The sequence below is a fragment of the Limnobaculum allomyrinae genome (genome assembly GCF_016649425.1).
In the GTDB taxonomy this organism is placed as follows: Bacteria; Pseudomonadota; Gammaproteobacteria; order Enterobacterales; family Enterobacteriaceae; genus Limnobaculum; species Limnobaculum allomyrinae.
The window spans coordinates 1-57,671 of record NZ_JADRCR010000014.1; the positions used below are offsets into that span (position 1 = coordinate 1).

Annotated in this window: 57 protein-coding genes, 1 tRNA gene and 1 pseudogene (1 of these 59 running past the window's edge); 26 read left to right on the plus strand and 33 right to left on the minus strand. The window is 42.1% G+C overall.

Annotation, left to right across the window (positions count from 1 at the left end; genetic code table 11):
• Positions 1–1,212: 1,212 nt before the first annotated feature.
• Positions 1,213–1,827 carry a trimeric intracellular cation channel family protein gene (locus I2494_RS18585; protein ID WP_218468546.1) on the plus strand — a complete coding sequence of 205 codons (615 nt, stop codon included), beginning with the start codon at positions 1,213–1,215 and terminating at the stop codon, positions 1,825–1,827.
• Between the two features lie 50 nt (positions 1,828–1,877).
• Here I2494_RS18585 and rbsR read toward each other — a convergent pair whose 3' ends face one another.
• From rbsR to I2494_RS18645, 12 genes are all read right to left on the minus strand, one after another.
• A complete protein-coding gene (gene rbsR, locus I2494_RS18590) occupies positions 1,878–2,879 on the minus strand; it encodes a ribose operon transcriptional repressor RbsR (protein WP_218468540.1) in 1,002 nt (333 codons plus the stop codon).
• A gap of 4 nt (positions 2,880–2,883) precedes the next feature.
• Entirely contained in the window at positions 2,884–3,813 is a 930-nt protein-coding gene (gene rbsK / locus I2494_RS18595; RefSeq protein WP_218468539.1) for a ribokinase, read from the minus strand.
• An 83-nt stretch (positions 3,814–3,896) separates the two neighbouring features.
• Positions 3,897–4,784 carry a ribose ABC transporter substrate-binding protein RbsB gene (rbsB, locus tag I2494_RS18600; protein ID WP_218468538.1) on the minus strand — a complete coding sequence of 296 codons (888 nt, stop codon included), beginning with the start codon at positions 4,782–4,784 and terminating at the stop codon, positions 3,897–3,899.
• Positions 4,785–4,808: 24 nt separating this feature from the next.
• Complete coding sequence (rbsC, locus tag I2494_RS18605; protein WP_218468537.1) at positions 4,809–5,777, minus strand: ribose ABC transporter permease; 969 nt, start codon at positions 5,775–5,777, stop codon at positions 4,809–4,811.
• A gap of 6 nt (positions 5,778–5,783) precedes the next feature.
• Positions 5,784–7,289, minus strand: a complete 1,506-nt coding sequence (gene rbsA, locus I2494_RS18610) for a ribose ABC transporter ATP-binding protein RbsA (protein ID WP_218468536.1) — start codon at positions 7,287–7,289, stop codon at positions 5,784–5,786.
• Between the two features lie 9 nt (positions 7,290–7,298).
• Entirely contained in the window at positions 7,299–7,718 is a 420-nt protein-coding gene (rbsD, locus tag I2494_RS18615) for a D-ribose pyranase (protein WP_218468535.1), read from the minus strand.
• A 379-nt stretch (positions 7,719–8,097) separates the two neighbouring features.
• Entirely contained in the window at positions 8,098–8,766 is a 669-nt protein-coding gene (locus I2494_RS18620) for a 3-oxoacid CoA-transferase subunit B (protein WP_218468534.1), read from the minus strand.
• A complete protein-coding gene (atoD, locus tag I2494_RS18625; protein WP_218468533.1) occupies positions 8,763–9,422 on the minus strand; it encodes an acetate CoA-transferase subunit alpha in 660 nt (219 codons plus the stop codon). Before atoD ends, I2494_RS18620 begins: the two co-directional genes overlap by 4 nt.
• Positions 9,423–9,436: 14 nt before the next feature.
• Entirely contained in the window at positions 9,437–10,615 is a 1,179-nt protein-coding gene (locus tag I2494_RS18630) for an acetyl-CoA C-acetyltransferase (protein WP_218468532.1), read from the minus strand.
• Complete coding sequence (locus tag I2494_RS18635; protein ID WP_218468531.1) at positions 10,612–11,445, minus strand: BKACE family enzyme; 834 nt, start codon at positions 11,443–11,445, stop codon at positions 10,612–10,614. Before I2494_RS18635 ends, I2494_RS18630 begins: the two co-directional genes overlap by 4 nt.
• A gap of 1 nt (position 11,446) precedes the next feature.
• A complete protein-coding gene (locus I2494_RS18640; RefSeq protein WP_218468530.1) occupies positions 11,447–12,706 on the minus strand; it encodes an MFS transporter in 1,260 nt (419 codons plus the stop codon).
• A 15-nt stretch (positions 12,707–12,721) separates the two neighbouring features.
• On the minus strand, positions 12,722–13,495 hold the full coding sequence (locus I2494_RS18645; RefSeq protein ID WP_218468529.1) for a cyclase family protein: 774 nt from the start codon (positions 13,493–13,495) through the stop codon (positions 12,722–12,724).
• A gap of 364 nt (positions 13,496–13,859) precedes the next feature.
• On the opposite strand from I2494_RS18645, the gene I2494_RS18650 reads away from it, so the two are divergent.
• Positions 13,860–14,555: a TetR/AcrR family transcriptional regulator gene (locus I2494_RS18650; protein ID WP_218468528.1), complete on the plus strand. Its 696-nt coding sequence runs from the start codon at positions 13,860–13,862 to the stop codon at positions 14,553–14,555.
• Between the two features lie 38 nt (positions 14,556–14,593).
• Here I2494_RS18650 and sugE read toward each other — a convergent pair whose 3' ends face one another.
• The 4 genes and pseudogenes from sugE to efp all read right to left on the minus strand — a co-directional run bounded on the left by sugE (position 14,594) and on the right by efp (position 16,218).
• Positions 14,594–14,908: a quaternary ammonium compound efflux SMR transporter SugE gene (sugE, locus tag I2494_RS18655; protein WP_218468527.1), complete on the minus strand. Its 315-nt coding sequence runs from the start codon at positions 14,906–14,908 to the stop codon at positions 14,594–14,596.
• 136 nt (positions 14,909–15,044) lie between these two features.
• Positions 15,045–15,398 (minus strand): annotated as a pseudogene (locus I2494_RS18660) (DMT family protein).
• Between the two features lie 42 nt (positions 15,399–15,440).
• On the minus strand, positions 15,441–15,572 hold the full coding sequence (locus I2494_RS18665; protein ID WP_218468526.1) for an entericidin A/B family lipoprotein: 132 nt from the start codon (positions 15,570–15,572) through the stop codon (positions 15,441–15,443).
• A 79-nt stretch (positions 15,573–15,651) separates the two neighbouring features.
• Positions 15,652–16,218 carry an elongation factor P gene (gene efp, locus I2494_RS18670; protein ID WP_130590181.1) on the minus strand — a complete coding sequence of 189 codons (567 nt, stop codon included), beginning with the start codon at positions 16,216–16,218 and terminating at the stop codon, positions 15,652–15,654.
• Between the two features lie 41 nt (positions 16,219–16,259).
• Between efp and epmB the strand changes: the two genes are divergently transcribed.
• Together epmB and fliB are read left to right on the plus strand one after the other, a co-directional pair.
• Positions 16,260–17,285 carry an EF-P beta-lysylation protein EpmB gene (gene epmB / locus I2494_RS18675; protein WP_218468525.1) on the plus strand — a complete coding sequence of 342 codons (1,026 nt, stop codon included), beginning with the start codon at positions 16,260–16,262 and terminating at the stop codon, positions 17,283–17,285.
• Positions 17,286–17,561: 276 nt separating this feature from the next.
• The gene (gene fliB, locus I2494_RS18680; protein WP_218468524.1) at positions 17,562–18,779 is read left to right on the plus strand and encodes a flagellin lysine-N-methylase; all 1,218 of its coding nucleotides are present in this window, start codon (positions 17,562–17,564) and stop codon (positions 18,777–18,779) included.
• A gap of 90 nt (positions 18,780–18,869) precedes the next feature.
• Here fliB and groL read toward each other — a convergent pair whose 3' ends face one another.
• The 3 genes from groL to I2494_RS18695 form a co-directional block, all read right to left on the minus strand.
• Positions 18,870–20,516, minus strand: a complete 1,647-nt coding sequence (groL, locus tag I2494_RS18685; protein WP_218468523.1) for a chaperonin GroEL — start codon at positions 20,514–20,516, stop codon at positions 18,870–18,872.
• A gap of 52 nt (positions 20,517–20,568) precedes the next feature.
• Positions 20,569–20,862 (minus strand): co-chaperone GroES, encoded by a 294-nt coding sequence (locus tag I2494_RS18690; RefSeq protein ID WP_108901213.1) that lies wholly within the window; start codon positions 20,860–20,862, stop codon positions 20,569–20,571.
• Between the two features lie 173 nt (positions 20,863–21,035).
• Positions 21,036–21,515, minus strand: coding sequence for an FxsA family protein (locus tag I2494_RS18695; protein ID WP_218468522.1), 480 nt, complete (start codon positions 21,513–21,515; stop codon positions 21,036–21,038).
• A gap of 407 nt (positions 21,516–21,922) precedes the next feature.
• On the opposite strand from I2494_RS18695, the gene aspA reads away from it, so the two are divergent.
• The 14 genes from aspA to I2494_RS18765 all read left to right on the plus strand — a co-directional run bounded on the left by aspA (position 21,923) and on the right by I2494_RS18765 (position 38,464).
• Positions 21,923–23,347 (plus strand): aspartate ammonia-lyase, encoded by a 1,425-nt coding sequence (gene aspA / locus I2494_RS18700; protein ID WP_218468521.1) that lies wholly within the window; start codon positions 21,923–21,925, stop codon positions 23,345–23,347.
• Between the two features lie 148 nt (positions 23,348–23,495).
• The gene (locus I2494_RS18705; RefSeq protein WP_218468520.1) at positions 23,496–24,797 is read left to right on the plus strand and encodes an anaerobic C4-dicarboxylate transporter; all 1,302 of its coding nucleotides are present in this window, start codon (positions 23,496–23,498) and stop codon (positions 24,795–24,797) included.
• 137 nt (positions 24,798–24,934) lie between these two features.
• Positions 24,935–25,273, plus strand: coding sequence for a divalent cation tolerance protein CutA (gene cutA / locus I2494_RS18710; RefSeq protein ID WP_218468519.1), 339 nt, complete (start codon positions 24,935–24,937; stop codon positions 25,271–25,273).
• Positions 25,249–26,997 carry a protein-disulfide reductase DsbD gene (locus I2494_RS18715; RefSeq protein ID WP_218468518.1) on the plus strand — a complete coding sequence of 583 codons (1,749 nt, stop codon included), beginning with the start codon at positions 25,249–25,251 and terminating at the stop codon, positions 26,995–26,997. Before cutA ends, I2494_RS18715 begins: the two co-directional genes overlap by 25 nt.
• 137 nt (positions 26,998–27,134) lie before the next feature.
• A tRNA-Phe gene (locus I2494_RS18720) sits at positions 27,135–27,210 on the plus strand.
• Between the two features lie 856 nt (positions 27,211–28,066).
• The gene (gene wecA, locus I2494_RS18725) at positions 28,067–29,137 is read left to right on the plus strand and encodes a UDP-N-acetylglucosamine--undecaprenyl-phosphate N-acetylglucosaminephosphotransferase (RefSeq protein WP_228351020.1); all 1,071 of its coding nucleotides are present in this window, start codon (positions 28,067–28,069) and stop codon (positions 29,135–29,137) included.
• 133 nt (positions 29,138–29,270) lie between these two features.
• On the plus strand, positions 29,271–30,527 hold the full coding sequence (locus tag I2494_RS18730; protein ID WP_218468517.1) for a polysaccharide export protein: 1,257 nt from the start codon (positions 29,271–29,273) through the stop codon (positions 30,525–30,527).
• Positions 30,515–30,961: an arsenate reductase/protein-tyrosine-phosphatase family protein gene (locus I2494_RS18735; protein WP_218468516.1), complete on the plus strand. Its 447-nt coding sequence runs from the start codon at positions 30,515–30,517 to the stop codon at positions 30,959–30,961. The genes I2494_RS18730 and I2494_RS18735 overlap by 13 nt, the downstream gene beginning before the upstream one ends.
• 23 nt (positions 30,962–30,984) lie before the next feature.
• Positions 30,985–33,135: a polysaccharide biosynthesis tyrosine autokinase gene (locus I2494_RS18740; protein ID WP_321206125.1), complete on the plus strand. Its 2,151-nt coding sequence runs from the start codon at positions 30,985–30,987 to the stop codon at positions 33,133–33,135.
• Positions 33,136–33,190: 55 nt separating this feature from the next.
• Entirely contained in the window at positions 33,191–34,312 is a 1,122-nt protein-coding gene (locus I2494_RS18745) for an EpsG family protein (RefSeq protein WP_218468515.1), read from the plus strand.
• Positions 34,313–34,364: 52 nt separating this feature from the next.
• Entirely contained in the window at positions 34,365–35,192 is an 828-nt protein-coding gene (locus tag I2494_RS18750; RefSeq protein WP_218468514.1) for a glycosyltransferase, read from the plus strand.
• A gap of 33 nt (positions 35,193–35,225) precedes the next feature.
• Positions 35,226–36,467 (plus strand): hypothetical protein, encoded by a 1,242-nt coding sequence (locus I2494_RS18755; RefSeq protein WP_228351021.1) that lies wholly within the window; start codon positions 35,226–35,228, stop codon positions 36,465–36,467.
• Positions 36,442–37,416, plus strand: a complete 975-nt coding sequence (locus I2494_RS18760) for a polysaccharide pyruvyl transferase family protein (RefSeq protein ID WP_228351022.1) — start codon at positions 36,442–36,444, stop codon at positions 37,414–37,416. The genes I2494_RS18755 and I2494_RS18760 overlap by 26 nt, the downstream gene beginning before the upstream one ends.
• Positions 37,391–38,464: a glycosyltransferase family 4 protein gene (locus I2494_RS18765; protein ID WP_218468512.1), complete on the plus strand. Its 1,074-nt coding sequence runs from the start codon at positions 37,391–37,393 to the stop codon at positions 38,462–38,464. The genes I2494_RS18760 and I2494_RS18765 overlap by 26 nt, the downstream gene beginning before the upstream one ends.
• Before the next feature lie 45 nt (positions 38,465–38,509).
• Here I2494_RS18765 and I2494_RS18770 read toward each other — a convergent pair whose 3' ends face one another.
• Both I2494_RS18770 and tehB read right to left on the minus strand, forming a co-directional pair.
• Entirely contained in the window at positions 38,510–38,857 is a 348-nt protein-coding gene (locus tag I2494_RS18770; protein WP_218468511.1) for a DUF4156 domain-containing protein, read from the minus strand.
• Positions 38,858–39,030: 173 nt separating this feature from the next.
• Positions 39,031–39,894 carry an SAM-dependent methyltransferase TehB gene (gene tehB, locus I2494_RS18775; RefSeq protein ID WP_218468510.1) on the minus strand — a complete coding sequence of 288 codons (864 nt, stop codon included), beginning with the start codon at positions 39,892–39,894 and terminating at the stop codon, positions 39,031–39,033.
• 366 nt (positions 39,895–40,260) lie between these two features.
• Between tehB and I2494_RS18780 the strand changes: the two genes are divergently transcribed.
• From I2494_RS18780 to I2494_RS18800, 5 genes are read left to right on the plus strand one after another with little or no spacing between them, the layout of a single operon-like run.
• A complete protein-coding gene (locus I2494_RS18780) occupies positions 40,261–40,686 on the plus strand; it encodes a PPC domain-containing DNA-binding protein (RefSeq protein WP_218468509.1) in 426 nt (141 codons plus the stop codon).
• Between the two features lie 42 nt (positions 40,687–40,728).
• Complete coding sequence (locus I2494_RS18785; protein WP_140921272.1) at positions 40,729–41,307, plus strand: ECF transporter S component; 579 nt, start codon at positions 40,729–40,731, stop codon at positions 41,305–41,307.
• 1 nt (position 41,308) lies between these two features.
• Complete coding sequence (locus I2494_RS18790; protein WP_218468508.1) at positions 41,309–42,019, plus strand: energy-coupling factor transporter transmembrane component T; 711 nt, start codon at positions 41,309–41,311, stop codon at positions 42,017–42,019.
• The gene (locus I2494_RS18795; protein ID WP_228351023.1) at positions 42,007–42,846 is read left to right on the plus strand and encodes an energy-coupling factor ABC transporter ATP-binding protein; all 840 of its coding nucleotides are present in this window, start codon (positions 42,007–42,009) and stop codon (positions 42,844–42,846) included. The genes I2494_RS18790 and I2494_RS18795 overlap by 13 nt, the downstream gene beginning before the upstream one ends.
• Positions 42,833–43,636, plus strand: coding sequence for an energy-coupling factor ABC transporter ATP-binding protein (locus I2494_RS18800; protein ID WP_218468507.1), 804 nt, complete (start codon positions 42,833–42,835; stop codon positions 43,634–43,636). Before I2494_RS18795 ends, I2494_RS18800 begins: the two co-directional genes overlap by 14 nt.
• An 8-nt stretch (positions 43,637–43,644) precedes the next feature.
• Here I2494_RS18800 and I2494_RS18805 read toward each other — a convergent pair whose 3' ends face one another.
• The 10 genes from I2494_RS18805 to I2494_RS18850 form a co-directional block, all read right to left on the minus strand.
• Positions 43,645–44,646: a ParB-like protein gene (locus tag I2494_RS18805; protein WP_218468506.1), complete on the minus strand. Its 1,002-nt coding sequence runs from the start codon at positions 44,644–44,646 to the stop codon at positions 43,645–43,647.
• Between the two features lie 289 nt (positions 44,647–44,935).
• Positions 44,936–45,253, minus strand: a complete 318-nt coding sequence (locus tag I2494_RS18810) for a FaeA/PapI family transcriptional regulator (protein WP_218468505.1) — start codon at positions 45,251–45,253, stop codon at positions 44,936–44,938.
• 263 nt (positions 45,254–45,516) lie between these two features.
• Positions 45,517–46,476, minus strand: a complete 960-nt coding sequence (locus I2494_RS18815; protein ID WP_218468504.1) for a D-2-hydroxyacid dehydrogenase family protein — start codon at positions 46,474–46,476, stop codon at positions 45,517–45,519.
• Positions 46,477–46,693: 217 nt separating this feature from the next.
• Positions 46,694–47,485, minus strand: a complete 792-nt coding sequence (gene kdgR, locus I2494_RS18820) for a DNA-binding transcriptional regulator KdgR (RefSeq protein ID WP_218468503.1) — start codon at positions 47,483–47,485, stop codon at positions 46,694–46,696.
• A gap of 320 nt (positions 47,486–47,805) precedes the next feature.
• Complete coding sequence (locus I2494_RS18825; protein WP_218468502.1) at positions 47,806–48,300, minus strand: GNAT family N-acetyltransferase; 495 nt, start codon at positions 48,298–48,300, stop codon at positions 47,806–47,808.
• A 337-nt stretch (positions 48,301–48,637) separates the two neighbouring features.
• Positions 48,638–49,552, minus strand: coding sequence for a ribonuclease Z (rnz, locus tag I2494_RS18830; protein ID WP_218468501.1), 915 nt, complete (start codon positions 49,550–49,552; stop codon positions 48,638–48,640).
• Positions 49,553–49,558: 6 nt separating this feature from the next.
• Entirely contained in the window at positions 49,559–50,545 is a 987-nt protein-coding gene (locus tag I2494_RS18835; RefSeq protein WP_218468500.1) for a zinc-binding dehydrogenase, read from the minus strand.
• 64 nt (positions 50,546–50,609) lie between these two features.
• Positions 50,610–51,254, minus strand: a complete 645-nt coding sequence (locus I2494_RS18840) for a LysE family translocator (protein WP_218468499.1) — start codon at positions 51,252–51,254, stop codon at positions 50,610–50,612.
• 52 nt (positions 51,255–51,306) lie between these two features.
• Entirely contained in the window at positions 51,307–52,146 is an 840-nt protein-coding gene (locus I2494_RS18845; RefSeq protein ID WP_228351024.1) for an AraC family transcriptional regulator, read from the minus strand.
• Between the two features lie 92 nt (positions 52,147–52,238).
• Positions 52,239–52,820 carry an NAD(P)H-dependent oxidoreductase gene (locus I2494_RS18850; RefSeq protein ID WP_218468498.1) on the minus strand — a complete coding sequence of 194 codons (582 nt, stop codon included), beginning with the start codon at positions 52,818–52,820 and terminating at the stop codon, positions 52,239–52,241.
• A 263-nt stretch (positions 52,821–53,083) separates the two neighbouring features.
• On the opposite strand from I2494_RS18850, the gene I2494_RS18855 reads away from it, so the two are divergent.
• The 3 genes from I2494_RS18855 to I2494_RS18865 all read left to right on the plus strand — a co-directional run bounded on the left by I2494_RS18855 (position 53,084) and on the right by I2494_RS18865 (position 56,102).
• Positions 53,084–53,800, plus strand: a complete 717-nt coding sequence (locus I2494_RS18855) for an AzlC family ABC transporter permease (protein WP_218468497.1) — start codon at positions 53,084–53,086, stop codon at positions 53,798–53,800.
• On the plus strand, positions 53,797–54,114 hold the full coding sequence (locus tag I2494_RS18860; RefSeq protein ID WP_218468496.1) for an AzlD domain-containing protein: 318 nt from the start codon (positions 53,797–53,799) through the stop codon (positions 54,112–54,114). The genes I2494_RS18855 and I2494_RS18860 overlap by 4 nt, the downstream gene beginning before the upstream one ends.
• Before the next feature lie 92 nt (positions 54,115–54,206).
• Complete coding sequence (locus I2494_RS18865; protein ID WP_218468495.1) at positions 54,207–56,102, plus strand: diguanylate cyclase domain-containing protein; 1,896 nt, start codon at positions 54,207–54,209, stop codon at positions 56,100–56,102.
• A gap of 33 nt (positions 56,103–56,135) precedes the next feature.
• On the opposite strand, the gene I2494_RS18870 is transcribed toward I2494_RS18865, so the two are convergent.
• Positions 56,136–57,464, minus strand: coding sequence for an MATE family efflux transporter (locus I2494_RS18870; RefSeq protein ID WP_218468494.1), 1,329 nt, complete (start codon positions 57,462–57,464; stop codon positions 56,136–56,138).
• A 94-nt stretch (positions 57,465–57,558) separates the two neighbouring features.
• Positions 57,559–57,671, minus strand: partial view of a TetR family transcriptional regulator gene (locus tag I2494_RS18875; protein ID WP_228351025.1) — the end only. 481 nt of this gene lie beyond the right edge of the window; only the last 113 of its 594 coding nucleotides appear in the window; its start codon lies off the right edge, out of view — the gene reads right to left on this strand; it ends in the stop codon at positions 57,559–57,561.

Here is a 57,671-nt window from a genome sequence, read left to right on the forward strand (position 1 = left end):
TACGGTCTGGCGACCGTGCTGAGTGTGATTGCAGTGATTGGGGTGTTTATGCTGTAAACAGCATACCCCGTTTGACTGTAGTGATACATGTTGTTAAGAAGCGCCCCTGCCGGGGCGCTTTTTGTATATGGAGAAGAGAGTTTTAGTCTTTAAATTGGCGACTGTGTAGATTCCGGCCGTAATAGCTAATTGCTTATATGACCTGATGTGTGCGGCCGGAAGGGCTATCAGTTCTGAGTGGTTATCAGGTATGGTGTGCGTCGGGCCTAGCCGGGCTACGGGCAGTTATGAAACACCTTTCGGTGTTTCACCCTTCGGGCCAGCGCAAGCGCTGTTCAAACAGGCTTTGCCTGTTTGTCGTTGACTCACGCCAAGTCGACCCCCACGCCCGTCTCTCCCGACGATTGGCTTTGTTTTAAAGACCAAGACCAAAATCAAAATCAAAATCAAAATCAAAATCAAAATCAAAATCAAAATCAAAAGCTAACAGCTAACAGCTAACAGCTAACAGCTAACAGCTAACAGCTAACGTCCAGAAAAGGGTACAGAAGCCAATTATCATTAACGATTTCAGTCAACTTCCTTCAGATCCAAACGATTAAAAAACCACTATGATATCCAAACCAGATCAGAACCCCCTATTCAGGCGCAAAGCGCCTGAATACTAACCCATCCCCTGACCTTAGGGAGCACTGGAATTCAGCTGACGACTGAGAGAGGGTAGCACGCCAAACAGGGATGTTTGGCGAGGCGCAGCGACGTCGGACAAAATTGCAGGAGCAATTTTGAACAGCACGCAGTGCTGGCCCAAAGGGCCGAGCCTCATGGATGAGGCGAGTACTCCGGCTCTGCGCCGGTGCGTAAGCCCGAAAGAAGGAGGAAGGTAGTCACCGCAGGCGACCTGAATTCGTGTGCGAAGGCGCGGAGGTGCAGGAGGTGTTCGCCTTAACGCCTCCTGCTCGGCCGCCGCACAACAATTGAGTCAGACTCAACACCATTAGCGGACGAAACCTGCTCAAAACTCAATAAGTACGGAGTACATAGAATTAAGTGAGGACACAGACGAAATACACTCTGTACCAAACACTCTACTTCCCAACACAACAAAAGCCAGCACTTTACCCCAAAATAAAATCAACAAAGCAGCTGAAAACCCCATTAAAATCTGAAATAATCAGCACACCAAGCCACCTAATAATCAAAATAAGAAGCATCATGCTTTTCTATCTATATATCATCGGTATCACCGCAGAATCAATGACAGGAGCGCTCGCTGCGGGTAGAAGCAAAATGGATATTTTTGGCGTTATCATTATCTCTGCCGTCACTGCCATCGGTGGTGGAACCGTGCGGGATATCATTTTAGGTCACTATCCTTTAGGTTGGGTGGCTCATCCGGAATATGTGTTGATTGTTGCCGCAGCATCGGTGATGACTGTAGCTACCTCGCGCATCATGATCTATTTGAGAAAGTTCTTTTTAGTATTGGATGCCGTAGGTCTGGTGGTGTTCTCTATCATCGGAGCGCAGGTTGCTATGAGTATGAATCTGCCGGTTCTGATCGCAGGAATCGCAGGATTAATTACCGGGGTATTTGGCGGAGTATTGCGGGATATCTTCTGTAATCGCATCCCGTTAGTATTTCAAAAAGAGCTGTATGCCAGCGTATCTTTTGCTTCAGCCATGTTATATATCGGTTTGATTCATCTGAATATTATGCCGGATATCGCTGTAATCGCCACGCTGATTTTTGGCTTTATCTTCAGAATGTTAGCCATCTTCTTTAAGATTGGTTTGCCGGTTTTCAGCTATCAGATTGATGACTAACGATAGTATTGACCAATACCGTTTTAATGTAAGAAACGGTATTGGTTGAGTTAACACACGCCAACGGAATCACGTTCTACTAATTCAGGAGTCAGCTCCAGCGTACGCGGTTCGGTGATTTGTTTTTCTAAACGTTGCAATAACGTATCAATGGCCAGTTTACCCAATGCATCAGTTGGCTGATGGATGGTCGTCAGCGGCGGTGACATAAACTTTGCCAGTTCAATGTCATCGTAGCCAATAACCGCAATATCCTGCCCTACTTTTAATCCAGCCTGATTTATTGCTAAATAAACGCCAACCGCCATCGCATCATTGCAGGTAAATATAGCTTTCGGTAGTTCCGGCAATTTTAGCAACTGCTGCATCGCCTCAAGACCGCCGGAGAACTCAAAATTACTAAATATTTGATAGGCTTCTGGCGCAACCAGCCCGGCATTTTCCATCGCCTGCTGGTAACCCTGTAAACGACGACGAGCCTGAGTGTTATCCTGAGGTCCGGTAATACAGGCAATGCGATGATAGCCTCGGGAGATAAGATACTCCGTCGCCAGTTTACCGCCGATCAACGAGTTATCCTGAATGGTATCGCAAACCCCATTAAACGGCGCCCAGTCCATCATGACTACCGGTAAATTAGGATAATGGCAAAAGAGCACTTCAGAGATGGGGTTACGGTCATTACACATCAAAATCAGCCCATCAACCCGGCGCTGTAACAACGTTTCCAGACTGCTTCCCATCCGTTCGGTATTGCCTTCGGTGTTACACAAAATCAGACTGTAGCCACGTTCATAGCAGCTCTCTTCCACACCCCTGACCACTTCAGCATAAAACGGGTTATTACTGGAGGTCAGGAGCATGCCGATAGTTCGGGTCTCTTTGGCTTTCAGGCTACGGGCCACCGCCGAAGGCGAGTAATTAAGTTCAGCAACGGCAGAAAGAATCTTATCCCTGACGGGTTGGCTCACAAACCGGTTATTGTTGATAACGTGAGACACCGTTGATGTGGAGACGCCCGCCAGACGGGCTACGTCTTTCATCGTTGCCAAAACACTACTCCTGTCTGGTTGCTAAGAAAGCATCGATCTCTTTACGCCATGGCACAGAAGGCTGAGCACCCCGGCGCGTTACCGCTATCGCCGCTGCCGCATGACCAAACTTAACCGCCTGATACAGTTCCTGACCTTCAAGCATTGCAGTAATCAAAGCGCCATTGAAAGTATCACCGGCAGCAATAGTATCAACAGGTTCAACTTTATAGCCTTCAATCAGGCTACCAATGCCATCAATGCTTACCCAGGCACCACGGCTACCCAAGGTGATAATCACCGTGCGAATACCTTTCGCATGTAATAATCCGGCAGCTTTGTTGGCATCGTCACTGTTAACAATGGTGATACCGGTTAACTGCTCCGCTTCGGTCTCATTAGGCGTAATAATGTCGATATTAGCCAGCAGTTCATCGGATAGTTCACGAGCCGGGGCCGGATTAAGGGCAACCAAGGTGTCGTTCTGCTTCGCCAGTTTGGCGGCTGCCAGAATGGTTTCCAGCGGAGTTTCCAACTGCATTAGCAGCACATCAGCATCAATAACCTGCTGACGATATTTATTCAGATAATCAGGGGTAACCGCTGCGTTAGCACCGGCATCAATAGCAATGACATTTTCGCCTTTGCCGTTAACAAAAATCATAGCAACACCGGTATTAGTACCGCTGATGCTCTCAATTGGTTGGATATCAATATTATCCAGCTTTAACTGTCGACACACTTGCTTGCCGATATCATCATCACCCACACAGGCAATAAAGGTAATATTGGCACCGCTACGGCCTGCGGCTACAGCCTGGTTAGCACCTTTACCGCCAAACGAAATTCGATAGTCTTTGCCGGTAATTGTTTCACCCGGGCGGGGAAATTCATTCACATTGAGAATGTGGTCTGCATTAATACTTCCCAGCACCACCAGTTTATTCGCTGACATCATCGCCCCCTTGGGAAAGATCACGCGGTAAATGCGATTTTACCGCGTGTACTACGTACTGATAACGTTCTGTCTGTACAGACTTATTCAGTGATCAGTTTTAATGCTACCGGGTTGCTTGCTTCGACTTTCTCGCCTTTCAGGATCTTGTCAGCAACTTCAACGCCCATGCTACCAATCAGCTCTGGCTGTTGAGCAATGGTTGCGCTCATACGGCCGCTTTTCACCGCTTTAATACCATCGTTAGTGCCATCAAAACCGACAATCAGCACATCTTTCTTACCGGCAGTTTGCAGTGCACGCATTGCACCCAGTGCCATTTCGTCGTTCTGAGCAAACACTGCCTGAACATCAGAGTGAGCAGTCAACAGGTTCTGCATAACGTTCAGACCCTTAGTACGGTCGAAGTCTGCTGGTTGGCTGGCTAACAGTTTGAATGGATGGTCAGTCATAGATTGCTTAAAGCCTTCACCACGCTCACGAGCAGCAGAAGTTCCGGTGATACCTTCTAACTGAATCACTTTGGCATCATTACCTAATTTCTTAGCAATGAACTCACCAGCCATTTTACCGCCGGCAACGTTATCAGAAGCGACATGGCTGGCAACTTCACCTTTGTTAGCCGCTCGGTCCAGAGTCACTACAGGGATCTTAGCTTTGTTCGCCATCAATACGGCGTTACCTACCGCATCAGAATCCGTTGGGTTGATCAGCAGCAGTTTGGTGCCGCGAACGGTCAGATCCTGCACGTTACCTAACTCTTTAGCCGGGTTATTCTGTGAATCCAGCACGATCAGGTTGTAACCTAATTCGTCAGCTTTTTTCTGAGCGCCATCCTTCATGGAGACGAAGAATGGGTTGTTGAGAGTGGAGACTACCAGCGCAATGTTATCCTTCGCCATCGCACCAGCACTGACAGAAAGGGTTAACGCGGTAGCAGAAACTAACATAGCCAGCTTTTTCATATTCATCTTCATTATTCCTGTATAAAAAGGTTATTTACTGCTTCTGTTTTCTACTAATACCGCCAGTAAGATGACGGCGCCTTTCACTATCATTTGGAAGTAAGCAGATACGCCTAACAAGTTGAGCGCATTGCTCAGGAATCCCAGAATCAGAGCACCAATCAATGTACCGGTGATCCGCCCTTTTCCTCCAGCCAGACTGGTTCCCCCTAACACTACCGCAGCAATGGCATCTAATTCATAGCCAAGACCTGCTGTTGGTTGAGCTGAGGATAAACGTCCAACTTCAATAATGCCTGCCAGTGCAGTTAACATACCGCACAGTGCATACACTATAATTTTAACCCGATCGACGCTGATACCTGACAAACGCGTTGCCGCTTCATTACCACCCAGCGCGTAGATATAACGCCCCAGGCGGGTATGATTCAGTAAGTACCAGGCACCAACAAATACAATAACCATAATCCAGATTGGTGCAGGAATACCTAATGGACGCCCCACACCAAACCATTCAAAAGCTTCTGCCGAGTCAGTAAAGCCCAAATTTATCGGACTACCTTCCGAATAGACCAGTGTTGCGCCGCGCAGCATTAGCATCATCACCAACGTGGCAATAAACGCCTGTACTTTGCCTTTGGCGACAATCACACCCGTAATGGTACCAATACCCGCCCCTAGTACCAATGCGCCAGCCAGAGCAACAAAAACGTTTAACTCCAGACCAACCAATGATGCGGCAACGGCACCGGTTAACGCCAGTATCGATCCTACCGACAGGTCAATACCTGAAGTTAAGATCACCAGCGTCATACCCACGGCAATAATGGCGTTTACCGACGTCTGTTGCAAAATATTGAACAGGTTATCGATAGTAAAGAAGTTAGGGCTAAGAAATGAAACCACGATGATCAAAACGATCAAAGCAATCAGCGATTTCTGTTCAAGCAACCACTCCTTATTGAAGCGACTGGTTGAAGGTGTTTTTGAGGTATTCACTGTGTCTTACTCCTGCGTAACACCGTACTGTTTGCCGACCGCCGCCGCCATCAGTACTTCTTGTGTTGCCTGTTCAATAGGGAATTCGCCGCTGATACGGCCTTCATGCATAACCAGAATACGATCGCTCATGCCAATAACTTCCGGCATTTCAGAGGAGATTAAAATGATGCTTAATCCTTCTCGTTTAAACTGGTTAATAAGTTGATAGATCTCTTTCTTGGCACCAACATCCACACCGCGCGTTGGCTCATCCAGAATCAGAACGTTTGGACGTGTCATCAGGCCACGGGCAATAGCAATTTTTTGTTGATTACCACCGGACAGCAGGCCAATGGTCTGCATCATTGATGGTGTTTTGATATTGAATAACTTAATGAAATCACTCACAGCCTGTTGCTCTTCAGCATGCTTTAGTGATCCCCACTGCTTGCTGAAATAGCGTAATGCAGTAAGGGACATGTTCTCTTTAACCGACATGCCCAGAACCAAACCATCGCCTTTGCGGTCTTCCGAAATATAGACAATGCCATTTTTCAGACCATCCTGTGGGCTATGTATTTTTATAGCATGGCCATCAAGCACTACGCTGCCAGAAGTATGAGGCAGCGCACCGTAAATCATTTTCATTAATTCGGTGCGACCAGCACCCATCAGGCCAGAAACACCCAAAATTTCACTGCGATAAAGATCGAAGCTGACATCATGGACGCCTTTACCGGAAAGATTTTTTACCTGTAAGCGCAAATTACCGCGAGGTTGATCCAGACGAGGATAGAGATCTTCCAGTCGACGGCCCACCATCATTTCAATCAATCTGTCTTCATCTAAATCCGCTACCGGACGTTCACCAATGAAAGCACCATCACGCAATACCGTCACGTCATCACAAATCTCAAAGATCTCTTTCAGACGATGGGAAATGTAAACAATACCGCAGCCCTGAGCCCTCAGCTCATTAATCACATTAAACAGCGAGGCGGTTTCGGTATCCGTTAGTGCATCCGTCGGTTCATCCATAATGATAACTTTGGACTCAAAGCTCAGCACTTTGGCGATTTCCACCATTTGCTGATCGCCAATAGACAGCTCACTAACCAGACGACGACTGCTGTAGCCCACATTCAGGCGGCGCAGCAAACGGTCAGCTTCCGCATAGGTTTTCTTCCAGTCGATGCGGCCAATGGCATTAACGAATTCCCGACCAAGGAAGATATTTTCAGCAATACTCAGCTGTGGAATCAGGTTTAATTCCTGGTGAATAATACCGATTCCCGCTTCCTGAGACGCTTTGGGGCCGCTGAAGGCCACTTCTTTGCCGAGGTATTCGATAGTTCCGGCATCTTTAGTGTAAATACCGGTCAGCACCTTCATCAACGTCGATTTACCGGCACCGTTTTCGCCCAATAATGCCATGACTTTACCGGGATAAACGCTAAGACTGGCACCGGATAACGCCTTCACACCCGGGAAGGATTTATCGATACCACTAAGTTTAAGTAGAGGTTGCATAGGAGTACCTCAGAACACAACGCCGGAGCACAAAATAATATTGGCGTAAGGGGAACATTCCCCCGTACGAACTATGGCTCGGCTGCTATGGGATAAAGCCTTAAACTGTTCATGAGAAACATACTCCAACGCAATAACATTGCCCTGATGCTGTTCCAACTGTTTAAGACGGGTCAGCAACTCTTGATGAATATGCTGGTTTTTTTCTTTGATTTCACTGGCAATAATTGCTTTCTCAACCTGCATTTCATCCGTTACGGTATCAAATACCTGTAAAAATGAAGGCACGCCGAGCGTCAGTGCTAAATCAATACGCTCAACGGATGCAGGAATGGGTAAACCTGCATCGCCAATAGTCAGCGTATCGGTATGCCCTAACTGCGAAATCACGGAAGAGAGCATGGAGTTAAGCAGCTTACCTTTTTTCATTTATCCCACCTTCTGTTGAACTGATTTGGCGGTTTTACCGTCATCGAAACGTTTCGTTGTTATCGGAAGTATTAGAAAAATCGTCGGGGAAAGCAAAAGGATTTTGGAAAATTTGTGACCTTTATCGAAACGTTTCGATTTATAGCCTGTGCCGACTCAGGCTGAAACGGTTAAGTCAAAACTCATGAGTTTCACCCTAAAGTCAGGCTATCCGAAGTATAGTTGGATAATCCATGTTCAGTGTCTGAAAAAGAGTGGTCAACATTATCAAATGGAAGATTAAAAAAAGTACCATCCGGCGGCGCAGGAGGAGAAGCTATGCCGGATGGTACAAACAAGGAATCAAGGAGTTATTTTGTTAGCTGTCTTATTATAATTTTCAGGCCGGGAGAGACTCTGCTACCACTATCGGTTTGAGTTGCTCATCTACAACAAACTCAGCGTCTGTTTTTGCCTTAATATCTTCTACCGACACTTCTGGCGCATGCTCAGTGAGCACCAACTTGCCATCTTTGAAACGAAATACTGCCAGCTCGGTGACAATCATCGATACACAGCTTTCTGCGGTTAGCGGTAATGCACACTGTTTAAGAATTTTTGCTGCACCGTTTTTAGCGTTATGTTCCATGGCGACAATCACTTTGCGCGCTCCGGTGACTAAGTCCATAGCGCCCCCCATACCAGATACCATCTTGCCCGGAATCATCCAGTTAGCCAGATTGCCTTTCTGATCCACTTCCAGACCACCCAGAACGCAGGCATCCACATGACCACCGCGGATCAGGGCAAAGGAAAAAGAGCTATCAAACGTCGAGCCTCCGGAAATAATTCCACATGGCTGCCCACCTGCATTAGCCAAATCAGGGTCGGGATTGGCTTCATCCACCGGGCAGATGCCTAAAAAACCGTTTTCCGATTGCAAAACAATATCCACATCATCAGGCAGATAATGGGCCACCAGCGTGGGCAAACCGATGCCCAGATTCACGATGTCACCGTCTTTTAGCTCTTGCGCCACGCGACGGGCAATAAACTCTTTTGGACTCATGACTCATCTCCTTTAATCAGGCCGCTGACTAACATACCGGGCGTCATCACCATATCCGGATCGAGATCGCCAACATTAACCAGCTCTTCTACCTCAGCAAATACCTGCTCTGCTGCCAGCGCAATAATCGGATTAAAGTTTCTGGCGGAGCGTCGATAGTAGAGGTTGCCTGCCGTATCGCCTCGTTTAGCATGAATAACCGCCAGATCGGCTTTTAACGGCATCTCTAACAGATAGTCACGACCATCGATGGTCATACGCTGCTTACCCTGCTCCACAACAGTGCCAACCCCGGTAGGCGTCAGAAAACCACCTAATCCGGAACCGCCAGCCCGAATACGCTCAACCAGCGTTCCCTGTGGTACCAGTTCAACGTCCATCTCCCCTGCCATCATTTGACGTCCGGTTTCCGGATTAAGCCCGATATGAGAGGCGATCACTTTCTTCACTCGTCCCGCTTCAATCAGGGGTGCCACGCCAATGCCCGGGATAGCGGTATCGTTGCCAATCAGCGTTAAGTCCTTCACACCCGATTCAAACAGCATTTTCATAATGGTTGGCGGGGTACCGCTGCCCATAAAGCCACCAAACATGACGCTCATACCATCACGGAAATGGCGGGTAATATCATCCTTGCTCATCACTTTGGATTTCATTGCCCTTGCTCCTTTTATATCCGCTCGACAATGACAGAAACGCCCTGCCCGCCGCCAACGCATAGCGTTGCCAGTCCGAAGGTTTTATCCTGTGCCTGTAACGCATGCAGAAGTGTAACCAGAATACGTGCGCCGGAGGCACCTATTGGATGGCCCAGCGCAATAGCGCCACCATTCACGTTGGTTTTTTCGGCGTCAAAACACAATTCTCTGCCAACTGCGATAAACTGTGCGGCAAAAGCCTCATTTGCCTCAATCAGATCAATATCAGAAATACTCAGGCGAGCTTTTTCCAGCGCTCTGAGGGTTGCAGGAACCGGCCCCATCCCCATAAACGCCGGGTCAACCCCACCGGAACCATAACCGCGAATACGCGCCATTGGTTTTAAACCGAGCGCTTTTGCTTTTTCAGCACTCATCACAATCAGCGCCGCAGCACCATCATTGATACCGGAGGCATTACCAGCCGTCACACTGCCATCGGGTTTAAATGCCGGACGTAATTTCGCTAACGCTTCCGCTGATGCATCAGCTCGTGGATATTCATCCTGATCAAACAGAATTTCACTTTTTTTCTGACGGATCGTAACCGGAGTAATTTCTTTACTAAAAGCACCGCTGTTAATTGCGGCAACCGCTCGCTGCTGGGAACGCAGAGCGACTTCATCCTGTTCAGTGCGACTGATTTGATAACGCCCGGCAATATTTTCTGCCGTCATTCCCATATGGTATTGATTAAAGGCACAGCTCAATCCGTCATGTACCACTGTATCAACCAAAGTACCGTTACCCATGCGATAGCCCCAACGAGCCTTATCTAACAGATAAGGTGCTGCCGACATATTTTCCATACCACCAGCCAGAACAGTTTGGGCATCTCCTGCAGCAATCATTTGTGCTGCCATGATCACGCTCTTCAGCCCTGATCCACAAACCACGTTAATGGTGGTCGCCGGGACTCTTTCGGGAATTCCGGCATTTAACGCGGCCTGACGAGCCGGGTTCTGACCAAGGCCGGATTGCAGTACATTTCCCAGAATTACTTCATCAATATCGCTGGCATCAATACCCGCGCGTTTAATCACATCTTTTGCCACCAAGGTGCCCAGTTCAGGTGCCGGAACCGATGCTAAAGCACCGCCAAAACTGCCAATCGCGGTTCTTGACGCGTTAACAATGACGATATCACTCATAATACTGCTCCCTTCAGGCCCAGAATTTGACGCGCTTCTGCTGGGGTTGCCGTACCCCGACCTGCCTCATCCGCCAGACGTACCGCACGGGAGACAAACTCTGCATTAGACTGAGCCAGACGCCCTTTGCTGTAATAGACGTTATCTTCCATACCGACTCGTACGTGCCCACCTAAAGCCAGTGTTGCCAGCAAGATCGGCATATGGCCTTTACCAATACCAAATGCTGACCAGTGTGCTTCTGGCGGCAACAGATTCCGCAGATACACCAGATTTTCTACCGTGGCAGCCGTACCGCCTGCGGCACCCAGCACCAGTTGATAGTAGGCTGGCGTATTAATCAGGTTTTTCTTGATGTAATAGAGCGAGTTATAGAACATACCGGCATCAAAAATTTCGATTTCTGGTTTTACTCCACTGTCGATCATCACCTGACCAAGCTGCTCTAAAAACTTAGGATAGTTGATAAACAAACCGCTATGAGCCCAGTTCATTGAACCGCAGTCATAAGAGGCCAGTTCAGGTTTCAGGGCAGCCACATGCATCATCCGGGTTTCATCAGTCGCATTCAGGTCACCTGATGTGGTGAGATTAATCACGATGTCGCATTTTTCACGAATCAGGGCTACGGTTTCGGTGAATTTATCAATATTCATCGTCCCTTTTCCCTGATCATCACGCATATGTAAATGCGCAATAGCCGCGCCCGCCTGCCAGCACTCATAAACATCATTGGCAATCTCTTTTGGCGTCAGAGGAATATTCGGATTGTCTTCCTTAGTTGGAAAAGCGCCGGTAGTTGCAACGGTAATAATAGTTTTGTTGTTCATGTTAATTTCCTTCCTGCGCTTCAAGATTAGACTGTGCTGCTGTCGGCTGTTTTTTGCCGTCGATATTAGGGAGAGCAAACATCATGAATCCCGCCAGACAGAAGAACACTGCGCAGATCATAATGCCGGTGACTAAGCCATAGCTTTGAGCAATGAAGCCCATGGCGAATGGTGCGAATGCCGATACGCCACGGCCAATATTGAAACAGAAGCCAGCGCCAATCGTGCGCACTCGGGTTGGGAATAATTCAGGGAAATAGGAGCCCATCAATCCGACGAAAGCGGTAAAGAAGGCGTATACCGGCCCCATAATAAGCAGAGCCATTTCCCCGGTCATGCTGACATAAATAGGTAAAGTAATAGCGGTTCCAATAAACGACCAGATTAAAGCAGTACGACGACCGACCTTATCCGCCACTACGCCAAAAACGTTATAGCCAACAAACATGCCAACGTTGAGCACCACGAAGAACAGAGACATATTCTCCAGACTCAGTCCACGATCCTGAGTTAAAAACAGTGGTAACCAGGTGGTACAGCCCCAGTAACCAATCAGACCAAAGCTGGCAACGATAGTGGCAAGTACAGTATTACGCGCCAGTTCAGGTGAGAAAATCTCTGAAATAGATACGCGTTCGCTCTTATTTTTACGTGACTCTTTTTCCTTCTTCCAGGTTTCTGATTCCGGAACAAAAATCAGGAAATAAACTGCCGCGATGATGGCACCCGCGCCACACAAGAAGAGCGCTCTCCAGCCGTAGTCAGGAATGATCAGATATGACAGGAATGCAGCCAGCCCGGCGCCAACCGGAAATGAACTCAGTACAAAAGAGGCCGCACGCCCACGCTGTTTCGCCGGCCAGGTTTCAGATATGTAAGCAACGATGATGCTCCATACCCCACCCAGCCCCAAACCAGCCAGAAAACGCAGGACTAATATTTCAAACCATGTGCTGGTAAAAGCAATCGCCGCCGTCAGGATGCTGAATAACATCAAACTCCAGAACAGCGTTTTACGTCGACCATAGTTGTCCGCACACCAGCCAACAACAATACTACTCAGGCCAATACCCACCATCGTTGAGGTCGCCAGCAAGCCACCATCTGCCTTCGAAATACCCAGATCGGCGATAATCACCGGCATAGAAACCGCAAGCAGCAATATATCAACTGCATCAAACATGTAGCCAAAGAAGCCGCCAAACAGCACGTGCCATTTGGTGTTTTTCTTACTTGTTATGGTACTACTGGAATTCGTCATAATGTCGTCTCCCTATCAGAGGTCGAACATAGCAACAGGCCGACACCAACCGGCACTGGCGGCCTTAATCTTCACAGGGAAGCAGGCGATCTTGAAACCAAATGGCGGTAACTGGTCAAGATTGTTCATTTTTTCCATGTGGTAATATTCACGCTCAATACCGGCAAAGTGGCCTTCCCATATCAGAGAAGAATCACCGGTTTTCTCAAACTCTTCGGCAATCAGCGATAAAGGACGATCCCAGCTCCAGGCATCGGTTCCAACTACTTTGATGCCGCGTTCCAGCAGATATAACGTTGCCTCACGGCTCATACCACAGCCAGCACTGGTATATGCTGCTGTTCCCCAATGTTTCATTGCGCCGGTATGAATCACTACAATATCCAGCGGCTTCAGGTTATATCCAATACGCTCCAGCTCTGCTTCCAGATGAGCGACAGTGATTTTGCCACCCTCACCAGGAACTTTAGAAAAGTCCAGTTTGACGCCGTCAGAAAAACACCATTCCAGAGGGATATGATCGATGGTACGAGCTGGCTCACCTTTATTCATGGTTGGATGGTAATGCCATGGCGCATCCAGATGGGTGCCGCTATGAGTGGTTAGCTGCACATATTCAATTGACCAGCCAAGGCCTTCCGGCAGATCTTTGTCTGTTGCCGTCGGGAAAAACTGACGCATATGTTCAGCCCCTTTTTCATGGCCCCAATAATCAATTTTGGTAGGCATTGAAGGCGGATCGCAAGGGGTACTGTCTTCAATAGTTACGCTAAGATCGATAATTTTCATATGACACACTCACTTTTTATTTATCTAAACGGGTATCCACTGCTTTTCTTTAATCAGGAATCATTATTTGGTCGTACGTCCAACCTATAGATCATTTAGACAGTCGTCCAACTCATTTTTAGAAGATCGTGAAGTGGATCCTGAAAAATCGTTATCAGGTAAATGAAGGGTTTCTAATGTGTTAAAAAATAGGATGATTAAGAAGGATAACTAAAGCCTGCCCAGAGAGTCAGAATCTGTGGGAAGGTATAGCGGAAGACCGTAAGCGGATAAAATTAGATGTATTTCTGCTATGCGGCTTTATAATGATCAAACGTTTAGCCAGAAAATCATTGGCTGCCCCTTTGACGGTACAAAATACGACATGCAAATATCAACATCAGAAAAAATTCTTAATGCAGCCGAAGAACTCTTCGCCCTGAGTAGCTATGATGCCGTATCTATCCGTCAGATAACTCAAAAAGCCGATGTGAAACTGGCTCTGGCCCACTATCATTTTGGTACTAAAGAAGCGCTGTTTGATGCGGTAATTAAACGCAGAATTGGCCTGTTAAGTGAATCCCGCTTACAGCTTCTTGACTACTTCAGCAATGAAAATAGCGGCAAACCACTTTCCATTGAGCAGATTGTTCATGCTTTCGTGACTCCCTACTTGTTCTGGCATTTAAACGGCGGCGCAGGCTGGCGCAGCTATGCCCGCATCGTATCGACGTTACTGGGTTATAACCTGTCACTATTACAAGAGCAGTTTGATTCCGGAGCCGCCCGCTTCCAGCAGGAAATGCGTCGTGCTATGCCTGATGCTGATGAAGCCAGCATTCAATGGGGGTTTGATTTTATGGTAGGTGTGATGTGCAACACTTTCTCGGAAGTCGACCGCATCGGTGGACTGTCACAACAGCTCTGTTCAGTGGAAGATAAAGAGCAGGCATGTGAATACTTACTCTCATTCATTGTTGCCGGTTTGGAGCGTTTAGCGGCCAACAACAAACAGAACCTTAATCACAGCCTGTCGGTGCTTAAATCTCTCAATCCACTGGATAATACAAGCGAAAAATAAACCCACCCGGCGTCAAGAGACCAGGTGGGCTAATGTTATTACGAACTAAATTTCAGGCCAATAATCCCGCCAATAATCAGACACAGACTGATTATCCTCATTACGCTGGCAGACTCTCCCAACAAAATGATCCCAGTCACTGCGGCGCCAACAGCACCAATACCGGTCCAGACTGCATATGCAGTTCCTACAGGTAGTGTTTTCATTGCATTTGCCAACAGAAAAACACTGGCAGCCATTGCTACTGCGGTAATAATGCTGGGGGTTAAACGGGTAAATCCGTGGCTATATTTCAAACCGATTGCCCATACCACTTCCAGCAAACCAGCAATAAACAGAATAATCCAGGCCATAATAGGCACTCCCCTGATACTTTGGGGTCGTCCCCTGAAATGATGATGCGTGGTAGGGTCGTCCCAACCAGCCAATAAGCAGATACCGCTCATTTTATTTCAGTAAATCCTGAAATAAAATAGTACGGCTCTGTCATTATACCATGATTTTATTCCTGAACATAAAGAACACCGCACCCAACAGGCATAAGCCAGCCCAGATATAATCTGTACGGAAAGGTTCTTTAAGGATGTACATGGAAAAAGGAATAAACACCGATAAACTAATCACTTCCTGAATAATCTTTAACTGACCCGCACTGGCAACTTCATAACCGATTCGGTTAGCCGGTACTTGCAACAGATATTCAAACAGCGCAATGCCCCAACTGACTAACGCAGCAATCACCCAGGTTTTACTATGAAAATATTTTAAATGCCCATATCAGGCAAAAGTCATGAACACGTTGCTCAGCGTCAACATGCAAACAGTGATAATCAATGATGACATGGCGGCTATACCCTGATAAAAGAATAACCTGAGAAATTAACTTCAGCTGGCCCCACGTTCAATTGCACTACCAACATGGCGGATATCTTCTCCAAAGCCACGGACGGTATTGCAACCACTGAGTGCTGAAACCACAACCAGTGATAAAAAGATAGCACTAATAGCTTTAAACATGCCGCACTCCTTATCGTCAGAATTGTTTTAGCAAAACAGATAAGGCCGTAAAACGGCCTTATACTGGCAATTAAGAAAATTACTTAACGCGAGATACGTATTCGCCAGAACGAGTGTCAACTTTGATCACTTCGCCTAACTGAACAAATAATGGAACTTTAACTACCGCACCGGTAGATAAGGTTGCTGGTTTGCCACCAGTACCTGCAGTATCACCTTTTAGTCCTGGATCGGTATCAACGATTTCCAGTTCAACGAAGTTAGGTGGAGTTACGGCGATTGGAGAACCATTCCACAGAGTCAGAATACATTCAGCCTGTTCAACCAACCATTTAGCGTTATCACCAACGGCTTTTGCATCCGCAGCTAATTGCTCAAAGGTTTCATTGTTCATAAAGTGCCAGAAATCACCGTCGTTATATAAATAAGTCAGGTTCATATCCATAACGTCAGCACCTTCAGCGCTGTCGGTGGATTTGAAGGTTTTTTCTAATAACTTACCAGAAATCAGTTTACGCAGACGAACGCGAGCAAAGGCCTGGCCTTTACCTGGTTTCACAAATTCACTTTCAATAACGGCACAAGGTTCGCCGTCTAGCATGATTTTAAGACCCGGACGGAAATCGTTGCTAGAATAAGTCGCCATGATGGTCCTCTTTCTTGATTAATTAGGTAGCTCAGCTAAAAATGGCGCACATTGTAACCTATAACACCGCAACTAGAGAAGGATGGTTGCAACAGTTATCGGATGTTATTACCGATCCTGAAGAATTATTACGTTTTTTATCTCTTGAGAATCACCCCGAACTACGTGCCGGTATAGAGGCTCGTCGACTGTTTGCCTTACGTGTCCCTCGAGCATTTGCAGCCAGAATGAAAAAAGGCGACGCCAACGATCCTTTATTACGGCAGGTCATTACGCTACAAGATGAGTTTTTTGAAGCGCCAGGTTACAGTGTAGATCCTTTAGAAGAACAAAGTGCAGCCGTTCCGGGCTTATTACATAAATATCATAATCGGGCTCTGCTGTTGGTTAAAGGTGGGTGTGCCGTTAACTGTCGCTACTGCTTTCGCCGCCATTTTCCCTATCATGATAATCCTGGTAATAAAGAGAGCTGGAAAAATGCATTAAACTATCTCAATCAGCATTCAGAGCTGGACGAGCTTATTTTCTCCGGTGGCGACCCTTTGATGGCCAAAGATCATGAACTGGACTGGCTAATAACAGAAGTAGAAAAAATTCCGCATCTACAACGCTTGCGTATTCATTCTCGCTTACCGGTAGTTATCCCGGACAGAATAACCGATGAGCTGTGCCAACGTCTTGCCCGCTCGCGCTTACAGATTGTCCTGGTTACCCATATTAATCATGAGAATGAAATTGATTCTGATGTAAAAAATAGCATGCAAAAATTAAAAAATGTTGGAGTCACCTTATTAAATCAAAGCGTATTATTGAAAGGAATCAATGATAATTGCAACGCATTGGTTAATCTGAGTAATGCATTATTTAGCTCAGGAATATTACCTTATTATCTCCACGTTTTAGATAAGGTACAGGGAGCCTCTCATTTCATGATAGATGATAATGAAGCTCGCCACATTATACGAAAAATGTTGGAAACAACATCCGGGTATTTAGTTCCTAAGCTAACCCGAGAAATTGGTGGACAACCCAGTAAAACCCCATTGGATTTGAACATAATTCTTTAATAATCAATAAGTAATAATAGAAAAATCCACCTGTGAACATTTAATGCAGATGGTTTTTTCTATGCAATAAGACAATTGACAAACCAATGAAATTATTTATTTTAATATATTTAAGCTTAGTAACTATAATTATTCCCTTATAGAAAAAAATATAAAAACACTTTTTTCTAATAAATATAACGCCCTATTCTCTACATAAGTTTTACTTATTTACCATTCGAAAATAAAACCGTACTATAGCTATTGATGGAATACATATACATTGGATAGGCTGGGATGAATATCATCAATATTTATGAACCTGAATATGTACGCCGGTTTCAATGTAATGGCGGTGGGTGTTTATGTACTTGTTGTATTGGTAAAGAGATCCCTCTGGATAAAATCAGCACTCAGGCTTATCTGAAAAGTGCTGATGAAGATATCCGCACGGTAGCCCAGCAGAGTATTCAACTGGCAAAAACCGATCTGGAGAACTGGGGAACAATCCATCTAACCAGAGATAACTATTGTCCGTTCTTTGATAAAGGTCGCTCCTGTACTTACTGCCTCATTGGCCGCAGAGACGATCTCCATACCCGTCCTAAATTCTGCCTTGATTACCCTTATGTGGATATTCGCTGGCAAAATGAGGTACGTAAAAGTTTGGCTATTGAATGTCCGGAAGCTTGTGGTCAGATCCTAATGAGCCAGACATCCATTTGGTTGGAATCGAAAAAATTGATTTCATCCCGCAGTCAATCGCCTCTCAGCGATATCTATCACCAGGTTAACGCTGAATGTATTGGTATTGCGCTACGCCCGGAGCTGTCTCTTTCTGAACGATTAATGGCAATCGGTGAATTAGTGTCGCCGATGAGTCACGATGATTACACCAATAAAAAACAGAAACATCAGGCCATAGAAGAACTGCATTTGCGTGCAGCATCCTTAACTCATGAGCATATTAAATCCCACATGAGTGAAATCCCCCGCAACAATGTGGCCCGTTGGCAGCTATTTGCTCAAATTGGGTCTCAGGTAGCAGAATTGGCCAATGTTGAAACGGTGCCTACCATGGCGGCATTCTGGAAAGAGGTTCACCATGATATTCTCCAGCAGTCCACCGAGAGTGGTGCTCAAAAAATTGCCGATCTTGAGAATGCCTGGATGCAAACCGTCACTCCGGTATTCAATGAATTTCCTCATGTGGTAACCAACTATCTGTTTTATCGCCTTTACCATGATAGTTTTCCCTATCACGCAAAGATGTCTGAAGTTGAAACCTATTATCAATTGATTACTGACTGCTTCATACTTCGCAATCTGATTAGCTATTGGGCTCTGAAATATTCCCAACTGAGAAAATCAAAGATGATCGATATTGTGAATATTTATCACCGCTGGCGTCGTCAATATCCGGAAACATTAAAGCTATCGGCTAATAGTCTGAAAGAAGCAAGGCTTTATCATCCGAAAGCTATTCTTCAACTATTGCTGAATCCTGCATCTTAATAGTTTTGCCTGATTAGATTTTAAGACATAAAAAAACCCCGGCATAAACCGGGGTTTCAACTATTCAGACAGGCTGAATGTACAGGGGAATTACATCATTCCGCCCATACCACCCATGCCGCCCATACCACCAGCAGCGCCCATGTCTAATTTGTCATCTTTCGGCAGGTCAGTCACCATACATTCGGTGGTGATCATCAGACCGGCGATTGACGCTGCATATTGCAGAGCAGAACGGGTTACTTTGGTTGGATCCAGAATACCCATATCGATCATATCGCCATACTGCTCAGTTGCAGCGTTATAACCGTAGCTACCATCACCGGCTTTCACATTGTTGGCTACAACAGATGGTTCTTCACCTGCGTTAGCAACGATTTGACGTAATGGAGCTTCCATTGCGCGTAATGCAACACGAACACCAACGGTTTGATCTTCGTTATCACCCTGAAGGTTAGCAATTTTCGCTGCAACGCGAATTAATGCTACGCCACCACCAGCAACAACGCCTTCTTCTACGGCTGCACGGGTTGCTTGCAGAGCGTCTTCTACGCGAGCTTTCTTCTCTTTCATTTCGATTTCAGTTGCAGCACCGACTTTCAGCACAGCAACACCGCCAGCTAATTTAGCTACGCGCTCTTGCAGTTTTTCACGATCGTAATCGGAAGTGGCTTCTTCGATTTGCTGACGAATCTGGGTTACGCGACCTTTGATAGCGCCTTCTTCACCAACACCATCAATGATGATGGTAGTATCTTTGTTGATAACAACGCGTTTTGCCTGACCTAAATCTTCCAGAGTGGCTTTTTCCAGCTCTAAACCGATCTCTTCAGAAATAACGGTACCGCCAGTCAGCGTTGCGATATCCTGCAACATCGCTTTACGACGATCGCCAAAGCCAGGTGCTTTAACCGCAGCCACTTTCACGATACCACGCATAGTGTTAACGACCAGCGTTGCCAGAGCTTCACCTTCTACATCTTCAGCAATGATAGCCAGTGGTTTACCCGCTTTAGCAACTGCTTCTAATACTGGCAACATTTCACGGATGTTAGAGATTTTCTTATCGACTAACAGGATGAAAGGACTTTCCAGTTCAACAGCACCCGTTTCTGGTTTGTTGATGAAATAAGGTGAGAGGTAACCACGATCGAACTGCATACCTTCAACAACGTCCAACTCGTCTTCCAGGCCAGTGCCTTCTTCAACGGTAATAACGCCTTCTTTACCTACTTTTTCCATTGCTTCCGCAATCAGCGAACCAACGCTTGAGTCGGAGTTGGCAGAAATAGTACCAACCTGAGCAATCGCTTTAGAATCAGAGCAAGGCACAGACAGTTTTTTCAGTTCTTCAACTGCAGAAATCACCGCTTTATCGATACCGCGCTTCAGGTCCATTGGGTTCATACCCGCAGCAACAGCTTTCAGACCTTCAGTTACAATCGCCTGAGCCAGTACAGTTGCGGTAGTAGTACCGTCACCTGCAGCATCGTTGGCTTTGGAAGCAACTTCCTTCACCATTTGTGCGCCCATATTTTCGAATTTGTCTTCCAGCTCGATTTCACGCGCTACGGATACACCGTCTTTAGTGATTGTTGGTGCGCCAAATGACTTATCCAGAACTACGTTACGACCTTTAGGTCCCAGAGTCACTTTTACTGCATCGGCCAGAACATTTACGCCGCGTAACATTTTTACACGTGCATCATTACCAAATTTAACGTCTTTAGCTGCCATTTTCAGGTTTCCCTTAACTTTTCAATTCAGTTCAAAAAAAGAGCGCTCTAAATTACGCTTCAACAATCGCCAGAATATCGCTTTCGGACATAATCAGGACTTCATCGTTATCGATTTTTTCTACTTTTACGCCGTAGCCATCGTTAAAAATAACGACATCGCCAACTTTTACATCCAGTGCTTTCACTTCGCCGTTTTCTAGAATACGACCTTTGCCAACAGCCAGTACTTCACCACGGGTGGATTTTGCTGCGGCAGAACCAGTCAGCACAATACCGCCAGCTGACTTAGTTTCAACTTCTTTGCGTTTTACAATTACGCGGTCGTGTAGTGGACGAATTTTCATTGATAGCTCTCCTTTGAGAAGGTCCTTACCAGGTTAGGTTTGAGCAGGTACATTTAATTACCAGCCTCGTGAAAGTGATATTGGGGGCATTCACCTCCCCTTCAAGGGGGGAAGTGAAAAAAATTTACATAAGTTGTTTTGCATAAACAATGAGCAACGTTCGATATGGATACTTAGAGATCGGGGTCTTTTTTGTCACCAATGTGTTTGCTTGTGTCATCCTCTTTACGCTGAAACTCACCTTCAACAGTATATCCCCCCTGACTTGCTGTCGATGAATTTCCCGGAGCTGAACGAAACACATGGATAAATGGCATCACTCTTAAAGTCAGTAATTTCTGAACTGGTGGCAGCAGCAGCAACAATCCTAAAAAATCAGTAAAAAAACCGGGAATAAGTAATAAGAAACCGGCGAGTAGCAGCGAAACGCTTTTTACCATCTCGCCAGCGGGATTCTCACCATTCGCCATTTTTTCCTGCATTTGTATTAATGTTTTTAGCCCCTGATGGCGAACCAATGACACTCCCATACACGATGTCAGGATCACCAGAATTAATGTCAGTGCCACGCCAAAAACAGCGGCAACTTTAATAAAAATTGTGATCTCAATATAAATCAGCAGAAACAACAAAATTAACGGTAGCCAGCGCACACAAGCTCCTTAACATTCGGAAATTAAATGATTTTTTACATAGTAACATACTGAAGCTATATCAAAAACAAGCATAATTAACATCAAGATGACGTTTTGATAACCTATCATTAAAATTAGCAGAAGCAGTTTAATATACTATATATATAGCCTTGATATAGTGCTGACCTCTTAAAAAATCAACTCTGACGATAAAAACAACAACTACCTCTTTAGTGTGATTTAAATCACGTTTATGTCATTAATATTTTTTATGATGCCAATAATCTGATCTAGGTTCATACTTTTAATCAAAAGGAGCTTATGATCTCCACACCAAGAGCGCCAACGCTTTTATAATATTGTAATCATTTAGCAACACAGTTTTTCACTATTTTATTCATCTTGGTATATTAAAGAAGGTTTACATGTCAAATAACATCCGTATCGAAGAAGACCTGTTAGGGACACGTGAAGTGCCTGCTGAAGCTTACTATGGTGTACATACTCTGCGTGCCATTGAAAACTTTTACATCAGTAACAGCAAAATCAGTGATATCCCAGAGTTTGTTCGTGGCATGGTAATGGTAAAAAAAGCAGCCGCAATGGCGAACAAGGAACTGAAAACCATTCCTCGTTCAATTGCTGATGCCATCATTCAGGCTTGTGATGAAGTTTTGAAAAACGGTAAGTGTATGGATCAATTCCCTGTTGATGTATATCAGGGTGGTGCAGGTACCTCTGTCAATATGAATACTAACGAGGTTATTGCCAACATTGGTCTGGAGATGATGGGTCATCAAAAAGGGGAATATCAGTATCTGAACCCAAACGACCACGTCAACAAATGCCAGTCTACTAACGATGCTTATCCTACCGGGTTCCGTATCGCAGTTTACTCTTCATTAATGAAACTGGTTGAGTCTATTGAAGTACTGCGTGCAGGCTTTGATCGTAAAGCTGTTGAGTTTAAAGAAGTCCTGAAAATGGGCCGTACTCAATTACAAGACGCTGTACCAATGACTTTAGGTCAAGAATTCCATGCTTTTAGTGTGTTACTAAAAGAAGAAGTCAAAAATATTACCCGTACTGCTGAGTTCCTGCTCGAAGTCAACCTTGGCGCAACAGCTATCGGTACCGGTTTGAATACACCAAAAGAGTACTCCCCTCTGGCGGTGCAGAAGCTGGCTGAAGTTAGCGGCTTCCCATGCGTAGTTGCAGAAGACTTGATTGAAGCAACGTCTGACTGTGGCGCTTACGTGATGGTTCATGGCGCATTAAAGCGTCTTGCAGTAAAAATGTCTAAAATCTGTAACGACCTTCGTTTACTCTCTTCTGGCCCACGCGCTGGTTTAAACGAAATCAACTTACCTGAGCTACAAGCTGGTTCTTCTATCATGCCAGCTAAAGTTAACCCGGTTATTCCTGAAGTAGTTAATCAGGTTTGCTTTAAAGTTATCGGTAACGACATTTGCGTAACTATGGCTGCAGAAGCTGGCCAATTACAGTTGAACGTAATGGAACCTGTTATCGGTCAGGCTATGTTTGAGTCAATTCACATTCTGTCTAACGCATGTCACAACCTGGTTGAAAAATGTGTTGATGGTATCACTGCCAATAAAGAAGTGTGTGAAGCCTATGTGTTCGGCTCAATCGGTATCGTCACTTATCTGAACCCATTCATTGGCCACCACAACGGTGACATTGTTGGTAAAATTTGTGCTGAAACCGGCAAAACCGTACGCGAAGTTGTTCTGGAGCGCGGTCTTCTGACCGAAGCAGAACTTGATGATATTTTCTCCATCAAGAACCTGATGCACCCAGAATATAAAGCAAAACGTTACGACGACTAGTTGCGAGAGAACTAAGACTCTGCAATAACCAAACAAAAGGCATGTCATTTGAAAAATAGCATGCCTTTTTAATACCCGTAGGAACTTGTAGTCGTTAACTTTGTGTTATCTATTTTTAATAACACGTATAAAATCAAGGAAATAATATATGTTAGCTGTGCAATTTGTGATTGTCCTGCTGGCCATCTATGTTGGTGCACGACTAGGTGGTATCGCCATCGGTTTTGCCGGTGGACTGGGCGTACTGGTTCTTACTACGGTTTGTCAAATCAACCCTGGTAATATCCCGTTCGACGTTATTCAAATCATCATGTCCGTTATCGCGGCAATTGCAGCAATGCAGGTCGCCGGTGGTATGGACTATCTGGTTAGCTTAGCTGCTAAACTGCTACGTAAACATCCTAAATACATTACGTTTCTGGCACCGGTCGTTACCTATGTCATGACAATCTTCGCTGGTACTGGCCACACAGCTTTCTCTACTATGCCGGTTATCGCCGAAGTGGCAAAAGGTCAAGGCATCCGTCCTTCACGTCCACTGTCTATCGCGGTTGTGGCATCACAGATCGCCATCACAGCATCACCAATTTCAGCTGCGGTAGTATTTACTGCTGGTATTCTGGAACCTGTTGGTGTCAGCTACTTAACCCTGTTAGGTATTTGTATTCCAACCACCTTTGTTGCAGTTATGTTGACTGCTGTTGTCAGTAACTTCCTGGGCAGCGAGTTAAAAGACGATCCGGTTTATAAAGACCGTCTGGCTAAAGGCCTGGTTAGCAATACTAAAGTTGCCGACATCGTGATTAAGCCGGGTGCAAAGCTTTCTGTTCTGTTATTCCTGCTCGGTATCGTTGCCGTTATGCTGTATGCAACAGCAATCAGTAAGTCTGTAGGTCTGATCGAAAACCCTATCTTAGGCCGTGACCATGCAATCGTTGTCTTCATGTTAACTATTGCCACCGCAATCTGTGTATTCTGTAAGATTGATACTAACGAAATCCTGAATGCGAGTACCTTCAAATCAGGTATGAGTGCTTGTGTCTGCGTACTGGGTGTTGCGTGGTTAGGTGATACTTTCGTTCAAGCTCACATCAACGAAATCAAAGAGTTCTCTGGTAGCCTGCTGCAAGAACACTCCTGGATGTTAGCGATTATTCTATTCTTTGCTGCTACGCTGCTGTATTCACAAGCCGCAACAGCGAAAGCACTGTTACCAGCAGCGCTGGCTCTTGGCGTAACACCAGTTGGTGTTGTAGCGTCATTCGCCGCTGTTTCTGCTCTGTTCGTTCTGCCAACTTACCCAACACTGCTGGCAGCTGTTCAGATGGATGATACCGGTTCAACCCGTATCGGTAAGTATGTGTTTAACCATTCATTTCTGGTTCCGGGCGTTATTGCTATTGCCCTGTCAGTTCTGTTTGGCTTTATCGTAGGTAATATGGTTCTGTAATTGCCTTTATAGACCTGAGGTGTTCGCACTTCAGGTCTATTCCCCTCTTTCTCTTCCAGTTACTGACAAACCCCCACTCAACCAGTATAGTGTTTTGCTGAATGCAACATGTTTTCCATCATCCAGAGGTAAACATTATGACAGCAGCAATTTCTAACAGTACCAACGCCATTGTTATTCTTTGTACTGCGCCAGATGAGGCGAGTGCACAGGAGCTTGCAACTTTAGTATTGGCTGAAAAATTAGCCGCCTGCGTCACGATTTTACCTGGTGCCACTTCCCTCTACTACTGGCAGGGTAAGCTGGAGCAGGAGTATGAAGTGCAGATGTTGCTCAAAACTAACTGTCAGCATCAGGATGCTCTGATGGCGAAGCTAAAACAGCATCACCCTTACGAATTACCAGAACTGCTGGCATTACCTGTCAGTGGAGGCAACAAAGAATATCTATCATGGCTCGACACATCACTAAATTAATTATTCTCTTTTGGCTGACGCTGTTTTGCACCTCGTTTAGTGCGCAGGCTTCACTATTTGATAAAACACCCTCTGCCGGAAAGTTTGTCAGTGTCGATCAGGCTTTTGCTTTTGATTTTAGTCAGAACAATCAACATCTGATTCTCAAGTGGGATATCGCTCCGGGTTACTATCTCTACCAACACCAGATAAAAATTGAAGCACAAGATGCCACAATAGCACCCTATACATTCCCCACGGCGGAAAAGCATAACGATGCCTTCTACGGTGATACTTTAATTTATAAGCATTCTTTATCAATTCCGTTAACCCTTTCACAAGCAAAGAACAACTCAGTCATTACTGTGAGTTATCAGGGTTGTGCTGAGGCAGGATTTTGTTATCCCCCTGAAACACGTACGGTTCCATTAAGTGAAATAACAACCACCAGTAATTCTGTAGCAATAACGTCATTACCTCCGCAAACCGATGAGGCAAAGAGTGAGGAGTCACTCCCCTTCTCCCCTCTGTGGGCCTTAGTTATTGGTATCATTGCCGCGGCAACCCCTTGTGTGCTGCCGATGTATCCATTGATTTCCAGTATTATTTTGGGAAATAAGCAAAGTTATAGCCTGAAGCGCACTTTTTTTCTGGCCTTTGTTTATGTGCAGGGAATGGCGTTAACTTATACCGCATTGGGTATTGTTGTGGCCGCTGCTGGTATGCAATTTCAGGCCTATTTTCAACATCCTGTAGTTTTAATTGGATTGTCAGCGTTATTCATTCTGCTGGCACTCTCTATGTTTGGGGTCTATACCCTACAACTCCCTTCGTCATTACAAACCAAAATGACCGGCTGGAGCAATAATCAAAAAGGCGGTTCCCCTTTAGGCGTCTTTATTATGGGAGCGCTGGCAGGGCTTATCAGTTCTCCCTGTACCACCGCGCCATTAACTGCAATCCTGCTTTATATTGCCCAAAGCGGCAATCTGCTTGCTGGTGGTGGAACACTATATCTGTATGCTCTGGGAATGGGGATACCTCTGATACTGGTTACGTTATTTGGCAACAAGGTACTACCACGTAGTGGCCCATGGATGCAGTATGTCAAAGAAGGATTTGGCTTCCTTATTCTGGCACTTCCGGTGATCTTATTAGGCCGCCTGTATGGCGAAATTTGGGAACTGCGAATGTGGTCAGCGTTAGGATTAGCTTTCTTTGGCTGGGCTTTTATTGTCAGTTTACGTTCTCAACAAGGGTGGATCAGACTCCTTCAGTTATTATTACTGGCCGCTGCGCTTATTGTTACCCGCCCATTACAGGATTGGGCATTTAGCCCCGCAATTCCACAGGCCCAGGCTGATACACATAGCCTGTTTACACCGGTTAGTGATAGTGATGAACTACACCAGGCTCTGGTTAATGCCAAAGGTAAGATCGTTATGTTAGATCTGTATGCTGACTGGTGCGTGACCTGCAAAGAGTTTGAGAAATATACTTTTAGTGCACCTTCAGTACAAAATGCACTGTCTGATGCAGTTTTACTTCAGGCGGACGTAACGGCGAATAATAGGCAACATATCGCGCTGCTGAAGGAGTTTCAGGTACTGGGTCTACCCACTATCCTGTTTTTCGATCAAACGGGCAGAGAGCTTACTGGGCTTCGCGTATCAGGATTCATGAATGCAGAGCAGTTTGTTGAGCATATTGAAAAAATCAAAAAGCATACCGCTCAGGCTAAATAACATAGCGTCTATTTCGCTGAATATTTAGGCATAACGATAGAATTCGAGTGAAAAAACAGCGGTTGATCGGAATTTGCGGTTTAAAAGACAGAAAGCCATTGACGATAAGGCGCAGATCCGGTTTAATGCGCCCCGTTGCCCGGATAGCTCAGTCGGTAGAGCAGGGGATTGAAAATCCCCGTGTCCTTGGTTCGATTCCGAGTCCGGGCACCATAATTCAGAAAACCCGCCTATTGGCGGGTTTTTGCTTTTGTAAAGTTTAAAATATTTGTAATTAAAATTAATATTATTTCGTGTAATCATTATTAATATAATAGTTACATCGGCGTAACAAGTAAGAATGTCATTACAAGAGCGAAGCGATTTCTGACTATATTAATTAATCAATTATAATTTAATCGCATTCATTACCCACCAGACGCATCATCTAATTTTGTAATGGTTATATTTATTGAGTCCTATAAAAGACATTCTCTTCTTAAAACGCTCAAAAAATCTCATAAAATCTCACGACAACCTAATTAAACTCATTACTTTATAATCAGTTACTCTTTACAATCATATTATTAGATTTAATCAATCGCATTGATTATCAAGTAATGACTAATGCCGCAACTCACTAATATCAGAGCTTTTAATATTAGTATGAGGAGAATATAAACGGATTTAAAAACCAGCAAACAATAACTGCCCGTTGCTTTAATCCATCTACTCCTTTAGAATTCGATTATACGTATTACTGAAATTCAAATCGGTATATACAATCGTGCAAGTGAAAAACAATGAACATCTTTGTTGTTTCATAATTGTTCAAAATGGATAAAAAATAGAGATAGAAGAATGACAGGAAGTCATGCACTGCTTATTCCCACTGGATATTCCTTTCATTAACTATCATATTTTATATGATGCATAGTTTCTATTAACCCATAGAAACCATCTATTTTCATATATGAAATAGCATCAAATAAATTATCAACTTAATTAATTCAGCAAAATGGCAGCTGTAAGTCATGGGCGGTAGCTTGCTCTAAATCCTGCAAATTTGCAAAAGGGCTAAAGGTACTCTGTGTTTTTCTTTTTATTGTCGGCATCAGCCTGTTGCCTGATTATATTATTGATAAGTCGAATTATTGCCATTCAAGTCGGTCTGGTAGATAAGCCAAATAACCGTAAGCTACATCACGGACATATTCCATTAGTTGGTGGAATTGCTATCTATCTTTCTATGTGCATTATGTATGTCCTTTTAGATGAATATTTACCACATAGCACGGCCTACCTGATTGGTGCATCAATTTTACTTATTGTAGGAATATTAGATGACCGTCTCGATTTACCAGTCTATCCCAGAATTATTATTCAGGCCTTGGTTATCATTCTATTAATGATAGATGGAGCTTATCTCTATTCATTAGGCCATTTATTACCTAATAATATTCTGATATTAGGCGAGATTGGGTACATTATTACTTTATTTGCCATGTGGGCATCAGTTAATGCTTTTAATATGACCGATGGCATTGATGGCCTACTGGGTGGGCTTACATGTATTTCCTTATTAGGACTGAGTATCAGTTTTTATTTAGGCAATCAGAATAATTTAGCGATATGGTGCCTTACACTGATCTCCATTATTATTCCATATCTATTACTTAATTTAAGTATTCCATTCGGTAAGAAATTTAAAGTCTTTATGGGGGATGCCGGTAGCACACTAATCGGCTTTACTATTCTTTGGTTATTATTATTAGCAACCCAAGGTAATAATGCTGTTATCGCTGCAGTAACGGGCCTATGGCTAATAGCCATTCCTTTAATGGACATGGTTACTGTGATGCTTAACCGTATTCTGCAGGGAAATAGCCCTTTTAAACCAGACCGTGGGCATTTACATCATATTCTAATGGATCAAGGAATAAGTCCGCATCAGGCACTTCTTATCATAGTGACTATCGCTTTACTCCTTGCCTTATTAGGTATCATATTAGAACAATTTAAAATCAAAGAGATAACCTCTCTCCTCTTGTTTCTGAGTGTATTTTTCATCTATTTCAATTTAATGAGAAAACTCCAATTAACAAGTCCTAAACAGCGGACAAAAAAAGAACCACAGGTTTCAAATAATAATACTAACTAAATGAATATATGAAGTAATTTCAATAAGGTGACATTAGCTTTCTATCTCATTTAAATAGCAATGTACTTACCTACAATCGGGCGATAGTAAATTATCAGATTGCCAGCGTATTTCTGATGTTGGCTCCAACTTTATGGCAGTAAATAAAATGAAAACATCAATATTAATTCCATCACTAATAACTCTGACCCTTTTAAGCGGCTGTACCCTGGAACCCGGTAGTCATCTTTCGATTTCAAATAAGACGGTTCAGGAACAGGAAGATGAAAATTTTGATATTAACCAAATGGTTAATGTCTATAGCATTACGCCACAGTTAATTGATGAAGTTCGCATTCATCCCGCTGTTGCTCAATCTAATCCGCAATTAGAAAATGAACTGCAAAGCTATCAATATCACATCGGTATTGGTGATGTCCTCATGGTTACTGTATGGGATCACCCTGAGTTAACGACGCCCGCAGGCCAATACCGAAGCGCCAGCGATACAGGAAACTGGGTTCAGTCCGATGGTACTATTTTCTATCCTTATATCGGAAAATTATCGGTTAAGGATAAAACAATGGCACAGGTTCGTGCTGATATCACAAAACAACTTTCACAATATATTGAGTCACCTCAAGTTGATGTAAGCATAGCGGCGTTTAGAGCTCAGAAAGCCTATGTAACAGGAGAAGTCGCTAAATCAGGTCAACAACCTATTACCAATATCCCTCTAACGATTATCGATGCACTCAATCAGGCTGGTGGTCTTACAGAAAACGCTAACTGGAACAATGCAATACTTACGCGCAACGGTAATAAATATCCTATATCACTAAATGCCTTAATGCAGCATGGCGACCTAACTCAAAACCGTTTATTGCATGATGGTGACATTTTGTATGTTCCTCGTAACGACGATTTGAAAGTCTTTGTTATGGGGGAAGTTAAGAAACAAAGCACATTACGCATGGATCGCAGTGGCATGACATTAACTGAAGCTCTCGGTAATGCGGATGGAATAGATCAGAGCATGAGCGATGCCAGCGGCATTTTCGTCATCCGCTCCATTCGTAATAACAATATCGAAGGTAATAACGACATGAGTACTGTTACTGGAAAAGTTAACGATGAAGACTCATTACAATTTAGCCCACTAGAAACAAATGACGCTACTAAAAATGCTGGCACATCAAAAAAATTAGCCAATATATATCAACTAAATGCAAAAGATGCATCAGCGTTAGTGTTAGGAACTGAGTTTCAGTTACAACCCTATGACATTGTCTATGTCACAACAGCGCCAATTGCCAGATGGAATAGAGTTATTAGTCAGTTAGCCCCAACAATCACCAGTATCAATAGCATGACAGAAACAACTCGCTGGATAAAACAATGGCCGAACTAGAATTCAATTCTATTCTGGTCGTGTGTATGGGGAATATCTGCCGCTCGCCGATTGGCGAACGACTTCTACAAACCTATCTACCTCATAAGATTGTTCACTCTGCGGGGTTAGGTGCACCAAACGATGCTCCAGCAGACAATACCGCAATCGAAATTGCAACAAAGCATGGTATATCGCTGGAAGGCCATAAATCAAAACCGTTCACGATACAGATGTCCAGGCAATATGACCTCATTCTTGTAATGGAGAAAAGGCATATTGAAATGATAACAAAGTTAGCCCCGGAAATAAGGGGGAAAACATTGTTATTCGGCCACTGGTTTAATCAACAAGAAATTGCAGATCCATATCGAAAAAGCAAAGAGCTATTTGAATTGGTTTATCAACAATTGGAAAACTCTGCCAAACGATGGGTAAGTGTTTTACAAAACTAATTAAAATAAAAGCAAGAGATTAAATGAGCATGACAGAAAAACATGAACTCTCAAATGAAAAACGAATAACAAATAATGAGGTTGATTTAACCTACTTATTAGGTATTGCTTTAGACTATAAATGGTTAATTTTTATAACCTTATTAATATTTGCTGTATGTGGAACACTCTACGCCTTTACCGCAACCCCTATTTATAAAGCAGACGCATTAGTTCAGATTGAACAAAGATCTTCATCAAATATGCTTGGAAAATTATCTGAAATGTTACCAGATAATAAATCCTCATCAGCACCAGAAATTGAAGTGCTAAAATCAAGAATGATTTTGGGAAAAACCGTAAGAGATTTAAATTTAGACATTTTAGTTAAACCCCAATATTTCTTGGGTATTGGAAAAAAGTTTTCTCAACTATTTAATATAAAGAAAAATAAGATATCAATTACTCAATTAGAAGTACCAGATGAATGGATAAATAAAGAATTCATACTAAAAGTAATTTCAGAAAATAGTTACGAAATCAATATTGACGATCTGAAAATTGAAGGCCGCGTAGGAGATTTAATCAATAAATCAGGATTCACCATCCTTGTAAATAGTATCAAATCAGAACCTAATGCTAAATTTGAAATAAAAAAACTATCAGAGCTTTCGGCGATTAATAGTTTATCTGAAAGATATGATGTTTTTGATAAAACCAAAGATAACGGTATTCTTCAATTAACATTAGAAGGCGAGGATCAAAATAAAATATCAGAAGAACTTAATAGCATTACATATAACTATTTAAGCCAAAATATTGTTAGAAAATCAGAAGAAGCAGCTAAAAGCCTGGATTTTCTCAACAGTCAGATCTCTGTGGTTAAAGCTAATTTAGATGAGGCTGAAAATAATTTAAATAAAGTCCGGCAGGAGAATGTTTCAATAGATCTTCCCCTAGAAGCAAAATCTACACTGGATGCTATAGTTTCTGTAGAGTCTCAACTCAAAGAATTAACGTTAAATGAGGCTGAAATATCCAAGTTATATACAAAAGATCACCCATCATATAGAGCATTACTTGAAAAAAGAACAACATTAAAGAAGGAAAAAGAAATTCTGAATAAGCGTATTAGTGATATGCCTAAAACGCAACAAGAAATCTTACGCCTGACACAAGATGTACAATCCGGACAAGATGTTTATATGCTCTTATTAAACAAACAGCAAGAATTAAGCATCAATAAAGCAAGTACAGTCGGGAATGTTAGAATCATAGATTCCGCAGTAACACAACCGAAAGCTATAGCACCTAAGAAGGTTTTAATAATATTAGCCTCTATATTGCTTGGTATGTTAGTTTCATTCTGTATTATTGTAACTCGAGTATTTTTAAATCAAGGTATTGAAAGTACAGAAACCATAGAAGACCTTGGTATAAATGTGTATGCAACTGTACCAGTATCCACTTGGTTAATTAACCAAAATAATACTTTAAAGAAACGAGGTACTAAAAAACCGCGTTCTAATAGTTTGCTTGTTACTGATAATCCAACGGATATTTCTGTAGAAGCCATAAGAAATTTGCAGGCAGGATTACATTTTGCTTTGTTTGAAGCATCTAACAAAATATTAATGTTTACCAGTGCCACTCCAGAAGTTGGAAAAACGTTTATTAGCTGCAATCTTGCTGCCGTAATGGCCCAATCAGGGAAAAAAATTCTTTTTATTGATAGTGATATGAGACGAGGTGAAGCTCACTACATATTAGAAGGAAGAGAAAAAAATGGGCTCTCGGAATTATTATCCGGTCAAATATCAATTACTGATGCCATTCAGAGTATAAAAATCAATGGCTTAGATTTTATTTCCCGAGGTGAGGCTCCATCAAACTCATCAGAATTATTGTTTAATGAGAAATTAAACAAATTACTTGTTTGGGCAAATGAAAACTATGATTTAATTATTATTGATACACCACCAGTTCTGGCTGTTGCGGATGCCAGCATAGTCGGTAAGTATGCAGGAACATCAATGCTAGTAACCCGATTCCAAAAAACAACATTAAAAGATCTAAAAACATCAATCAGAAGATTAGAGCAATATGGAATAAAAATAAAAGGTGCCATCTTTAATGGCCTTGAAAGAAAAAGCTCAAATAGTTATGAATACAATACATATAAAGACTATTTATAATATTGAAAATGAAATTAAAGATTATACGTAAGCGCTATAAATTATAGCTTCCCATATGAATAACACACTTATATTTTACGTAATATTCCTTCTTCTTTTTTTTATTTCTTTTGCTCAATGCAAATTGAAAGAAAGTGATGAAAAAGGGAATCTCTACCTTTTAAATATAGTAATAATAACTTTGTTTTTTATTGTAATAATATCAGGAATGCGAGGAAAAGGAGTCGGCGCTGATGATTATAACTATATAGCCTTTATAAGAAATACACCTGAATTATTTAAAATAAAATTTGATGAAATAAAAGGCTCTACAATGGAACCAGGATTTACATTATTGGTTTCATTTTTAAAGATGTTTTCTGAAAATGTGAATTTTATTTTTACTTCTATAACCGCAATATCTGTTTTATTGATTTCTATTTCATATTATAAATTCTCAAGATTCTATTCATTTTGTATATTAATATATTTTAGTCATATCTATCTTTATAGAGAAATGACTCAAATTCGCGCTGGCATAGCCTATGCAATAGTTCTTCTTGGATTTTATTTTTTATATAATAAAAGAAATAATTTATTCTACTTACTTGTAATAATATCGTCCTTTTTTCATATATCAACATTAGCAGCGATTATTATTATTCCGTTTAGTAAAGTTATCAACACTAGAAAACGGGCTATAGCTATTATTTTTCTTGCTATAGTCATGTCACTAGGTAATGTTTCCAATATCCTTATATCTTATGCATCAATATATTTATCCAACTCAGCCCAGATTCAAAAATATGTTTTAGATAGCGCCGGGTATGTGTACTCACTGGATCTATTTAATCCAACAACGATAAAACAGTTTATATTTATGTTTATCGTTTTTATATATTGGAATGATATTGTTAAAATTACAAATTCAAAGATTAAGATTTTAATTTCATCATATGTCTTGTCCCTATTCTTCTTAATTGCATTTTCTTCTTTAGCCGTCTTTGCATCAAGAATTGCCAGTATATTTAGTATGATAGAACCTATATTAATAGTTCAAATTTTACTTTCACAAAAAGACACCTCAAAGAGAATGGCAATGATGATATTATTTTCTATTATTTATGCCCTAATCCTATGTTTGAATCTAGAGATCAAACAAGTTCTTGGTCCATATTCAAATATAATATTCTCATAGTCTTCTACAGTGACAGTTTAGCAAAGAAAAATTTCATCAGGAGGATGGATGAATGGAACGTCATGATATTGCAATAATCATGTCATTATACGGAAAAGATAATGAATCGTACCTAAATGAATGTCTGGACAGCATATTGCAACAGACATATACATCATGGCATTTATTTCTTTACTCTGATGGCACAATACCAAGTGAACTTCAGAACATTGTCGATAATTTTATTACCCAATATAAATCAAAAATAACCTTTTGTAGCAGGGAAAAGAACATGGGGTTAGCAATGACACTCAACGATCTTATCGCTGTGGTTTTGGAAAAATCATCTGCAAAATATGTTGTAAGAATGGATTCCGATGATATCGCAGTAGCAGACAGATTTTCGTTGCAATACTCCTATATGGAGCAGCATCCTGAAATAGATGTCTCTGGTGGTGGTTGTTATGAATTTGGTTCTGATTTTTCTAAAAATTACAAAAAGGTTCTTTCTTCTCATGAAGAACTATCTGACAAAATATTTAATCGATGCCCATTTGTGCATCCAACCGTAATTTTTAAACGTTCAGTCTTTGAATCAGGCATGCGATATCCAACAGATACTTTTATGACAGAAGATCTGGCTTTTTGGTTCTTATTGCTCAGTAAAGGATTTCGATTCGGAAATATTGATACCGGGTTAATTTACTATCGACAATCTAATAATACTGTACTTCGTAGAAGAGGTTTTGATAAAGCTTTAAGTGAATTGAAGCTCAGAGTAAAATATCAATTCAGATTTAGACGTTTAGGATTACAAGATTCTTTTTATACATTATCTCATTTCATTTTGAGATTATTTCCCGCATCATTATTTGGTTATCTATATAAACGATTTCGTTAAATTAACTCTGTTTTATCTGACTATCAGGAAATGATGAATTTTATCAGAAAACATCTTTATACGATGTATAAATACATTGACCAATTTGCATTCGCGTTATTGAATGTAGGTACTATTCTTTTTATTTCAAAATTCTTAGTTACTGAGCAAGCTGTAAAATATATTATTATCAGTTCATTATCTTCATTTTCACTTGTTCTGGTTGTTGCACTTATTATTTCACCATTTTGGATCTTTTGTGTAAAGGGAGAACATCAAAATGAATATTTTAACTTCAGTATTAAGTTAACATTAATCGTATCGACATTGATAAGTACAATACTTTCACTATTTCATTATATTGAAAATGAAAGTATTACAGATGTTTTAATAATATTTTCATTAGGTACACTTTATCCATTTTATGATTTTTTAAGAAGGGCTCTCTATGTTATTCATAAAGAGTCACTTGCTGCTATGATGACAAGCTTTCTTTGCATTCTTACAGCAATAAGTTACTTTATTCTTTTTATTAATAACGTACAAAATTATACTTTTTATCTTAGTGTATTAGTTATTTTCCTGGCTTTATTCATCTGTGCTATTTTGCTATTAACCAGAGATTTTTACCTGAGCTCTTTAGTAACTCATCATAGCTCCTGGCAAAAGAAACTTATCAACTATTGGTCACTCGGAAAGTGGTCTATGAGCTCTATGATATGTTTTTGGCTGGCAACTCAAGGCTTATTCATTTACTTTGGCCATACTGTGGCAGATGAAAGTATCGTAACAACTCGATTATGTCTTAGTCTCGCAGGTATTATGGCCATCTATTTTTCAGCAATAGAAAATAAGCTTATGCCTCAGTTACGGGAACTCTTCATTATTAATGCAATAGAAAAGATATCAGAAATAAGAATTTCTTATTATAAGAATAGTCTCATTATTTCTATCATACTTATGACTTTATTGTTTTTCGGTTATTACATTTTCATTTCTGAAGACATAGTTAATCTCAACATCTTATTAATATTATGTTTGCATCAGCCCATTATTGGTTTATTTAAATTCGAATCGTTTTATTTAAAAATAAAACGATTTCACTTTAAAGTTTTTATTTCCAACTTTATTGCATTAGCAATTACAGCTTTATCTTCACTATTATTAGATAAAAATTCATCTAATTTCCTGGCATACTTAATACTTATTAACGGTCTTGTATGTTCAGTATTTTACATCTACTTCTTTTACAAAAATAGGGACTTTACTTGTGCTACAAGACAATCTGACCAATAAAATAGGCATTTTAGACACCAGCATTTGCTCAATGAATGTCGGTGACTTTATTATTATGGACTCAGCCATAAAACGTCTTGAGTCCACGTTTCCTTTATCACAAAAAATACATTTCCCGACACATGAAAGAATTACTCGGGTTGGTTTCAAAAGGCAAAAAGAGATTAGTCTTAATTTTCTTTGTGGTACTAACTGTCTAAATTCATCAATGCTTATACATCGCCAGTGGAATATAGGACTAATAAACTCTTTATTAATGAAAAAAGTGATCACTTTGGGGGTTGGCTGGGGTAACTATCAACAACATCCTGATACTTATACTTCACTGTTATTAAGAAGAATGCTATCAGCCAACCATCTCCACTCCGTCCGTGACTCTTATACCGAAAGTCAACTCAAAAAGGCAGGGGTAAAAAATGTTATCAATACTTCTTGCCCTACTATGTGGGATCTCACTGAACAACATTGTGCTCAAATACCAACCTCAAAAGCGGAAAATGTCGTTTTCACACTCACAGACTATCGCCAGGATTATGATAAAGATTTAACGCTTATTCAGGCTTTGAAAGAGAGTTATCAGGATGTCTATTTCTGGGTACAAGGTTCACAAGACTATGAATATTTTAAAACATTTGGTCGACATTTAGATGGAATAAAAGTTATACCAGCAAATTTGTCTGATTTTGATAAAATATTATTAAGCTCTCTTTCTTTGGACTATATTGGTACTCGCTTGCATGCAGGGATCCGTGCACTACAGAAAATGAGAAGAAGCATTATTATCTCCGTCGATAACCGTGCCGAAGAAAAAAGAAAAGATTTTAATTTGACAGTAATTCCCCGAAACTTAACTGTTTCGGAGTATGTTGATATTTTTAATCAGCACGTTGAACTTCAGCTAACAATACCATTTTCAGCAATCAATGAATGGAAAGCGCAGTTTGATTAATAAAATACTATTTATTACTTCGTCATTACAACGAGGTGGACCGACTAATCAGCTTTATGAATTAGTCTCATCCAATATATTCAGGGAATCATTCAACGTTGAAATTTTATCTCTTTCCCCATTAGATATTAATAGTTCACGTAGTAATGATTTTAAACAACTTGGCTTACCCGTTTATTCACTTAATGATAATAGCCACAACTACTTCGTTCTGAAAAATAAGCTTTATCAGTTTATAACTGAAAATGACTACCATACTGTTATCTCTCAAGGAATAAGAGCTGACATCTCGATTTCACTGGTTCATAAGAAATTATCCAGCAAGATATATTCTATTTTGCATAATTATATCGGACCGGATTATCGCTACACATATGGCTATAAGTCATCTTTGATGACATTTCTGCACGTTCGTGCTCTGAAAAAAATGAATGTTATTTGTGTATCAGAAAGTGTTGGTCACTACGTTAAGCACCAATATCATCTGAATACAATCGCCATAAGAAATGGTGTATCACCTTCAGTGCCGAAGATTAAAAGTAGTCATATTGACGGTGATAAAATTAAGTTAGTTTATGTTGGCGTACTTAATGACAGGAAAGGCGTTAGGGAGCTTATTGATTCGTTTATAAAAATTGAACGTCAGGATGTTGAATTGAGTATTGTAGGTTCAGGGCCTTTAAGTGACTCGCTAATTTATTCCGATCGCAGAGTGATTTTTTACGGTCAGAGAAATGATATCGCAGACATCTTAGCTAACAGTGATATTTTTGTATCAAACTCCAAATTTGAAGGCCTGCCGATGGCCGTTCTGGAAGCCCTATCGGTGGGTATTCCTTGTCTTCTTTCGAAAATACCACCGCATCAGGAGGTTATTTCACTGAGCAAAGCATTTGGTAGCATATGTGATTTCAATGATACTCCCGCTTTCTCCCACCTGATTAACGAAAGTCTTGGTATTCATCCTGACGCAATTATTGATGATTTTAATAGAAATTTATCATCTGACGTTATGGCTGAACAATATAAGAAAATACTCATAAGCTAAACAACTTCAGCTCCGGTATACGCCGGAGCTGAAATCACCAGCAAATCAGTTTGGACAACGATAAACCTGCCCACTGACTTTACTGTCCAGTGGAACAAATTCAGATAAGAAGCTTTGTCCTTGCCCCGTGATGCCATAAATAACATTTCCACCCATGGCTGCCGCTTTATTACGCAGATCATTGGTTGCACTGGCCACTGAATCATATTCGCTATTGGCACCAGACAACCAGTTACTCTGACTTCCTTCTGCTGAGCCTAATAACTGACATGCAGCACCTGGCTGCTCATCAACAATTCTGACTTGCTGACCAGCACCGCTTAACGTATTTGTACTGGAACAACCTACCAACATTAATGCCGCCGCAAGGCTTAAACACAATTTAACCCGCATGTTTCCCCCATATCATATTGAGAATCTGAATGATTCTAACAAAAAACTACAGGCAGCTTTAAGCATCCTCTGCCACATTTACATGAATCATGGCCCTGTATCGAGTTACCACTCAGCTTACCCTATTCTTTTTATTCGTGCCCGAAGTAAAAAGCAGATGGTGTGATGAAAAATCAGGCAATTTTCTTCGCCAATAGTGTCGCAAAACGCAGCTTAATACGATTGCCGTCATTATCGGTCTTATGCAGTTCTCCTACATCTTCGTTGTATTTAATAATTTCCCAATCTTGATAATAATCTTTCAATTCTCCCTGACAAAAGGTGAATGAAAATGGTACTGAGCAAGGGTAGTCTTCCGTCGACATGGCAGAAACAATCAGGTTGTAACCATTACTTTCAGTCTTATCCTGCATATTTTTAATAATGGCAGGTACTCTTTCTCGCTCTAAAAACATAAATACGACGGTAGACAGAATAAAACCATATACATCATCAATCTTCTGCTCATTGATATTGAAAACATCAGCCTGAATACCGCTTAATGATTCAGAATGAATAATCTCCTGAAGCGCTCCGATACTCTGCTCGTTTTTATCTAATGCCCTGACATCAAAGCCAAGCTTATTTAAGTAGAGGGAATTTCTGCCTGAGCCACATCCTAAATCCAGTACCTTACAAGGTGTAACGTAACGCGTCGCATTAAGCACTTCAGAATGTGTTTTCGTCATGCCATACTTCTTATTGGTATAGTCTTCTGGCTGACAGTAGAAATCCAACTGACATTCGATATCCGGTGAACAGCTAACAATCTTGTGCCACTCCTGTGGCTGAATCAGTCCAGGTTGGCGCTGTACAGAAAATTGCTCGTTACGAATAACTTCACCATCACCCGTTAAAAAAGCAAATGTCATCTCGCCTTTAAACAACGTCAATTTTGCCCAGGTTCCTTGTTGAGTATTATGTTTTTCCCTGAACATGGCTGGCAAGGTTTCGCTGTTCCAACGGGGCAGCTGTTTGTAGCAAACAAGGTTTTCCATATTGAATCTCTTATGCTTGAGTTATTTGGCCTAAAAGAGTAACTCTCTTTGTTATTGCTTCGATAGTAACGCAATTCAGGCAGAGGGACAGAATAAAAGTAGATACTGCAAATTTACTTTTATGGATTTCAGCTTGTAACCATTTGGGTTCTACCACTGTTTTGCTTCTTGTTTACTTTTTTACATCGAAGATTTCTGCCTATCTGGCAAACTTTCCGCAGCCTCAGTATATCAACTGCCCGGATCTGGTGATTTCTTGCTTCATCTCTTCTATCTTTTACAGATAACGCTATCATATGTTCGTTTCCAGAAAACTGAAGTATGTTAGCCATCACTAACACAGGTGAGACACCAGGTGAATGCTTTATGAATCATCAAATTAGCTCCTACTCGAATGCACGCTTTTTTGCTTTACGCCTCTACCCCGGCCAAGAGTTATTAAGCACGCTAAAAACATTTATTGTTGAACAAAATCTGCAGGCCGCTTTTATTGCCGGATGTGTGGGAAGCCTGACGGATGTAGCACTGCGCTTTGCCGGAGAGTCCGACACAACACTATTCAGTGGTAAATTTGAAGTTGTTTCGCTGATAGGCACCCTTGAACAACAGGGGGAACATCTACATTTATCGGTTTCCGATCGGATGGGAAAAGTTACTGGCGGTCATGTCATGCCTGGATGTACGGTAAGAACCACACTGGAATTAGTTCTGGGAGAGTTGGAGCAATTACGTTTCAGCCGTCAGCCTTGTTCATATTCCGGTTATGAAGAACTGGTTATTAATAACCGGTAATAATACCTATAATTTTCGATTTAATTCATCATCGAGGTTTTCATGGCAAGTAATGCCGTTTCCAGCCGTACCCTGGTTCTTATGGTTATGTCTATTGCAATCAATATGATTGGTGGACAAATTGTTTCCATGCTCAAGTTGCCTATCTTCCTTGATTCAATAGGCACAATGCTTTGCGCACTTTTAGCTGGCCCCTGGGCTGCGATGTTTACTGGATTATTGACTAATTTGCTTTGGGGATTAATTTCCGGTCCGATTGCTGCGGCCTTTGCTCCTGTTGCCATGGTGATTGGCCTGGTATGCGGCATTATGGCTCGCATTGGCTGGTTTCGCTCATTACCTAAAGTTATCGTTTCGGGTATCGTTATTACATTGGCGTTAACACTAATTGCAGTACCTATTCGTACTTACCTGTTTGGTGGCGCTACCGGTAGTGGTGCCGATTTCTTTGTCGCTTATATCAATGCCGTAGGACAAAACTTAGTTGAGTCAGTTGCTATTACGGTCATTGGTGTAAATCTGGTTGATAAAATTCTGACCGCCATCATTGCCTGGTTATTAGTCAGGGGACTACCGCAAAGAACACATAACAGCTTCCCTAATATGGCAGCAGTTCGCTGATATGCACCCATTTACCTCATTAATGTTATGGGGATGGTTAGCCCTGACGACTCTACTTTTACCGTTGGGGTATACCTTATTAATTTGCAGTGCAAGTCTGTTTGCCCTGCTTTTGATATTGCCAGATACCCGCCACCGCTGGCGCTATGTGGTATGGTTTATGGTTCCTATGGGGTTAGGATTATGGCTGGTGCACAGCGGCTGGTTGGCACACTGGCTAAATGGAACACCTCTGAACCAGCAAAGAATGCCAATGGCTACAGCGCTCTGGTTAAAACTATTAGCAATTATCAGTAGCGCCCAAATCTGGTTAGAAAAAGTTCCCACTCGCCAGTTTGTACGAGCACTATTTTCCAGCCGGTTACCCATCAGCTTCGCTTATGTTTTAGCAGGGCCATTACTTATCGTTGAACAATTACGCCAACAGTTACACACCATAAGAGATGCGCAATTAGCCCGGGGAATTCCTCTGGATGGCAATTGGCATCAACGATTGAAAGCCATTCCAGCCCTGCTGCTACCATTAACCAGTAATGCAATTAATGAACTGGCAATTCGCGGTGCAGCACTGGATATGAAAGCTTTCAGAACGAATGCTCATCGAACAACATTGTGGGCACCGCCAGACAGTCGGCTACAGCAGATAATCCGCTACGCTTTACTTCTACTCTGTTTTATTCAAATTGGGGGGTATTTCTGGTGGTTACCTTAAAAGATGTCACTTTTACTCCACGTGGAGAAGACAAACCTCTGCTAGGCCCACTGAGCTTTACATTACCAGACGATCCCTTTTTTGTTATCTATGGCGGTAACGGCAGCGGGAAAAGTTTGCTGGCCCAACTACTGGCAGGATGGTTCCCGGAACAACTAACCGGCAACCTGAACGGCACGCTACAAATATTTGGCCAAGATATCGGGCAAACCCCATTATCAACACATGCCGCACAGACACAATTAATTCAACAGTCACCACTGCTCCAACTTTCGGGTTGTACATTCAGCGTTGAAGAAGAGATTGCATTTGGACCTGAGAATTTAGCTCTACCGCCCGATGAAATTCTGAGACGCATTAATGAAGCATTAAACATTACCCATAGCCAACATCTACGTACAAGGCATCCATCAACGCTTTCGGGCGGAGAGGCTCAACGAGTAGTTCTGGCTTGCGCTTTAGCAATGCGACCTAAATTACTATTGCTGGATGAAGCCTTCAGCCGATTAACCCCCAAGGCCACAGCTCAGTTGCTATCAGAACTCAGAAGTTATGCCCTACATTACGGGTGCAAAATTATTTTGTTTGAGCGAGCGTTTTTACCCGCTGCAAAATATTGTTTTCAGGCTTTAGTGCTTAAACATGGCCAAACGCTGATCCAGGGCTCTATCTCACAAGTTTTTCAAATAGCGATGACTCAGATTAATGCCCCCGATGCCTGGCAAGTCGTTCAATTACTTTCAACTCATCATGCCTGGTCAGGCGAGTTCCCTCGCACAGAAAGTGAACTTATCAGTGCATTTAAGGAGCAGTATGCTGACCTTTAATAATGTCTCGTTCCGTTGGCCAAAGGCATCAGCATATTGTCTGAATAACCTCAGCTTAAATTTGAATCAGGGAGAGCATGTCGCTCTGGTTGGCGATAATGGTGCAGGAAAATCAACGCTATTACGTCTGGCAGCCGGTTTACTAAAAGCAGATGAAGGTCTGATTACATTAAACGGCTTAGACCTTTCACAGCAAAAAGCCCAACAGAGAGCCATGAGTATTGGCATTCTGTTTCAGGAAGCCGAAAAGCAGATATTTCATAGCAGTGTCAAAGATGAAATCACCTTTGGCTTAAAACAACGTAAGCTGACTCAAGAACAAATAGAGCAATACACAAAACAAGCGTTGATACAGTGTGAACTTACCGAGCTGGCAGACAAACATCCGTTAGATCTCCATGCCGGTCAGCGAAGAATGGTTGCCGTTGCCTGCCTGGCCGCTTTATCACCGCCATTATTGCTATTAGACGAACCAAGCCGTGATTTTGATGCCCACTGGCTCAGCGTATTTGAGAGGTGGCTAGCCGCTTGCAAACAGTCCGGAACCACTATTCTAACGATCAGCCACGACCTGGATTTTGTTGCTCGTCACTATTCCCGTGTCATACATTTGTCCGGTGGGAAAATTGTAAATGATGGTTCTCCGTCACAGGTTCTTAGTTCTGAAGAGTTACAAGAACCGGGGGACTTACCCTCACCTACGCTATATGCTCTTAATCAGGCATTATCCCTTGATTATCCAGGTAATCCCGAAGAGTGGAGCCATGCCTGGTTACACCGAACCAGATAGACCAGAGATTATTGTTGATGAGACATCTGATAAGTCAGAGCCTTCGCCAGTTTAGAGTCTGGTTCTGCCAGCTTCTTCAGTTTTTTCTTATGTACCTTATCCAGCTTGCCCAACTCAGCCGCACTCTTTCCAGAATCTCCTACTAACTGTTCTGGCGGTAATTCGGTCATTATTTGAGCCGCATCTTTCAATGCATTAATGTATCCATCCAGTTCTGATAGTGAGTACTGACTTAAATTCATTTTACTATTTAAATACTGTCCCCAATAAAACTCCAAAAATGGGACTTCCGGATAAGGTTTGCCGGTTTTCGGATTCAAATTGCTATCCGACTTATCATAAGAGATGCCCCTTAAATAGTAGAGCATTGAACGCCAGGGATCGTCCTGAAATAGTTTCAATCCAAGTGATGATGGTAATTGTGAAAACGCCACAGGATGACCTTTCGCGTCAATGGGTAAAAAATGTTTTAGCGCGGCCATCTTCTGTTCAAATTGAAGCTGAGTAACAGGGTTTCCTTTAGTATCATGACTTAAGTTTTCCCCCACCAGTACACTTAAACTGATATCACCACCGCTGGTTTCCCAAAAGCTATTAAAAGCATGATGCCCATCGGTCAGATAAATTTTTCCACCTGGGCCAATATCAACAGTATTCATTGCCGATTTATCGGTTCCTGGGGTTAACAAACAACGATATGACAAGGGATCCTTTGGTGAGGAGGATTGATTATACTGTTCCAGCTTACCCGCTCCCTGAACTTTACACAGATCGGCAAATAGCTTTTCAGGCTTTCTCGCATAGTCATCTAAATCACCGGCAATCTGCAACTTACCCACGGCAATCTGTGTCGGATGTAGCTCATCGAGGCGCACCTGAATCACATCGCCGCTTTTAGCGAATATTCGGTTATCAGAAATTTGTGTTGCCATAGCAATTGAACTCAGCAGGATGCCGGATAAAGCCCCGATAGCGGGCGTGATAAAAACAGAGAATAGACTGATGGACATCAATGCCACCCTTTATGGATAGATATTTATCGATAATAACTGATTATAGCCAGATAGATATGGATTGCGTTACCACCACGAACATGCGGTTAAGTAAAATAGGTTAATCAATAAAAGTTAGTGAACATACCATGGAAAAATAAAACTAACCAATTGAAGACAGATAAGAAAAACCTGAGTGGATATTAAATAAATATACTTTCAGATAACAGAAAACAATAATTGTGCGCCTACCTTCGTACTCTTAATTCATCCCTGATGTTAATTTCCTTAAAGAAAAAATACCATATTACTTATCGGCCCCAATCAACCACCAGTGTAATGGGTAGCCTTTTTTCACTCCGGTCTTTAATACTCGTCCTTCCTCCATCAGCTTCAGCAAATAATAACGAGCCTGATAGACGTTAATCACACAGATTTCGGCAATGTCATTAGTTGTCGGCCCAATCAGACGTAACGTCTCATCACTAATTTCATCGGTAAGAGAAATCTGGTCTTTTACCGCAGCATACTTTGCTGCACATTGTTCGGCTAAAGTGTCCAATATTTCCTGAGTAATAATTGCGCCTTTTGTCACTTTTTCATCCGATTTATTATTATTTATCATTCAGCCTCCAACTCTGCATAACTTAAATAGAATATTGCCTGCCCCGAGTATACACCAGTCACAAATCTTTCATCTATCAGTGAGTAACAGAGACCACCCTTTTTTTGACCCTGGCTAATAATTGAAAATTAACTATTTGATTAAAAACTGCATTCGTGAAAATCAAAGCGTTGTAAAAGCATCCTAAAAGGATGGACAGTTGTTAAAAAGAAACGCCCCATAATAAATCATGGGGCGTTTTGTAGAAAAATGCTTAATTAAACTTAAATCAATTGGCGAATCGGTTTTTCCGCAAGATAAGCGAGAATATCTTCAACCGCCCCCTGAAAATATCCCTGATAGTTACTGTCAGAAACATATCCTAAATGAGGTGTTGCCAGTACATTTGGTAGGGTTCGCAAAATATCGCCTTCCGGTAACGGTTCTATTTCAAACACATCCAGCCCGGCACCAGCAATACGCTGATGACTCAAAGCATCAATAAGCGCGTTGTGATCGACAATTGCAGCCCGAGAAGTATTGATCAGAAATGCTTTTGACTTCATTCTATTCAGCTCAGATTCACCGATTAATCCCCGGGAACGCTCCCCCAAAACCAAGTGAATGGATACAAAATCGCTGTTTTCCAGTAAAGCCTCTTTTGATGGTGCTAATTCAACACCAACCTCACTCGCCCGTTCAGCCGTTAAATTCTGACTCCAGGCTGAAACTTCCATACCAAATGCTTTGGCAACCTGAGCGACCCGCCCGCCAATTTTACCTAACCCCAGTAGCCCAAGGCGTTTACCACTGAGAGTAACGCCTACGGTACTCTGCCATGGCCCATTTTGCCGAAATGCATTATTCTCGGGCACGATATGTCGAGCCAGCCCCAAAATCAGCGCCCAGGTCAGTTCCATCGGTGGCTCAGAACCGCTTGGCGTTCCACAAACGGTGACTCCCTGAGCCGTTGCCGCTTTCACATCAATAGCGGCATTACGCATACCCGAAGTTATCAACAGTTTCAGTTTAGGTAATTTTGCTAATAGTGACCTGGTAAACGGTGTACGTTCCCGCATGATGATAACAATTTCACAGTCACCAATTCTGTCTACCAGTTCCTGTTCATCAGAAATATGCTGAGAGAGTGAAAATACATCAACTCGATCGCGCAATGGGGACCAGTCGGCCATAGATAAAGCGACATTCTGAAAATCATCAATAACTGCACATTTCAATTTCATAAACCGAATCCTGTCAGAGAGTAATATCCGATTGATATAAAGTTATTTTTCCAAAAATCCGGTTGAAATGTACACTTATATACGACAAAAAACTTTGTCTGGCGTCTGACTTTTGTTGCGTAGAGTAATTAATACGTTTGAAAGTGGATAATGTTTCGCAAAATAATGTGTGATTGATATCAATAACAAAGGGGCCAGAGCCCCTTATTACCAAAACTTAAAATGGATAATCGTGATATCCCATCTGCGAAGAAATATTACGAGCAGCATCGTGCAACATCTTAATAATTTCAGGCTTATTCTCTTCAGAAAAACGAATTGTTGGTAATGAGATACTCAAACCAACGGTAACAATACCAAAACGATCAAATACTGGTACTGCAATACAACGCAATCCTTCTTCTTGTTCTTCAATATCTTCGGCATAGCCTTGCTGTTTAGCCAGCTCTAACACAGAGATAAAATCTTCAGCACACAGAATGGTATTATCGGTACTACGAGTAAAAGTAATCTTACTTAGCGTTTCCTGAACTTCCTGAGGATCGCTCCATGCCATCAGTACTTTACCAATCGCTGTAGTATGAATTGGATTACGACGGCCAATACGTGAGTACATTCTCAGGTTATACAAAGAATCAATTTTATGAATATAAATAATAGCATCATCATCCAAAGCGCCAAGATGAATAGCTTCTTTAGTTTGTTTAGATATTTCGCGCATTTGAACGTTAGCATAACGAATCAAATCAACATTCTGTAATGACTTTGAACCCAGTTCAAATAGCTTCAAAGTAAGAGAGTATTTGTCAGACTCCCCCTCTTGCGTAACATACCCTAATGTCTTCATGGTCTGCAGGAAACGATATACCGTACTTTTCGACATCATTACCTGTTGAGCCAGCTCGGAGATACCCATCTCACGCTCTTCACCTAACGCATTCAATATACCAAAAACCTTCAGTACCGATGAGACTGAGTCTGGTTGTTTATCTAAATCATCCGCGGCCATTTGGTTGCCACCTTATGCTGGTATTCGTTTCAGAAAAATTGGAACAGTGTTTTTATTATAATGTTAAAGACCAGCGGTTGACAATCATGATGGTATCAATCTGTGTGATACATCAGAATTACATTAATTAAATATAATTAACAATTATCTTAACTCTTATCGTCTCTATTGTTTTTAATCATAAAGAAATTTATCTAAACAGATAGTTCCATCCTGATATTATTAACAACACTAACCGTCTGGAAATAATATGAACGACAAAATAGCCATATCATCCAAATTAGATAAACAGCCTATTATTTAGTCATAATTTAATTAAATTAATGTAGCATATTGGGACTCGCCGGAAAGAAAGGCATACGACTTGGTCTTGAAATAATATAGAGATCGCTTTGTTCATCAGGTGCGATCACTGTCCAGCCCCGAGAAACATAATAAGTAATACTCTCATCTGCTGCCAAATAGACATTCGAAAAACCATTAATACGTGCCCGCTCTAATGCATTTTCAATCAACATTGAACCAAAACCAAGCTTTCGATATCCGGGCAGAACATACAGGCCGCTCAGGCAAGGGAAAAAGGGATTAATATCATGTTCTCGTTCCATCAGGTGTACAGAGCCTACAGGCCTCCCGTCACATAATGCAACTAAAGAACAGGGAATTTTATTTTTCTTGAGATGTTCACTCAAAAACTCTTTAAGCTCAAAACTATCCGTTCTGGGACCTTCCCAGAATTCCCGATAACACCACTCCATTACATCATCAAAGTACTGGGGGTGCTCAGCTAATGACACAACCAATTTACTGTACATAGCATTCTCTGATTTATATTAGAATGCAGAATATTACCAACTAATAAAATATTTTCACCTATCATAAACCACAAAATAAATTATTTTTATAGATTTGTTAATCTGAGCATTATTTTACTAAACAAGCATATTAAATAAAGTTCATAAATAACAAATTGGATACGCATTGCATTTATAAAAATTAATTAAAGATCTTAAAAACACTCATTAGACCAGAGCAATAAACACTCCTATTCATATAGTCATGTTCATTAATATGTCATAAATAATAAAACAATTACATATTCTACTGGTTGAGCGTATCCGGTATCTTCATGACAGATACCGGATAAATTAACTAAAGTGTGAATATCGCTAAGTCACTGGCCATCTCAGTTTGTGGGAATATTTCCTGGCATTCAACCAGTAAACGCTGGCTCTCTTCCATACCATAACGAGCACTGAAATGAGTAATAATTAAACGTTTAGCTCCGGCCGCTTTTGCTAACTCTGCCGTTTGCTGAGTTGTAGAGTGCCCCCGGCTATTGGCCTGTTCGGCCATTGATGCTTCCAGTGTCGTTTCATGAACCATTACATTGGCATCTTTGGCCAATACTAAGGAATTATCACAGGGAGAGGTATCACCAAATATGGCTAACACTCGCCCCTTTTGAGCTGGACCAAGGTAATCCTGACCGTTAATCACTCTTCCATCATCCAACTGAACCTGCCCCCCCATTTTCAAACGCTGAAAAACAGGGCCAACTGGTACGCCATCAGCCAACAGGCGAGAAGCATTGAGTGTACCCGGTTTATCCGCCTCTTCGATTCGATAACCAAAACTTTCAATACCGTGCATCAACGGTAATGCAGTGACGCAAAACTGTTGATCCTCCATTACCTTACCCGGTTGAATCTCTATAATCTCCAATGGATAAGTCAAATAAGAACCACTGAGATTCAATGCCGTCTCCACAAACGCTTTAATGCCAGGAGGGCCATATAGTGTTAACGGATCCTGAGAACCCGCCATTGAGCGGCTACTTAGCAGCCCCGGCAGACCAAAAATATGATCTCCATGCAGGTGCGTAATAAAAATTTTTTCTAAACGACCAATTCTTATGGAAGAGTGCAAAATCTGATGCTGAGTCCCCTCTCCACAATCAAACATCCAAAAGCTGTTGCGTTCACTAAGCAAGTTAAGTACCAGACTACTTACATTTCGCTCTTTACTTGGCGTACCGGCACCGGTACCTAAAAAAATTAATTCCATAATATGCTAATTCTGAATCAAATATTTAATTGCTCTGTCATTACGTTTCAGCTCGGTCAGACTTTCAGGTAATTGTTCAAAGCTTCCTAACTGAAATTTAGGTAATACCAGCGCCCCACGACTAATATCAGCCAGAAGCGATTGCCCCGCAGCCACCAAATCGGCCCATTGGGTATCGCTACCGTGCTGATGCATCGCACCTAACGCAATTTCATGCAGAGAAATACAGGTCGTAAATGAACCTACCGGAGAATGCTCAAGCCGATCCTGTACGCAAACCAGATGACCATAATACCCCAACAATGCACCCAACGTAGCGGCATGCTCACCACTGACTAAATCAAATGCTGCATGTAGTGCATGGGAACCCAACTGCTGCCTTAGCTGCTGTCGCCAGTCATCATCCTTATAATCAAAAGATTGAATTACACCCCAATGCCCCAAACGGGCATGGTTAATTGAACTGGCTGTTGCATAAACTAACGCTCCCTGACGGATAAGCAACTGGGTAAGAATAGAACCTACTGCACCACCAGCCCCGCTAACTAACACTCGTTTTCCTTTGAGTTCAGGCACCTTTTTCATCGCTTGCCACGCCGTCAGTCCGGGGCAAGGCAATGCAGCAGCAGCTTCATCACTAACGCCATCAGGAACCGGAATAACCGCTTTCGCTGACACCACAGTATGGTGACTAAAGCTACCATTGGTGCGCAAATTCGTGTGGTAACATACCCGCATTCCAATACGCAAATGACTTACCCGCGAACCTTTCGCGATGATAACCCCCATTCCATCAACACCTGGAACATGGCCGCGTTGCCATAAATCAAAAGGTTGCTCAATAAATTTCCAGTCCACCGGATTTAATCCGGTAACACTATTGGCAATCAATACCTGATCGTCTTCCAAATAGGGAATCGCAGTATGAGTAAGCTCTAACTCATCAGGTTTACCCGGTTGTGACCAACACCATGATAATGTCTGCTTTTGCATTTATACGGCCCTCGAAACTCTTCAATTAAGATGATGCGGCTTCTTCATGCAGGCGTAATAAAAGCTATCGGCCTATCGCAACCTGCGTTATCAACCAAATACCCATCATCAATAATACACCGCCCGCCGTGCGTTCAATCCAGTGAATACTGTTACTTAGCCGCTGCTGCAACAGCGGCAAGCTAATTACGACGGCCACCAATAAATCCCAGACTAATACGGCGAAAAACATCCAGATACCGCTACTAATCTGTTGAACCAGCGTCACCTGACTACCGAGAATAACCGTCATCAGGCTCATATAAAACAAGGCATTTTTAGGATTCAATAATGCAGAAGCTAATCCTAATGCCAGTTGCTTAACTGGCGATATCAAATCCGCACCTTCAATACCAATCGCCAATACCCTTGGCTTACTGCGCCATAACATGATGCCCAGATAAATAAGGTAGAACGCACCAACTATTTCAATGGTACTAAACAGCCAGGTATAGTGACGTAATCCGCTCCATCCCACGATAGCTACAGCAATGTAAATCGCATTCCCTAGCGCAATACCAACACAGATCAGCGCACTTCCTTTCAATCGATAACGCACTGCATAACCAGTCAAAAGAAAAAAATCAGGCCCCGGGCTTAACAGGGCAACACCGTGTGCCAAAACCAATAATGGAAACGCCTCTGGTAGCCAATATGCCATCGTTGTCATGCTTTATCTTCCGGAAAAAATAGATACGGAAGACTCTAACGATAGCAACCCACTAATGATTGTCAGAAATTGATCGGCTCAGCTGATACTGACCTGGCGTTGCTGCCGTATTAGAGACAAAAAGCTTATGGAAATGACTCTGATCGCTGAATCCGGTTGATTGCGCAACATCAACAATATCTTCCCCTTGCCGCAGTAATTGTTTGGCATATTCAATACGTAAATTATTCACAAAAGCTTTTGGCGTAATGCCAACATCATGAAAGAAAATACGAATTAATGTTTCTGGCCGTAGGCTGAGTTCTTCAGCCAGTTGAGATAACGAGGGAGGAGCAAGTAGATTTTCCAGCAATCTCTGACGCATATAGAGCGTCACTTCACGTTCTGGCTCACCGGAAGCACCCGATGAACAATAACGGCTAAATAATGTGAACGTAAAACGATCGAGAAGCTCGGGTATTTGCTCAACATTCCCTTGTTGTAATTGATGAACCAGCGTCAAATATTGTGCAAATAGCGTCGGTTCACGAATGGCGAAGCTGTTACAGTAAATGCGCTCTACAGGAAGTGATAACAGAGAAGAGAGGCGTTTCAGGCACCATGCAGTATCCAGATAAAGCATATGATAACTGCGGCTTCCTCCGTTTATCGGATTACAGCTGTGTACAGCCTCAGGTTCAATCAGTACCAGCTCACCAGCGCTGGCCATATATTCACGCCCTGCGTAATTAACACAAGTCTTCCCCTGTTCTATTGCACCCACAGAGAGTGCTTGATGTAAGTGAGCTTTATAACCAATATGGCTCTGATGAGTCGAACGCAGCTCGATATGGGGTAATGCATCATACCGCCAATATTCCTGTTTCACTGATTTGACCTGCTGAACCATCATCACTGCTCCTTTGTGCTACCGTATCGTTATATTACCCCTGATATAAAAAAACGGTCACTATTGATGACCGTTTTTTAGACCACGATACAACATCAGCCAAAAACTGTGGTCAGATGTTCACGTAAACGCTTAAGGTTATTCTCTACGTCAGGCTGTTTCATCACATCGACACATAAGAATGTAGGTAGTGGTTTCATACCTAAAAACTGATTTGCTTTGTGGAACGGCAGATAGACACCATCAACCCCGGCACCTTCAAAAAATTGCGACGGATCGTCAAACGCTTCCTGTGGCGCATTCCAGGTGACTGACAGCATATAGGTTTTCCCCTGAATCAAACCACCTGAACCATACTTTTTCGAAGCGTCTGAACGAGAACGCCCATCGCTGGCATATAAACGACCATGACCTTCAGTAAACACTTCATCAATATATTTTTTAAGAATCCATGGTGTACCCATCCACCAACCTGGCTGTTGGTAAATCACCGTATCGGCCCAAAGGTATTTCTCGATCTCATCTTCCACAACATAGCCGTGATCGATAATGGTTTCTTTCACTTCATGTCCAGTCTGACGTAAAAAATCAGCAGCAGCATGATGCAGCGTTAAATTCAGCTCACCATTAGAGTGTGCGAATTTTTTCATTGCATTGATAATCAGAATTTTACTCATAATTTCGTTTCGCTTAATTAATGTGATGTTGCACCAACCGGAAATAGCCTGATGGGTACCCTACTTTGATAGCGATAGTGTACCTGTTTTATTCATTAATAAAATCGCAATAAATTCATAAGATAATTGACTAATAATCAACAATAAGAGCCAGTAACCAAAAATCTGCAACCAAAATAGTTTATAGAATCATTGTCATCTTCAGTTTGTGGTATAAAAACAACACAAGAAATAAGTGATATTTACGGATAAACAGCATCATCATGAGTGAATTAATATCAGAAAATAAGCATCCAACAGGGTGGAGCAGCTTTCTGAGAGGTTGTATTGCAATATTACCGTTAAGTCTGGCGGTATTACCCTGGGGAATTTTGGCGGGTTCAATGGCGATTGAGAGCGGCATGACTCCCGCAGAAGGTGTTGGCATGTCTGCCATTATCTTTGCTGGCGCCACCCAACTAGCGGCAATGGGAATGATAAAAGCCGGTGCCGGAGTTATGGCAATTATGATCTCGGCCTTCTTTATTTCTTCACAGCACCTGCTTTACAGCCTGACTCTACGAGACCGTATTGCCCCTCTACCGTTAAGATGGCGTCTGGTTTTAGGTTTTCTGTTAACCGATGAGCTGTTTGCTTTGATTGGAAAGCACAGTGCAGCAGAATTTGACCGCTGGTATGCCCTTGGGGTTGGACTGTTTTTCTATATATTTTGGCTACTATCAACATTGGCTGGCGTATTAGCCGCGACTCAGATAGAAAATCTGGGCAGTTATGGATTAGACTTTTCCATTGCGGCAACCTTCATTGTGATTGTCGTCCCGTTGATTAAAAACATCCCAACCATCGTTTGTGTATTTACCGCACTAATATTGTCCATTGTTCTGGGTTATTTTCATGTTCCCAGTTCGTTAATCATTTCTGGAGTAACCGCTATGTTTGCCGGATTAATCACTTCGCTGGTTATGGGAGATAAAGAATGATCTGGTTGGTTATTTTTACTACCGCCCTGGTGGTGTTTGTAAACCGTTACTTGTTTTTAGAACCCAGTTTGCCGATCAAACTAAGTCCGACTATCAAGAAGCTGTTGGGGTTTTCAATACCGGCAATTTTAACCGCTATTTGCGGCCCTATCATTTTTTTGGACGACCATGGATTTCGGGAACTTCCTCTTAATCCTTACTTTATTGGTGCTGTTATCTCTGTTTTACTGGCGCTGTTTATTCGTAATACGCTGGTTTCAGTGATTCTCAGCCTGCTGATATTTATGTTGCTGAAACAGGTCATACTTTCCTGAGAATTAATACAGGAATCATTTCAATCGCTTGCCTGTAAAGCACAAATATTGTCTATACTTTAAAAGGTATATATAACAATGAGAACGCGCTAATGATTCCTGTACGGCTACCCAATACTGAAAAACAACGGATTGAAATATTAAAGTCACTTCAGATACTGGATACTCCGCCTTCAGAGCAGTTAGACCGTGTGACACGTTTAGTGGCAGACTTTTTTAATGTGCCTATCGCACTGGTCACGCTGATTGATAGTGACAGACAGTGGTTCAAATCATGCTTCGGTCTTTCGCTGACTGAAACGCCACGGGATATTTCAGTATGTAGCCACGCTATTATGCAACGTTCGGTATTTGTCGTTCCTGATTTGCGTAAAGACCCGCGCTTTTGTCATATTCCCCCCGTGGTTGAAGCTCCTCATTTGGTATTTTATGCCGGCTGCCAAATTCACTCTCGTCAGGGAATCGCGCTGGGTACTCTGTGTATCATTGACTCTAAAAAGCATAAATTCAGTCACGATGATGAGCAGAAACTGAGCGACTTTGCCAAAATTGTTGAACAATACTTCCACAGTCTGGAAGAAACTACCTATACCCGCAAAGTTGAAGATAGCCTGAGCAATACTGAATCGATGTTTGCTCAAACGTTCAATCAGGCTGCGGTTGGTATGGCGAATGTCTCCTTAACCGGACAATGGTTACGGGTAAATCCAAAACTTTGTGAACTGCTAGGTTACCCGGAACCTGAATTATTAAATAAGACCTTTCAGGAGATAACTTATCCTGACGACCTGAATACCGACCTCGATTTATTACAAGATGTGTTAGATGGAAAGATAGAAACTTACACCATCGAAAAACGTTATATTACTAAACAAAATCATATCTTCTGGGTGTTGTTAACGGTTTCAATGATGAAAAACAGTCAGGGAATGCCTCATCACTTTATTTCCATCATCGTGGATATTAACGACAAGGTGTCCATTGAGAATGAACTCAAAAACCTGACTGATGAATTGGAAACCAGAGTCAAAGATCGTACTGAGCAACTGGAAAGAATGTTGCATCTGGTCAATGAAGAAGTGGAACAGCGAATTGAGACCCAGAATTTACTCAATATTGAAAAAGAGCGTTTGAAAGAAATTACGGATAACGTTCCTGCTTTAATCAGCTGCGTTAATCACCAACTTCACTATACGTTTAATAATAAAACTTACGAAGACTGGTTCGGCTTGCAGACCAAAAATATTGTCGGCATGTATATGCCTGACGTTATTGGTAAAACCAGTTTCCGGGCCGCTCAACGTTACATTGAAAAGGTCATTGCTGGACAAAAAGTTTCGTTTGAAAATACATTGCCTACCAAAGAGGGCATTAAATACGTTCAAACTACGCTAATCCCCAACAGAGATCGTGAACAGGGCGAGTTCTATATTCTTTCCCTTGATATTACTGAGCTAAAACAGCTACAACAAACTCTGATCTTTGAAGCATCCCACGATATGCTGACCAATTTGCCAAACCGCAGGTCGTTTATTGATACTTTAAATAATATGTTGCTCGATCCTGAGCAACATACATGGCTGGCACTGTTCTTTCTGGATTTGGATGGTTTTAAGGAGATCAACGACAGCTATGGCCATGAGTTTGGTGATAAGGTTTTACAAACCGTCGCCGAAATTATCTGTAAATCGGTACGGCAAAACGACATGGCCGCACGCCTCGCCGGAGATGAGTTTACCATTCTGTTCAGCCATTCTGATAATCCTCAGCACATCGTGTCGGCGATTAGTCAGCGATTATTACAAGGGCTATCTGAAGTTACCCATATCGACCAGACCCCTGTCAGGCTTAGTGCCAGTATCGGTATTGCTATTGCGTTAAATGACGATCTCCTCAAGCCTGAAACCTTACTATCGTTAGCTGATAAAGCAATGTATCAGGCTAAACAATTAGGCAAAGGCACATTCTGTATTGAATATCACTCCTGACCGTACCTGAATACAGAACGGTCAGGAAAAGGCTTACCCAATAATGGCTCGATCCATCTGTTTAACCTGTTTTATCAGCAAAAACAGCACCGGTACCATCAAGAATATGGCTGAAAGCGGCATAGCTAACCAGATACCATCAGTTCCAAGATAACGCGGTAGAATAAATAAAAACGGCAGTTGAATCAGGATATTACAAATCGTAATTATCAATGCTTTATGACCCTCTCCAATCGCCTGAAAAAATGCCTCCGTAACCACAAAGAAACCCTGAATAAACAGTACAAATAAGGAGATACGGATCGCATGAATAATGGCCTGCTGCAAACCTTGATTATCACCGGCAAAAAAACCAGCAAATAAAGCGGGGAATAGCAGCAAAGCTATCGTGAAAAAGACCCCACCCCCAACACTAAACCTCATTGCCAACGTTAACACCTGCTTCGCCGAATCAATCTGCTTTTCACCATAAAAACGGCTGACAATTGGCTGCATACCATGGGCCAGCCCTTCAGACAACAGGTAGTAAAATGTCAGCAAATAGCCAGTCACTGCATAAGCGGCTACTTCAATAGCGCCCCCATATCTCATAAACATAAAGTTATAGGCGACAATCGTTGCCCCTAAATAGAGATACATAAACAGGCTTGATGAGCCATTTTTACTAATCTTCCAACTGAGGTCTATGCGGGGTTTAAAATGACGTCTCTGTACTCTCACTGGACTACGTCGACTAAAAATATAAATCAGCGCCAATACCATTGCAGTAGTTTCTGCAATGACCGTTGCCAGAGCAGCGCCCACCAACTCCATCTCCAACAAGACAATGAATATATAGTCCAACAGGATATTAATTAGTGCGCCCACCACCATAAAGGTTGTGGCGAGACGAGGTGCATTCAGATTACGCATCAGATAAGGTGCAGCAATACTACCCAATACCAGAGGGGTAGCACAGGCCACGACAATCAGAAAGTCATTGCCATACTCCAGCACTTTGCCAGTAGCTCCCTGGAAAGCCAAAATCTTATGCCCAAACAAAAACAGAATAATACTCAACAAAACACCGGGAATTATCATCAGTAAAGGTAACTGACCAATATACGATGAAGCAATTTCACGGTCTCCAGCTCCGCGAGACAGAGATACATGACTTCCAATACCAATACCCACCATTAACCCTACGGCCAACATGACACCAATCAGCGGCCAGGCCAGATTAATCGCAGCCAACCCATCACTACCGATGTATCTCCCAACGAAGATACCATCAATAATTTGATAGGTGCCACTCACTAACATGGCGATTAGCGCCGGAATTGCATAGCGAGCAAAAAGCGCTCCAATACGCTGGTTTTGCATAAAAATACCTGAATAGCCTTAATCAATAATCAACGTTCAAAAAACATGACGGCAATATCATTGTCGCGAAACAACAAGCTACGCCAGAAGATGGTTAGTCAGGCTGATAACCTAACTCATGCCGAATACTATTTCTTAGTAACTCAGCAGATGACACTGGCTGCATAATTGAGGGATTAATATATGAAATAGTAATAGTGCCGAAGC

Coding starts and splice junctions, on each gene's coding strand:
- I2494_RS18870 (WP_218468494.1), bottom strand. CDS start 57,464: ATGCAAAACCAGCGTATTGGAGCGCTTTTTGCTCGCTATGCAATTCCG.
- I2494_RS18665 (WP_218468526.1), bottom strand. CDS start 15,572: ATGTTTAAAGCTATTAGTGCTATCTTTTTATCACTGGTTGTGGTTTCA.
- I2494_RS18630 (WP_218468532.1), bottom strand. CDS start 10,615: ATGAGTGATATCGTCATTGTTAACGCGTCAAGAACCGCGATTGGCAGT.
- I2494_RS18840 (WP_218468499.1), bottom strand. CDS start 51,254: ATGACAACGATGGCATATTGGCTACCAGAGGCGTTTCCATTATTGGTT.
- rbsK (WP_218468539.1), bottom strand. CDS start 3,813: ATGTCAGCGAATAAACTGGTGGTGCTGGGAAGTATTAATGCAGACCAC.
- I2494_RS18645 (WP_218468529.1), bottom strand. CDS start 13,495: ATGAAAATTATCGATCTTAGCGTAACTATTGAAGACAGTACCCCTTGC.
- I2494_RS18815 (WP_218468504.1), bottom strand. CDS start 46,476: ATGAAATTGAAATGTGCAGTTATTGATGATTTTCAGAATGTCGCTTTA.
- I2494_RS18715 (WP_218468518.1), top strand. CDS start 25,249: ATGGCTCGACACATCACTAAATTAATTATTCTCTTTTGGCTGACGCTG.
- I2494_RS18690 (WP_108901213.1), bottom strand. CDS start 20,862: ATGAAAATTCGTCCACTACACGACCGCGTAATTGTAAAACGCAAAGAA.
- sugE (WP_218468527.1), bottom strand. CDS start 14,908: ATGGCCTGGATTATTCTGTTTATTGCTGGTTTGCTGGAAGTGGTATGG.
- I2494_RS18750 (WP_218468514.1), top strand. CDS start 34,365: ATGGAACGTCATGATATTGCAATAATCATGTCATTATACGGAAAAGAT.
- tehB (WP_218468510.1), bottom strand. CDS start 39,894: ATGGAAAACCTTGTTTGCTACAAACAGCTGCCCCGTTGGAACAGCGAA.
- I2494_RS18845 (WP_228351024.1), bottom strand. CDS start 52,146: ATGATGGTTCAGCAGGTCAAATCAGTGAAACAGGAATATTGGCGGTAT.
- groL (WP_218468523.1), bottom strand. CDS start 20,516: ATGGCAGCTAAAGACGTTAAATTTGGTAATGATGCACGTGTAAAAATG.
- I2494_RS18810 (WP_218468505.1), bottom strand. CDS start 45,253: ATGATAAATAATAATAAATCGGATGAAAAAGTGACAAAAGGCGCAATT.
- I2494_RS18620 (WP_218468534.1), bottom strand. CDS start 8,766: ATGAGTCCAAAAGAGTTTATTGCCCGTCGCGTGGCGCAAGAGCTAAAA.
- I2494_RS18765 (WP_218468512.1), top strand. CDS start 37,391: ATGAATGGAAAGCGCAGTTTGATTAATAAAATACTATTTATTACTTCG.
- I2494_RS18745 (WP_218468515.1), top strand. CDS start 33,191: ATGAATAACACACTTATATTTTACGTAATATTCCTTCTTCTTTTTTTT.
- kdgR (WP_218468503.1), bottom strand. CDS start 47,485: ATGGCCGCGGATGATTTAGATAAACAACCAGACTCAGTCTCATCGGTA.
- rnz (WP_218468501.1), bottom strand. CDS start 49,552: ATGGAATTAATTTTTTTAGGTACCGGTGCCGGTACGCCAAGTAAAGAG.
- I2494_RS18705 (WP_218468520.1), top strand. CDS start 23,496: ATGTTAGCTGTGCAATTTGTGATTGTCCTGCTGGCCATCTATGTTGGT.
- I2494_RS18770 (WP_218468511.1), bottom strand. CDS start 38,857: ATGCGGGTTAAATTGTGTTTAAGCCTTGCGGCGGCATTAATGTTGGTA.
- I2494_RS18865 (WP_218468495.1), top strand. CDS start 54,207: ATGATTCCTGTACGGCTACCCAATACTGAAAAACAACGGATTGAAATA.
- I2494_RS18805 (WP_218468506.1), bottom strand. CDS start 44,646: ATGTCCATCAGTCTATTCTCTGTTTTTATCACGCCCGCTATCGGGGCT.
- I2494_RS18785 (WP_140921272.1), top strand. CDS start 40,729: ATGGCAAGTAATGCCGTTTCCAGCCGTACCCTGGTTCTTATGGTTATG.
- I2494_RS18855 (WP_218468497.1), top strand. CDS start 53,084: ATGAGTGAATTAATATCAGAAAATAAGCATCCAACAGGGTGGAGCAGC.
- efp (WP_130590181.1), bottom strand. CDS start 16,218: ATGGCGACTTATTCTAGCAACGATTTCCGTCCGGGTCTTAAAATCATG.
- I2494_RS18640 (WP_218468530.1), bottom strand. CDS start 12,706: ATGACGAATTCCAGTAGTACCATAACAAGTAAGAAAAACACCAAATGG.
- cutA (WP_218468519.1), top strand. CDS start 24,935: ATGACAGCAGCAATTTCTAACAGTACCAACGCCATTGTTATTCTTTGT.
- I2494_RS18860 (WP_218468496.1), top strand. CDS start 53,797: ATGATCTGGTTGGTTATTTTTACTACCGCCCTGGTGGTGTTTGTAAAC.
- I2494_RS18730 (WP_218468517.1), top strand. CDS start 29,271: ATGGCAGTAAATAAAATGAAAACATCAATATTAATTCCATCACTAATA.
- I2494_RS18835 (WP_218468500.1), bottom strand. CDS start 50,545: ATGCAAAAGCAGACATTATCATGGTGTTGGTCACAACCGGGTAAACCT.
- I2494_RS18825 (WP_218468502.1), bottom strand. CDS start 48,300: ATGTACAGTAAATTGGTTGTGTCATTAGCTGAGCACCCCCAGTACTTT.
- epmB (WP_218468525.1), top strand. CDS start 16,260: ATGGCGCACATTGTAACCTATAACACCGCAACTAGAGAAGGATGGTTG.
- I2494_RS18780 (WP_218468509.1), top strand. CDS start 40,261: ATGAATCATCAAATTAGCTCCTACTCGAATGCACGCTTTTTTGCTTTA.
- fliB (WP_218468524.1), top strand. CDS start 17,562: ATGAATATCATCAATATTTATGAACCTGAATATGTACGCCGGTTTCAA.
- rbsB (WP_218468538.1), bottom strand. CDS start 4,784: ATGAATATGAAAAAGCTGGCTATGTTAGTTTCTGCTACCGCGTTAACC.
- I2494_RS18800 (WP_218468507.1), top strand. CDS start 42,833: ATGCTGACCTTTAATAATGTCTCGTTCCGTTGGCCAAAGGCATCAGCA.
- I2494_RS18635 (WP_218468531.1), bottom strand. CDS start 11,445: ATGAACAACAAAACTATTATTACCGTTGCAACTACCGGCGCTTTTCCA.
- I2494_RS18735 (WP_218468516.1), top strand. CDS start 30,515: ATGGCCGAACTAGAATTCAATTCTATTCTGGTCGTGTGTATGGGGAAT.
- I2494_RS18850 (WP_218468498.1), bottom strand. CDS start 52,820: ATGAGTAAAATTCTGATTATCAATGCAATGAAAAAATTCGCACACTCT.
- atoD (WP_218468533.1), bottom strand. CDS start 9,422: ATGAAATCCAAAGTGATGAGCAAGGATGATATTACCCGCCATTTCCGT.
- aspA (WP_218468521.1), top strand. CDS start 21,923: ATGTCAAATAACATCCGTATCGAAGAAGACCTGTTAGGGACACGTGAA.
- rbsA (WP_218468536.1), bottom strand. CDS start 7,289: ATGCAACCTCTACTTAAACTTAGTGGTATCGATAAATCCTTCCCGGGT.
- I2494_RS18790 (WP_218468508.1), top strand. CDS start 41,309: ATGCACCCATTTACCTCATTAATGTTATGGGGATGGTTAGCCCTGACG.
- I2494_RS18755 (WP_228351021.1), top strand. CDS start 35,226: ATGAATTTTATCAGAAAACATCTTTATACGATGTATAAATACATTGAC.
- I2494_RS18740 (WP_321206125.1), top strand. CDS start 30,985: ATGAGCATGACAGAAAAACATGAACTCTCAAATGAAAAACGAATAACA.
- I2494_RS18650 (WP_218468528.1), top strand. CDS start 13,860: ATGCAAATATCAACATCAGAAAAAATTCTTAATGCAGCCGAAGAACTC.
- rbsD (WP_218468535.1), bottom strand. CDS start 7,718: ATGAAAAAAGGTAAGCTGCTTAACTCCATGCTCTCTTCCGTGATTTCG.